The sequence below is a fragment of the Pseudomonas sp. GW821-FHT07F01 genome (genome assembly GCF_059418825.1).
On record NZ_JBWKQO010000004.1, the window covers coordinates 281,346 to 337,627 of the forward strand.

The 56,282-nt window shown below is 63.7% G+C and carries 54 protein-coding genes (2 of these 54 cut by a window edge); 34 read left to right on the top strand and 20 right to left on the bottom strand.

Going from position 1 to position 56,282, the window contains the following annotated elements; translation table 11 throughout:
* The 3 genes from AC07R1_RS15630 to gcvA form a co-directional block, all read right to left on the bottom strand.
* A protein-coding gene (locus AC07R1_RS15630) for an aminotransferase class V-fold PLP-dependent enzyme (protein WP_495110806.1) crosses the window boundary here: on the bottom strand, positions 1–1,072 show its 5' portion. The gene continues 131 nt to the left of window position 1, outside the view; the window shows 1,072 of its 1,203 coding nt (coding positions 1–1,072); the start codon lies at positions 1,070–1,072; its stop codon lies off the left edge, out of view.
* A complete protein-coding gene (locus AC07R1_RS15635) occupies positions 1,072–1,542 on the bottom strand; it encodes a RidA family protein (RefSeq protein ID WP_015634420.1) in 471 nt (156 codons plus the stop codon). The genes AC07R1_RS15630 and AC07R1_RS15635 overlap by 1 nt, the downstream gene beginning before the upstream one ends.
* An 88-nt stretch (positions 1,543–1,630) precedes the next feature.
* Positions 1,631–2,500 carry a transcriptional regulator GcvA gene (gcvA, locus tag AC07R1_RS15640; protein WP_232643099.1) on the bottom strand — a complete coding sequence of 290 codons (870 nt, stop codon included), beginning with the start codon at positions 2,498–2,500 and terminating at the stop codon, positions 1,631–1,633.
* A 199-nt stretch (positions 2,501–2,699) separates the two neighbouring features.
* Between gcvA and AC07R1_RS15645 the strand changes: the two genes are divergently transcribed.
* Positions 2,700–2,861, top strand: a complete 162-nt coding sequence (locus tag AC07R1_RS15645) for a hypothetical protein (protein ID WP_015634422.1) — start codon at positions 2,700–2,702, stop codon at positions 2,859–2,861.
* Between the two features lie 144 nt (positions 2,862–3,005).
* Positions 3,006–3,122, top strand: coding sequence for a cytochrome c oxidase subunit CcoM (gene ccoM / locus AC07R1_RS15650; RefSeq protein ID WP_015634423.1), 117 nt, complete (start codon positions 3,006–3,008; stop codon positions 3,120–3,122).
* 134 nt (positions 3,123–3,256) lie between these two features.
* Here the strand turns inward: ccoM and AC07R1_RS15655 are convergent, their stop codons facing one another.
* Both AC07R1_RS15655 and AC07R1_RS15660 read right to left on the bottom strand, forming a co-directional pair.
* Positions 3,257–4,732, bottom strand: a complete 1,476-nt coding sequence (locus tag AC07R1_RS15655) for an inorganic phosphate transporter (RefSeq protein ID WP_011059655.1) — start codon at positions 4,730–4,732, stop codon at positions 3,257–3,259.
* A gap of 377 nt (positions 4,733–5,109) precedes the next feature.
* Positions 5,110–5,310, bottom strand: coding sequence for a hypothetical protein (locus AC07R1_RS15660; protein ID WP_011059656.1), 201 nt, complete (start codon positions 5,308–5,310; stop codon positions 5,110–5,112).
* A 686-nt stretch (positions 5,311–5,996) separates the two neighbouring features.
* On the opposite strand from AC07R1_RS15660, the gene pcaR reads away from it, so the two are divergent.
* The 11 genes from pcaR (at position 5,997) to pcaC (ending at position 17,114) form a co-directional block, all read left to right on the top strand.
* Positions 5,997–6,839, top strand: coding sequence for a pca regulon transcriptional regulator PcaR (pcaR, locus tag AC07R1_RS15665; RefSeq protein WP_011059657.1), 843 nt, complete (start codon positions 5,997–5,999; stop codon positions 6,837–6,839).
* Between the two features lie 287 nt (positions 6,840–7,126).
* Complete coding sequence (pcaK, locus tag AC07R1_RS15670) at positions 7,127–8,473, top strand: 4-hydroxybenzoate transporter PcaK (protein WP_011059658.1); 1,347 nt, start codon at positions 7,127–7,129, stop codon at positions 8,471–8,473.
* A 307-nt stretch (positions 8,474–8,780) separates the two neighbouring features.
* On the top strand, positions 8,781–9,638 hold the full coding sequence (locus tag AC07R1_RS15675) for a CoA transferase subunit A (protein WP_011059659.1): 858 nt from the start codon (positions 8,781–8,783) through the stop codon (positions 9,636–9,638).
* The gene (locus AC07R1_RS15680; protein ID WP_011059660.1) at positions 9,638–10,417 is read left to right on the top strand and encodes a CoA-transferase subunit beta; all 780 of its coding nucleotides are present in this window, start codon (positions 9,638–9,640) and stop codon (positions 10,415–10,417) included. Before AC07R1_RS15675 ends, AC07R1_RS15680 begins: the two co-directional genes overlap by 1 nt.
* The gene (gene pcaF / locus AC07R1_RS15685; protein WP_170866331.1) at positions 10,414–11,619 is read left to right on the top strand and encodes a 3-oxoadipyl-CoA thiolase; all 1,206 of its coding nucleotides are present in this window, start codon (positions 10,414–10,416) and stop codon (positions 11,617–11,619) included. Before AC07R1_RS15680 ends, pcaF begins: the two co-directional genes overlap by 4 nt.
* Before the next feature lie 37 nt (positions 11,620–11,656).
* Complete coding sequence (gene pcaH / locus AC07R1_RS15690; protein WP_346624534.1) at positions 11,657–12,361, top strand: protocatechuate 3,4-dioxygenase subunit beta; 705 nt, start codon at positions 11,657–11,659, stop codon at positions 12,359–12,361.
* Between the two features lies 1 nt (position 12,362).
* Positions 12,363–12,929: a protocatechuate 3,4-dioxygenase subunit alpha gene (gene pcaG, locus AC07R1_RS15695; protein WP_053156683.1), complete on the top strand. Its 567-nt coding sequence runs from the start codon at positions 12,363–12,365 to the stop codon at positions 12,927–12,929.
* 246 nt (positions 12,930–13,175) lie between these two features.
* On the top strand, positions 13,176–14,486 hold the full coding sequence (locus AC07R1_RS15700) for an MFS family transporter (protein WP_276574282.1): 1,311 nt from the start codon (positions 13,176–13,178) through the stop codon (positions 14,484–14,486).
* Between the two features lie 48 nt (positions 14,487–14,534).
* Positions 14,535–15,899, top strand: a complete 1,365-nt coding sequence (locus AC07R1_RS15705; protein ID WP_495110685.1) for a 3-carboxy-cis,cis-muconate cycloisomerase — start codon at positions 14,535–14,537, stop codon at positions 15,897–15,899.
* A gap of 11 nt (positions 15,900–15,910) precedes the next feature.
* Positions 15,911–16,699, top strand: a complete 789-nt coding sequence (pcaD, locus tag AC07R1_RS15710) for a 3-oxoadipate enol-lactonase (RefSeq protein WP_011059666.1) — start codon at positions 15,911–15,913, stop codon at positions 16,697–16,699.
* 22 nt (positions 16,700–16,721) lie between these two features.
* Entirely contained in the window at positions 16,722–17,114 is a 393-nt protein-coding gene (gene pcaC, locus AC07R1_RS15715; protein WP_011059667.1) for a 4-carboxymuconolactone decarboxylase, read from the top strand.
* 25 nt (positions 17,115–17,139) lie between these two features.
* Here the strand turns inward: pcaC and AC07R1_RS15720 are convergent, their stop codons facing one another.
* The 7 genes from AC07R1_RS15720 to emhA form a co-directional block, all read right to left on the bottom strand.
* Complete coding sequence (locus AC07R1_RS15720; protein ID WP_015634429.1) at positions 17,140–17,964, bottom strand: methyltransferase domain-containing protein; 825 nt, start codon at positions 17,962–17,964, stop codon at positions 17,140–17,142.
* Between the two features lie 13 nt (positions 17,965–17,977).
* Positions 17,978–18,367, bottom strand: a complete 390-nt coding sequence (locus AC07R1_RS15725) for a helical membrane plugin domain-containing protein (RefSeq protein WP_368994222.1) — start codon at positions 18,365–18,367, stop codon at positions 17,978–17,980.
* Between the two features lie 25 nt (positions 18,368–18,392).
* Positions 18,393–19,583 carry an NAD(P)/FAD-dependent oxidoreductase gene (locus AC07R1_RS15730; RefSeq protein ID WP_065364446.1) on the bottom strand — a complete coding sequence of 397 codons (1,191 nt, stop codon included), beginning with the start codon at positions 19,581–19,583 and terminating at the stop codon, positions 18,393–18,395.
* 242 nt (positions 19,584–19,825) lie between these two features.
* Entirely contained in the window at positions 19,826–21,088 is a 1,263-nt protein-coding gene (locus tag AC07R1_RS15735; protein ID WP_041116337.1) for an OprD family porin, read from the bottom strand.
* A 299-nt stretch (positions 21,089–21,387) separates the two neighbouring features.
* Positions 21,388–22,848, bottom strand: coding sequence for an AdeC/AdeK/OprM family multidrug efflux complex outer membrane factor (adeC, locus tag AC07R1_RS15740; protein ID WP_283987005.1), 1,461 nt, complete (start codon positions 22,846–22,848; stop codon positions 21,388–21,390).
* Entirely contained in the window at positions 22,845–25,991 is a 3,147-nt protein-coding gene (locus AC07R1_RS15745; protein ID WP_041751993.1) for an efflux RND transporter permease subunit, read from the bottom strand. Before AC07R1_RS15745 ends, adeC begins: the two co-directional genes overlap by 4 nt.
* Before the next feature lie 3 nt (positions 25,992–25,994).
* A complete protein-coding gene (gene emhA / locus AC07R1_RS15750) occupies positions 25,995–27,152 on the bottom strand; it encodes an efflux RND transporter periplasmic adaptor subunit EmhA (RefSeq protein ID WP_015634435.1) in 1,158 nt (385 codons plus the stop codon).
* 265 nt (positions 27,153–27,417) lie between these two features.
* Between emhA and emhR the strand changes: the two genes are divergently transcribed.
* Both emhR and AC07R1_RS15760 read left to right on the top strand, forming a co-directional pair.
* Positions 27,418–28,050 (top strand): efflux system transcriptional repressor EmhR, encoded by a 633-nt coding sequence (gene emhR / locus AC07R1_RS15755; protein ID WP_011059675.1) that lies wholly within the window; start codon positions 27,418–27,420, stop codon positions 28,048–28,050.
* 161 nt (positions 28,051–28,211) lie between these two features.
* Positions 28,212–29,096 (top strand): DMT family transporter, encoded by an 885-nt coding sequence (locus AC07R1_RS15760; protein WP_103290486.1) that lies wholly within the window; start codon positions 28,212–28,214, stop codon positions 29,094–29,096.
* A 193-nt stretch (positions 29,097–29,289) separates the two neighbouring features.
* Here AC07R1_RS15760 and AC07R1_RS15765 read toward each other — a convergent pair whose 3' ends face one another.
* The 3 genes from AC07R1_RS15765 to AC07R1_RS15775 are packed head-to-tail and all read right to left on the bottom strand — an operon-like array spanning position 29,290 to position 31,861.
* Positions 29,290–30,339: an alkene reductase gene (locus AC07R1_RS15765; RefSeq protein WP_011059677.1), complete on the bottom strand. Its 1,050-nt coding sequence runs from the start codon at positions 30,337–30,339 to the stop codon at positions 29,290–29,292.
* Positions 30,340–30,373: 34 nt separating this feature from the next.
* Positions 30,374–31,540 (bottom strand): MFS transporter, encoded by a 1,167-nt coding sequence (locus AC07R1_RS15770; protein ID WP_041116345.1) that lies wholly within the window; start codon positions 31,538–31,540, stop codon positions 30,374–30,376.
* Positions 31,541–31,558: 18 nt separating this feature from the next.
* The gene (locus AC07R1_RS15775) at positions 31,559–31,861 is read right to left on the bottom strand and encodes an ArsR/SmtB family transcription factor (protein WP_011059679.1); all 303 of its coding nucleotides are present in this window, start codon (positions 31,859–31,861) and stop codon (positions 31,559–31,561) included.
* A gap of 153 nt (positions 31,862–32,014) precedes the next feature.
* Here AC07R1_RS15775 and AC07R1_RS15780 point away from each other — a divergent pair, with 153 nt between their 5' ends.
* Positions 32,015–32,596 carry an ACP phosphodiesterase gene (locus AC07R1_RS15780; RefSeq protein ID WP_125063291.1) on the top strand — a complete coding sequence of 194 codons (582 nt, stop codon included), beginning with the start codon at positions 32,015–32,017 and terminating at the stop codon, positions 32,594–32,596.
* 105 nt (positions 32,597–32,701) lie between these two features.
* On the opposite strand, the gene AC07R1_RS15785 is transcribed toward AC07R1_RS15780, so the two are convergent.
* Both AC07R1_RS15785 and olsB read right to left on the bottom strand, forming a co-directional pair.
* Complete coding sequence (locus AC07R1_RS15785; protein WP_495110686.1) at positions 32,702–33,496, bottom strand: lysophospholipid acyltransferase family protein; 795 nt, start codon at positions 33,494–33,496, stop codon at positions 32,702–32,704.
* On the bottom strand, positions 33,496–34,251 hold the full coding sequence (olsB, locus tag AC07R1_RS15790) for an L-ornithine N(alpha)-acyltransferase (RefSeq protein ID WP_011059682.1): 756 nt from the start codon (positions 34,249–34,251) through the stop codon (positions 33,496–33,498). Before olsB ends, AC07R1_RS15785 begins: the two co-directional genes overlap by 1 nt.
* Positions 34,252–34,391: 140 nt before the next feature.
* On the opposite strand from olsB, the gene AC07R1_RS15795 reads away from it, so the two are divergent.
* From AC07R1_RS15795 to AC07R1_RS15840, 10 genes are all read left to right on the top strand, one after another.
* Complete coding sequence (locus tag AC07R1_RS15795; RefSeq protein WP_011059683.1) at positions 34,392–35,270, top strand: acyl-CoA dehydrogenase middle domain-containing protein; 879 nt, start codon at positions 34,392–34,394, stop codon at positions 35,268–35,270.
* Positions 35,271–35,465: 195 nt separating this feature from the next.
* On the top strand, positions 35,466–36,563 hold the full coding sequence (locus AC07R1_RS15800) for a serine hydrolase domain-containing protein (protein ID WP_495110687.1): 1,098 nt from the start codon (positions 35,466–35,468) through the stop codon (positions 36,561–36,563).
* A complete protein-coding gene (locus tag AC07R1_RS15805) occupies positions 36,560–36,889 on the top strand; it encodes a hypothetical protein (protein WP_011059685.1) in 330 nt (109 codons plus the stop codon). The genes AC07R1_RS15800 and AC07R1_RS15805 overlap by 4 nt, the downstream gene beginning before the upstream one ends.
* A 171-nt stretch (positions 36,890–37,060) precedes the next feature.
* A complete protein-coding gene (locus tag AC07R1_RS15810) occupies positions 37,061–38,236 on the top strand; it encodes a M20 aminoacylase family protein (RefSeq protein WP_015634442.1) in 1,176 nt (391 codons plus the stop codon).
* A 101-nt stretch (positions 38,237–38,337) separates the two neighbouring features.
* Complete coding sequence (locus AC07R1_RS15815; RefSeq protein WP_015634443.1) at positions 38,338–39,648, top strand: MFS transporter; 1,311 nt, start codon at positions 38,338–38,340, stop codon at positions 39,646–39,648.
* A complete protein-coding gene (locus AC07R1_RS15820; protein ID WP_174394844.1) occupies positions 39,645–41,108 on the top strand; it encodes an amidase in 1,464 nt (487 codons plus the stop codon). The genes AC07R1_RS15815 and AC07R1_RS15820 overlap by 4 nt, the downstream gene beginning before the upstream one ends.
* Before the next feature lie 80 nt (positions 41,109–41,188).
* Positions 41,189–41,956, top strand: a complete 768-nt coding sequence (locus tag AC07R1_RS15825) for an IclR family transcriptional regulator (protein ID WP_015634445.1) — start codon at positions 41,189–41,191, stop codon at positions 41,954–41,956.
* Between the two features lie 183 nt (positions 41,957–42,139).
* Positions 42,140–43,447 (top strand): OprD family outer membrane porin, encoded by a 1,308-nt coding sequence (locus tag AC07R1_RS15830; protein ID WP_220223819.1) that lies wholly within the window; start codon positions 42,140–42,142, stop codon positions 43,445–43,447.
* 81 nt (positions 43,448–43,528) lie between these two features.
* Positions 43,529–44,110, top strand: a complete 582-nt coding sequence (locus tag AC07R1_RS15835; RefSeq protein ID WP_123397663.1) for a YceI family protein — start codon at positions 43,529–43,531, stop codon at positions 44,108–44,110.
* A 1-nt stretch (position 44,111) separates the two neighbouring features.
* The gene (locus AC07R1_RS15840; protein WP_015634449.1) at positions 44,112–45,269 is read left to right on the top strand and encodes a phospholipase D-like domain-containing protein; all 1,158 of its coding nucleotides are present in this window, start codon (positions 44,112–44,114) and stop codon (positions 45,267–45,269) included.
* Between the two features lie 230 nt (positions 45,270–45,499).
* On the opposite strand, the gene bglX is transcribed toward AC07R1_RS15840, so the two are convergent.
* The gene (bglX, locus tag AC07R1_RS15845) at positions 45,500–47,791 is read right to left on the bottom strand and encodes a beta-glucosidase BglX (RefSeq protein ID WP_053156707.1); all 2,292 of its coding nucleotides are present in this window, start codon (positions 47,789–47,791) and stop codon (positions 45,500–45,502) included.
* A gap of 382 nt (positions 47,792–48,173) precedes the next feature.
* Here bglX and AC07R1_RS15850 point away from each other — a divergent pair, with 382 nt between their 5' ends.
* The 5 genes from AC07R1_RS15850 to AC07R1_RS15870 all read left to right on the top strand — a co-directional run bounded on the left by AC07R1_RS15850 (position 48,174) and on the right by AC07R1_RS15870 (position 52,665).
* The gene (locus AC07R1_RS15850) at positions 48,174–48,782 is read left to right on the top strand and encodes a LemA family protein (RefSeq protein WP_011059694.1); all 609 of its coding nucleotides are present in this window, start codon (positions 48,174–48,176) and stop codon (positions 48,780–48,782) included.
* Positions 48,782–49,702 (top strand): TPM domain-containing protein, encoded by a 921-nt coding sequence (locus AC07R1_RS15855; protein ID WP_123397661.1) that lies wholly within the window; start codon positions 48,782–48,784, stop codon positions 49,700–49,702. Before AC07R1_RS15850 ends, AC07R1_RS15855 begins: the two co-directional genes overlap by 1 nt.
* 33 nt (positions 49,703–49,735) lie before the next feature.
* Complete coding sequence (locus AC07R1_RS15860; protein WP_053149466.1) at positions 49,736–50,494, top strand: TPM domain-containing protein; 759 nt, start codon at positions 49,736–49,738, stop codon at positions 50,492–50,494.
* A 29-nt stretch (positions 50,495–50,523) separates the two neighbouring features.
* The gene (locus tag AC07R1_RS15865) at positions 50,524–51,141 is read left to right on the top strand and encodes a TPM domain-containing protein (protein WP_011059697.1); all 618 of its coding nucleotides are present in this window, start codon (positions 50,524–50,526) and stop codon (positions 51,139–51,141) included.
* A gap of 306 nt (positions 51,142–51,447) precedes the next feature.
* Positions 51,448–52,665, top strand: a complete 1,218-nt coding sequence (locus tag AC07R1_RS15870; RefSeq protein WP_011059698.1) for a class I SAM-dependent methyltransferase — start codon at positions 51,448–51,450, stop codon at positions 52,663–52,665.
* On the opposite strand, the gene AC07R1_RS15875 is transcribed toward AC07R1_RS15870, so the two are convergent.
* The gene (locus AC07R1_RS15875) at positions 52,653–53,567 is read right to left on the bottom strand and encodes a DMT family transporter (RefSeq protein WP_019094797.1); all 915 of its coding nucleotides are present in this window, start codon (positions 53,565–53,567) and stop codon (positions 52,653–52,655) included. The genes AC07R1_RS15870 and AC07R1_RS15875 overlap by 13 nt on opposite strands.
* A gap of 196 nt (positions 53,568–53,763) precedes the next feature.
* Here AC07R1_RS15875 and AC07R1_RS15880 point away from each other — a divergent pair, with 196 nt between their 5' ends.
* Positions 53,764–54,345 (top strand): DJ-1/PfpI family protein, encoded by a 582-nt coding sequence (locus tag AC07R1_RS15880; protein WP_011059700.1) that lies wholly within the window; start codon positions 53,764–53,766, stop codon positions 54,343–54,345.
* A gap of 14 nt (positions 54,346–54,359) precedes the next feature.
* Positions 54,360–54,665 (top strand): ribbon-helix-helix domain-containing protein, encoded by a 306-nt coding sequence (locus AC07R1_RS15885; protein WP_011059701.1) that lies wholly within the window; start codon positions 54,360–54,362, stop codon positions 54,663–54,665.
* Positions 54,666–54,798: 133 nt separating this feature from the next.
* Here AC07R1_RS15885 and AC07R1_RS15890 read toward each other — a convergent pair whose 3' ends face one another.
* Positions 54,799–55,800: a GntR family transcriptional regulator gene (locus tag AC07R1_RS15890; protein ID WP_011059702.1), complete on the bottom strand. Its 1,002-nt coding sequence runs from the start codon at positions 55,798–55,800 to the stop codon at positions 54,799–54,801.
* Between the two features lie 395 nt (positions 55,801–56,195).
* On the opposite strand from AC07R1_RS15890, the gene AC07R1_RS15895 reads away from it, so the two are divergent.
* Positions 56,196–56,282 carry the start of an amidase gene (locus AC07R1_RS15895; protein ID WP_495110688.1) on the top strand. The gene runs 1,272 nt beyond the window's last position, so 87 of the gene's 1,359 nt are visible here — the first part of the coding sequence; it begins with the start codon at positions 56,196–56,198; its stop codon lies off the right edge, out of view.

The following is a 56,282-nucleotide window of genomic DNA, read 5'->3' on the forward strand; positions in this document are numbered from 1 at the left end:
TGTAGTTGACGCCATTGGCGCCGATATTGATGCCGCGCCGCGCCAGTTCCTCCTTGAGTGCCAGCCCGTCCCAACCTTCGAGAGTGAAGGCGATCAGGCCCGATTGCTGCCCCGGGCTGCCCAGGTCCTGGAGTTGCAGGCCGGGCAAGCGCTGCAGCTTCTTGCGCAGCGGCTCGCTCAAGGCATTGATCCTTTGCGCAATGGCGGCCACGCCGATGCTTTCGAACTCCTGCAGGGCATTGGCCAGGCCAGCCAGCAGTACCATCGACACTTCACTGGTTTCAAAGCGCCGGGCATCGTTGCGCAGAGCGAAGCCCTGGCCGTCCCAGGGCGCCGACAGCACATCCCGCGGCAGCGGATTCAACTGCTCGAGGAAGCCGGGCCTTATATAGAGCAGGGCCGTGCCTCGCGGGCCGCGCAGGTACTTGCGCCCCGCGCCCTTGAGCACATCGCAGTTGAGCGCCTGCACGTCGCAGGGCACCTGGCCCAGAGCCTGGCCGGCATCGATGAAGTAGGGGATGTGCCATTGGCGCGCCAGTTGGCCGATGGCTGCGGCCGGGTTGATCAGCCCGCCATTGGCCGGTAGCCAGGTCAAGGCGATGAGGCGCACCCGGGAGTCGAGCATGGACTCCAGCGCCGGGACTGAAACCGCACCGTGGCTGTCACAGGGAATGACTTCCAGCTGCGCGCCGGCGGCCACGGCCGGGGCCATGCAGGCCAGGTTGCCGGCCCATTCCTGGCGCCCCACCAGGATCCGGTCGCCCGGCTGCCAGGCGGGCAGGGCGCTGAAGGCCATGCCCCAGGCCGCCGAACCACTGCTGGTAAAGGCGATGGCTTGCGGGCAGGTGTCGAGCACTCGGGCGGCGGTCTGTCGCGCCTGCTCCTGCAACTGGGCGCCGGCGCCGGCCGCTTCCATCGGCCCGCTGTGGGCCTCCCGCTGCAGTTGCCCGGACATGGCGTCCAGGGTGCCCTGGCTGGGCAGGGACCCCCCGGCATGGTTGAAGTGACAGACCCGGGTGCAACCCGGTGTGGCCGCCCGTAGCCGGGCGATGTGGTCCGGGCTCAGGGGCATCACGGCTTGAGCTCGAAAATCCCGTCGACCTCCACGGCGACGCCGGCAGGCAGGCTGGCGACGCCCACCGAAGTGCGGGCATGCCGGCCTTTCTCGCCCAGGGCATTGACCAGCAGGTTGGAGGCGCCATTGGCGACCTGGCCATGGCCCTTGAAGTCGGCGCTGGCGGCAATGAACACCCCCAGCCGGCTGATGCGTTGCAGCCGCGACAAGTCGTCACCCAGGGCCGCCGAGAGTTGCGCCAGCAGGGCCAGGGCCGCCAGTTCCGCGGCCTGGGCACCTTGCTCGATGCTGAGGTTGTCACCGAGCCGGCCCAGCAGATGGGGATGCTGCTCTGCTTGCGGTGTTTGCCCGGAGATGAACAGCAGGTTCTGGCTCTGGGTATGGTTGACGTAGTTGGCGATCGGCTGGCCGGGGATCGGCAGTTCCAGACCCAGTTGTTGCACTCGTTGCTGCAGAGAGTCGCGCATGGCAAGTCCTCGAATGGAAGGCTTGCAGCATCGGTGTTCAGGCTGGGGGCGACAAACGGATAGATCTAATCCGACGTATCTGAATTTTTCATGGGTCGCTCCCTTGCTCCAGCAGCCATTGGGCGAAGCACTGCACCGCCGGATTCGCCGGACCTTCGGCGGTCACCAGCCAGTAGCCGATCTGATCGTTGTGCAGAGCCGGCAGGTCGAAGGCATCCACCAGGCTGCCCTGGGCAAGATGGCGCCGGATCAACTGGCGGCGGCCCATGGCGATGCCCTGGCCGGCCACCGCCGCTTCCACCACGATGTTGTAGTCGTGGAGCATGACGCTGGGGTGAGGGCTGAGGTCGACGGCGTTCTGCCTGCTCCAGTCGTCCCATTCAAAGGGCCGGTGGGAGCGGGCCATCAGCAAGGTGCCGTTGGCCAGGGCCCCGGCCTTGAATTCGGGGCTGCACACCGGTGACAGTTGCTCGGCGAGAAAGCGCGTGGCCTGGACGTTGGGCCAGTGGCCCTTGCCATAACGAATGGCCAGGTCGACCTCGGCACCGGCCACATCTGCGAGGTTGATGGCTGGTTGCAGCTCCAGCTGGATCTGAGGGTGGCGGCGGCTGAAGTCCGCCAGGCGCGGCGCCAGCCACAAGGTGGCGAAGGAGGCCAGCAGGCCGATACGCAGAACCTGCGATGGCTCTGCTGCCAACAGCGTCCGGGTGGCTTCGGCGATCTGCTCCAGGGCCGGCTGGATCTGTTGGTAATAGCTGGCGCCGGCGGTGGTCAGGTCGATGGCCCGGGTGCGTCGTACAAACAGCGGCTGGCCCAGGTGCTGTTCGAGTTTGTGCACTTGATGGCTGACCGCGCTCTGGCTGACGCACAGTTCCTGGGCCGCCTTGCTGAAACTCAGGTGCCGGGCCACGGCCTCGAAGGCGCGCAGGGCCAGCAGCGGGGGCAGGTGCTTGGGCATTTCCACATGCGGTTTCCTGTGGGGAGGGGCGGCCATTGTGCGGATAAAAAGTCTTCCCGGCAGCGACTTTATTGCAGTCGCCTTGGTCTGATCACTGGTCAGGTGCGGCGCCACGTCGCATTATTGGCACATTCGCCAGGGCCGCCCGCTGCTTCAAGGCGTGCGGCCGATATTGACCACGAGTGATGCAAGCCAAGCCATGAATCAAGACGACAAGCTGATCGACCTGAACGCCGAGCGTGCCAAGCGTGTGCATGATCTCAATGAAAAGCGCCTGAACGAAGTACGCCAGGCATTCGAACACGCCATGCCCTTGGGCAAGGCCAAGAAAAAACCGAAAAACAAACCGAAAAAGCGCTGATCAGGGCGCTTTCTGTTGATGCAAGTCACTTATTCCCCCTTCCTCGCGCCCAGTCATGGGCGACATTGACCCCGGTCAATTTCCCCCGCCTCCCGTTTGGTTAACTTAGCCCCATCGCAACAGGGCAAGAGCAGGAGGCCAGTCATGTTTTTCGACAATGTGGTGATCGCCGGAGTGCTGACTGTCGGCCTCATGGTTCTGTTTTTCGCAGGGTTTGGATTCTTTATCTGGAAAGACGCGAATAAGCGCAAGAAGCCTTAAGTCTTTCCAGGGCAACGAGCACGCAAGGCATTTTGGGCAACTTCGGTTGCCCTTTTTTTTGCCTGCAAGAAAGCTCAAGGCATAAAAAAAGGTGCGTCCCCAGGGACGCACCTTTTTTGTTGCCGGCTGGGGTATCAGGTACCCAGGATCTTGGAGGCTGCCCAGAACAGGCCGGCGGACAGGGCCACGGTCGCCGGCAGGGTCAGGACCCAGGCCAGGAGGATGGTCCGTACCGTTCCGCTCTGCAGGCCGCTCTTGTTGGCGACCATGGTCCCGGCCACGCCGGAGGAAAGTACGTGGGTGGTGGAAACCGGCAGGCTGAAGATGTTCGCCAGGCCGATCAGGCCGGCGGCGGTGATCTGTGCCGACATGCCCTGGGCGTAGGTCATGCCCTGCTTGCCGATCTTCTCGCCAATGGTCTGCACTACGCGCTTCCAGCCGATCATGGTGCCCAGGCCCAGAGCCAGGGCGACAGCCAGGATGACCCAGAACGGTGCGTATTCGGTGGTGGCGGTCAGGTCTTTGCGCAGCTTGTCCAGGTCGGCCTTTTCACGGGCTGAGATGCCTGGCAGCTTGCCGACCTTTTTCGCGGTGTCATCCAGGCAAAGCAGGTAGCGACGCACTTCGATGCGGCTTTCCGGCGACAACGAATGGTAGTCGGAAACGCCCTTGAGGCTGCTCAGGAGCGCGGCGATGGTCGGTTCGGTTTGCTGCGGATTGCAGCGGAACTTGCCCGGCAGGTCGTCTTTCACGCTTTTGCCCAGGGCCAGGAACTCACCCAGGGACTCGTGATTGCGCTCGTAGAACTGGCTCAGGTGCAGGGTGGCGTCGCGGGTGCGCTCGATCTGGTAGGTGGTGCTGTTGAGGTCCATCACGAACTGGGCAGGCACGATACCGATCAGTACCAGCATGATCAGGCCGATGCCTTTCTGGCCGTCGTTGGAGCCGTGCACGAAGCTCACGGCCATGGCCGAGATCACCAGTACCAGGCGGTTCCAGAACGGCGGGTGCTTCTTGTCATCGACCTTGCGGCGCTGTTCCGGAGTCTTGTGCATCTTCGAGATCGGCCGCCACCATTTCAGGCCGATCAGTACCAGCGCTGCAATAATGAAGCCCGCCATCGGCGAGAACACCAGGGAAGCGCCGATGTCGATTGCCTTCTGCCAGTTCACGCCATCCCCCAGGGGGATGTCGCTGAGCAGGGCATTGGCCAGGCCGACACCGAGGATGGAGCCGATCAGGGTATGGGAACTGGAGGCCGGAATGCCGAAATACCAGGTGCCCAGGTTCCAGGTAATGGCCGCGGCGAGCAACGAGAAGACCATGGCCAGGCCGTGGCCGGTGTTGACGTTGATCAGCAGCTCGACCGGCAGCAGGTGGACGATGGCATAGGCCACGCCAACCCCGCCCAGCAGCACACCGAGGAAATTGAACACACCGGAGAAGAACACGGCCAGGTGCGGCGGCATGGCCTTGGTGTAGATAACAGTGGCAACCGCATTTGCGGTGTCATGAAAGCCGTTGATGAACTCGTAGGCGAGGACAAAAGCCAGGGCGAGCAAGAGGCTCACAAGCACCCAAGCATCCAGTCCGCTGAATAAATCGATCATGAAGGTTTTCTGACCCGGTCATAAGGGGGCGCGATTATGCCAGAAAACCCCGCTAATCAATGCACAAGGTGCTCGCCGGTAACATTCTTCAACGAAAAAACTGACCGGGAGCAGAGTTTTCGCACATACCCCTCAAACACGGCAAGCCATTGAGTTTATTGGGCACGAGCGGTCAATCCGATGGCCTGGGCGCGGAAATCAGAGGGTTAAAACGCGTGTATGAAATTTCAACCAAAGGGCTTGCCCGGTAGCCTCTCTCGCTGTGGATGGGCGAGATGGCCATGGGCCCGGGGTAACGAGCATCAATGGTCTGCCTGGCCGCCGGGATGATCGGGCGGGCAAGTAGAGCAAGCCCTGAATGAGTCAGGCTGCCAGCATTACGGCTGTTCGGCCTTGAGCTCTTTTTCCATCTTTTGCAGTTCTTGGGTGAAGGCCTGATCGAGAATACTGGCGCGTTTGCGCCAAGGTTTGCGTTCAGGTTCCGGCTGGGCGGCATAACGGGTGATCTCGCCGCCGTAAACTTCCTTGTAACGTTGCTCCTGGCGCTCAAGTTCCGCGCGCAGTTCATCTTTCGTCACAGTGTTACCTAATTGAGTGAAGGTCCAGTCCGGTGCGACGCATTGCTTGCGGGCATCTACGCGGAGCTGAAGTCAGTGCCAGTCTGGCCTTGACTTCGAGTCTCTCAAGCGTGCCGTTAATTGCATGCGGCCACGTCACCGGATGAAAACAACTGTCGTAGCAACAGTGTTGTTGGTTGCAAGCGGGCTGGCCGAATCTGGTTAGGGGTCAAGCGCTTGCGGCAGGTGACCGATTACCGTCTCAAGTCACCCGAGAGAGGAGCATGGGGCAACTGACTCCACATTCCTCACTCCGGCAGTATAGCTTCGGCGAAGAATAACTCTATGGGTGGCAAGTTTAAAATGACCAACTTTATTGTGAGCGTTTTGTGACACAACAGTTCTAATCATTTCCTACACGAGGAAAGCCAGATTCTTACTCCGCTGGTACAAGTCTATATGGGGAGTCTGCATCTTGATGCAAGTGGTCGGTTGCAAAAGACTCGGGATAACCGGGCATTCCACTGGTGATTATTACTATGGTTTTTTGCAATAAACCCACGGGCTCACTGCCGCGGATGCCAGGCTTGGCGGATTGCGATTATCGGCCGATGGTTCGATAATCGCCCAATGTTGCCGGCCCCAGCTTGTGCTTCTTCGCCAATACGGCTTGTAATACCGAAGAATTTCGTCGCAGAGAGCCTGAAATGAACGATCAGATGCGTAACTCCTTTACCTCAGTGGCCCCGCCGATCGTGGCGTCTGCGGCAAAGAGGATTCAGGCGTTGACCGGTGACCCGGATTTCATGACCTCTCTGGCCCGGGGCCTGGCGGTGGTGCAGGCGTTCCAGGAGCGCAAGCGGCACTTGACCATCGCCCAGATCAGCCATCGCACGGAAATCCCCCGGGCTGCGGTGCGCCGTTGCCTGCACACCCTGATCAAGCTGGGTTACGCCACCACCGACGGGCGTACCTATTCGTTGCTGCCCAAGGTGCTGACCCTGGGCCACGCCTATCTTTCGTCGACGCCTCTGGCGGTCTCCGCCCAGCCCTACCTGGACCGCATGAGCGAGCAACTGCACGAGGCGTGCAACATGGCCACCCTGGAAGGCGACGACATTCTCTACATCGCCCGTTCCGCCACGACCCAGCGGCTGATCTCGGTCGACCTGTCTGTCGGCGGCCGCTTGCCAGCCTATTGCACCTCCATGGGGCGCATCCTACTCGCGGCCCTGGACGATTCGTCGCTGCATGAATACCTCGACCATGCGGATCTGCAAGCCAAGACCAGCCGCACCCTGCACACCCCGGAAGCCTTGCTGGAGTGCCTGCAGCAAGTGCGCCAGCAGGGCTGGTGCATCGTTGATCAGGAACTGGAGCAGGGCCTGCGCTCCATTGCGGTACCGGTGTATGACGCTTCCGGCCAGGTGCTGGCGGCGCTGAACGTCAGTACCCACGCCGGGCGGGTCAGCCGTGCCGAGCTGGAGCAGCGCTTTCTCCCCGGTTTGCTGAGCGCCAGCCGCGATCTGAGCGCGCAGTTGTTTGCTTAAGCTGTTCGATAAACGCACAGATACGCCTTTGGCGAATTGACGCTGTTTCCCCTGGCTCATTAATGTCGCGGCAGCGTCATCGGCGGCAAGCTGGCATCTTCGCCCGCCGCTGGTGGCCCGCCCAATAATAAAGAAGAGGCCAACACTCATGAGCACGCTTTCCCTGCGTCGTTGCCGCGACCGTTCCTGCCGTCCCGCTCGCATCGCCTGATATCGCCACCCCTTTAGTGACCTGATCAGCCCTGGCGGCCTGTGCTCGCCTGCGTTTTAGCGTGGAAATAACAACAATGAACCAACCCCAATCCGCTGTAGGGAACTGCCTTGATGTGCAGTCCTTCATCAATGCCCAGCCGCTGTCCCGTTACCAGTGGCGCGTGGTGATCCTGTGTTTCCTGATTGTCTTCCTCGATGGCCTGGACACCGCGGCCATGGGCTTCATCGCCCCGGCGCTGTCCCAGGACTGGGGCATCGACCGCGCCAGCCTCGGCCCGGTCATGAGCGCTGCATTGATCGGCATGGTCTTCGGCGCCCTGGGCTCCGGCCCCCTGGCCGACCGTTTCGGCCGCAAGGTGGTGCTGGTGGGGGCGGTGCTGCTGTTTGGTGCCTTCAGCCTGGCTTCGGCCTACAGCACCAACGTCGACCAGTTGCTGGTCCTGCGTTTCCTTACCGGCCTGGGCCTGGGGGCGGGCATGCCCAACGCCACCACGCTGCTTTCGGAATACACCCCCGAACGCCACAAGTCGTTGCTGGTGACCAGCATGTTCTGCGGTTTCAACCTGGGCATGGCCGGCGGCGGTTTCATTTCCGCCAAGCTGATCCCGGCCTTCGGCTGGCACAGCCTGCTGCTGATCGGCGGGGTCCTGCCGCTGATCCTGGCCCTGGTGCTGGTGCTCTGGCTGCCGGAGTCCGCGCGTTACCTGGTGGTGCGCAATCGCGGCACCGACAAGGTGCGCAAGACCCTGGCGCCGATTGCCCCGGCCATAGTCGGCGAGGCTGGCAGCTTCAGCGTGCCGGAACAGAAGACCGTGAAGGCGCGCAACGTGTTCGCGGTGATCTTCTCCGGCACCTATAGCGTCGGCACCCTGTTGCTGTGGCTGACCTATTTCATGGGGTTGGTGATTGTCTACCTGCTCACCAGCTGGCTGCCGACCCTGATGCGCGACAGCGGGGCGAGCATGGAACAGGCGGCCTTTATCGGCGCCCTGTTCCAGTTTGGCGGCGTCCTTAGCGCGGTGGCCGTGGGCTGGGCCATGGACCGTTTCAACCCGCACAAGGTGATCGGCTGTTTCTACCTGCTGGCTGGGGTCTTTGCCTACGCCGTCGGGCAGAGCCTGGGCAACATCACCCTGTTGGCCACCCTGGTGCTGATCGCCGGCATGTGCGTCAACGGTGCGCAATCGGCAATGCCGTCGTTGGCCGCGCGCTTCTACCCGACCCAGGGGCGTGCCACCGGGGTCTCCTGGATGCTTGGCATCGGCCGTTTCGGCGCCATTCTCGGTGCGTGGATGGGAGCGACCCTGCTGGGCCTGGGCTGGAACTTCGAACAAGTGCTGACCGCCCTGGTGATTCCGGCGGCCCTGGCCACCACCGCGGTGGTGATCAAGGGCATGGTCAGTCACGCAGACGCGACCTGAGCGCGGACTACCCTGTAGCCGCTGCCGCAGGCTGCGACCGGGCTCGAAGGGCCCGCTGCTCCTGAAGGGCGCAGAGGGTTCTTCGAACGTTATCCTCGCCCGCAGCAGCGGCCCCAGAAGGCCGGCAGGGCTGTTGCGGGGTTGAGGAAAAGCAATCGATAGCTCTGCAACAATCCGTTCGATAATCGAACGCTCAGTCGATTATCGGATTGTTTGGGGTTTGGCCCCGGCTTAATCTTCAGTCACTGCGGCGCGCCCAGAGCGCCTTTTTCTCCAGTCGCTGAATAACAATCGGGAGACCCCATCCATGGCTGAAATCCTTTCGCTGCACGACGCGGTGAAGCAATTCGTCAACGACGGCGACACCGTCGCGCTCGAAGGCTTCACCCACCTGATTCCTACGGCCGCAGGTCATGAAATCATCCGCCAGGGCAAGAAAGACCTGACCCTGGTGCGCATGACCCCTGACCTGATCTACGACCAGTTGATCGGTGCCGGTTGCGCTCGCAAGCTGATTTTCTCCTGGGGGGGCAACCCGGGCGTGGGCTCCCTGCACCGCCTGCGCGACGCCGTGGAAAAGCAATGGCCACAGCCCTTGGAGATCGAGGAACACAGCCACGCCGACCTGGCCAACGCCTATGTTGCCGGCGCCTCGGGCCTGCCCTTTGCCGTCCTGCGGGCCTACGCCGGTTCCGACCTGCCCAAGGTCAACCCCCTGATCAAGACCGTGACCTGCCCGTTTACCGGTGAAGTGCTGGCGGCGGTGCCTTCGGTGCGCCCGGACGTCACGGTAATCCACGCGCAGAAGGCCGACCGCAAGGGCAACGTGCTGCTGTGGGGCATTCTCGGGGTACAGAAAGAGGCCGCCCTGGCCGCCAAGCGCTGCATCGTCACCGTCGAGGAAATCGTCGACGACCTGAACGCGCCGATGAACGCCTGCGTACTGCCGACCTGGGCGCTGAGCGCGGTCTGCCATGTGCCTGGTGGCGCCCATCCGTCCTACGCCCACGGCTACTCCGAGCGCGACAACCGCTTCTACCAGGCCTGGGACCCGATCGCCCGCGACCGTGAGGCGTTCACCGCCTGGATCAACGAATACATCCACGGCAGTGCCGATTTCAGCGAATTCCAGGCCAAGCTGGCCGCAGCTTCGGAGGCCCAGTAATGACCTACTCCACCAATGAAATGATGACCGTGGCCGCGGCCCGTCGCCTGCAGAACGGCTCGGTGTGCTTCGTCGGCATCGGCCTGCCGTCCAAGGCCGCCAACCTGGCACGCCTGACCTCATCACCGGACGTGGTGCTGATCTACGAGTCCGGCCCGATCGGCGCCAAGCCCAGCGTCCTGCCACTCTCTATCGGTGACGGCGAGCTGGCGGAAACCGCCGACACCGTGGTGCCTACCGGCGAGATCTTCCGCTACTGGCTGCAGGGCGGGCGCATCGACGTGGGTTTCCTCGGCGCGGCCCAGGTCGACCGTTTCGGCAATATCAACACCACCGTGGTCGGCGACTACCACCGGCCCAAGGTGCGCCTGCCGGGCGCCGGCGGTGCTCCGGAGATCGCCGGTTCGGCCAAGAGCGTGCTGATCATCCTCAAGCAATCCTCGCGCTCCTTCGTCGACAAGCTGGACTTCGTGACTTCGGTCGGCCACGGCGAAGGCGGCGATTCGCGCAAGCGCCTGGGCCTGCCAGGGGCGGGGCCGGTGGGGATCATCACCGACCTGTGCATCATGGAGCCGGAAGCCGGTACCCACGAATTCATCGTCACTTCGCTGCACCCGGGCGTGACCCGCGAGCAGGTGGTGGCCGCCACTGGCTGGGCGATCCGCTTCGCCGACCAGGTGGCCGAGACCGCAGCACCCACCGAGGTTGAACTGACCGCCCTGCGTGACCTGGAAGCGCGCACCGCCGCGGCCCATGGTCAAGCCCCTGGAGAAGCCTGATGCGCGACGTATTCATCTGCGATGCCATTCGCACCCCCATCGGCCGTTTTGGTGGCGGCCTCTCGACAGTGCGCGCTGACGACCTGGCGGCGCTGCCGATCAAGGCCTTGATGGAGCGCAACCCCAGCGTGGACTGGAGCTCCGTGGACGAGGTGTTCCTCGGCTGCGCCAACCAGGCCGGCGAGGACAACCGCAACGTGGCGCGCATGGCTCTGCTGCTGGCGGGCCTGCCGGACAGCGTGCCCGGCGTCACCCTCAACCGTCTCTGCGCCTCGGGCATGGACGCCATCGGCACGGCGTTCCGCGCCATTGCCAGCGGCGAGATGGAGCTGGCGATTGCCGGTGGCGTCGAGTCCATGTCCCGCGCGCCCTTTGTCATGGGCAAGGCCGATACCGCCTTTTCGCGCAACATGAAGCTGGAAGACACCACCATCGGCTGGCGTTTCATCAACCCGCTGATGAAGGCCCAGTACGGTGTGGATGCCATGCCGCAGACCGCCGACAACGTGGCGGATGACTACAAAGTGTCCCGCGCTGACCAGGACGCCTTCGCCCTGCGCAGCCAGCAGCGTGCCGCGGCGGCCCAGGCCGCCGGTTTCTTCGCTGAGGAAATCGTTGCGGTGCGCATCGCCCACAAGAAGGGCGAGACAGTGGTGGAGCAGGACGAGCATCCCCGTGCCGACACCACCCTGGAAGCCTTGGCCAAGCTCAAGCCGGTCAACGGCCCGGACAAGACCGTTACCGCCGGCAATGCCTCCGGGGTCAACGACGGTGCCGCGGCGCTGATCCTGGCCTCGGCCGAAGCCGTCAAGAAACACGGCCTGACCCCACGTGCGCGAGTACTGGGCATGGCCAGCGCCGGGGTTGCGCCGCGGGTCATGGGCATCGGCCCGGTGCCGGCAGTGCGCAAGCTGATCGAGCGCCTGGGCGTGGCGGTCAGCGACTTCGACGTGATCGAACTCAACGAAGCCTTCGCCAGCCAGGGCTTGGCGGTGCTGCGCGAGCTGGGCCTGGCGGACGATGCGCCCCAGGTCAATCCCAATGGCGGCGCGATTGCCCTGGGCCACCCCCTGGGCATGAGCGGTGCGCGGTTGGTGCTGACGGCTTTGCATCAGCTGGAAAAGAGCGGCGGTAAAAAAGGCCTGGCGACCATGTGCGTCGGCGTCGGCCAAGGGCTGGCGCTGGCTATCGAGCGCGTTTGACTGCCTGCCTTATATAAGAAGAGAACGAGGAACCACCATGAGTGACAAGCCCGGTTACCGGCGCCCGCAAGCGGGCACTCAGCCTGATTACCTGCACCCGGCCTACCAGTCGACCAACACCCGCTCGCCGTCCAAGCCGCTGGTGTTCATTCCCCACTCGCTGTCGGAAATCACCGGCCCGAGCATCGGCGCCGAGTCGATCCAGGAACGGGACAACGACCTGACGGCCCAGCACGAAGGGCAGCCCCAGGGCGAGCGCATCATCATCCACGGCCGGGTTCTGGACGAGAGCGGCCTGCCGGTGCCGGGCATCCTGGTGGAGATCTGGCAGGCCAACGCGGCCGGTCGCTACAACCACGACCGCGACCTGCACGATGCGCCCCTGGACCCGAACTTCACCGGCACCGGGCGCACCGTTACCGACGCCGACGGCTGGTACCAGTTCCAGACCATCAAGCCCGGGGCCTACCCCTGGGGCAACCACCACAATGCCTGGCGCCCGGCGCATATCCATTTTTCGCTGTTCGGGCCGAGCATTCTTACCCGCCTGGTGACCCAGATGTATTTCCCTGGCGACCCGCTGCTGGCTTATGACCCGATCTACAACTGCGTGCCGGACACCCGCGCCAAGGAACGCCTGATCGCCAGCTTCGACCTGGAGAAAACCATCCCTTCCTACGCCCTCGGTTACCGTTGGGACATTGTCCTGCGCGGCCGCGACGCCACGCCGATGGAGAAATAACGTGACCCTGACCGCGACTACATCCCACACCGTCGGCCCCTACTACCACATCGGCCTGACCTGGCTGAACCGCGAAGACCTGACCGAGGAAGGCACCCTGGGCGAGCGGGTGGCGATCACCGGCCAGGTGGTGGACGGCAACGGCAACTTCGTCAACGACGCGATGCTGGAAGTCTGGCAAGCCAACGCCGCCGGCAAGTACCGCCACCCCGAAGACGATCAGGCCAAACCCCTGGACCCGAACTTCCAGGGGTTTGGCCGGGTGCCGGTGGACGCCGAAGGGCGCTTTCGCTTCACCACCATCAAGCCGGGCACGGTGCCGGGCCTGAAAGGCACGACCCAGGCCCCGCATCTGGTGGTACTGGTGTTCGCCCGCGGTTTGGTCAAGCACCTGCTGACCCGCATCTACTTCGAGGGGGAGCCGGCCAACGCCAGCGATCCGCTGCTGGCCTGCGTGCCCGAGGAGCGCCGAGGCACCTTGCTGGCCAAGGCCGATGCTGACGGTCACTACCAGTGGAACGTGATCCTCCAGGGTACTGACGCCGAAACCGTGTTCTTCGACTACTGACCCGGCCTTGTGTGGCCACTGCCGCGGGTTGCGTAGCAGGCGCGGCGGGCTTGAGACCGGCAGAGGTTCGGCTTGAGGCCGCCAAGCAAGGCCCTTCGGGCCTTTTCGCAGCCTCGCCGTGGCTTGGCAGCGGCTACAGTCGCTACAGGTTGACAGGGTCGATTGACCCTTGCCCGGGAGCGGGCAGGGCGCTATCCGCAGGGAACGGGAATGTTGCCAAGTGTGTCTAGACTCACACTGTCCCCCATGAGTGAAAAAACCATGACAACAACGACAAGTCACTACACCGGAGAGGAACGCAGCAAAAGGATCTTTGCCATTGTCGGCGCCTCCTCCGGCAACCTGGTGGAATGGTTCGACTTCTATGTCTATGCCTTTTGCGCCATCTATTTCGCCCCGGCCTTCTTTCCCTCCGACGATCCGACGGTGCAGTTGCTCAACACCGCCGGGGTGTTCGCCGCCGGCTTTCTGATGCGGCCCATCGGCGGCTGGCTGTTCGGCCGGGTCGCCGACCGTCACGGGCGCAAAAACTCGATGATGATCTCGGTGCTGATGATGTGCGCCGGTTCCCTGGTGATCGCCTTCTTGCCCACCTACGCCAGCATCGGTGCCTGGGCGCCGTTCCTGCTGCTGGTTGCGCGCCTGTTCCAGGGCCTGTCGGTGGGCGGCGAGTACGGCACCACCGCCACCTACATGAGTGAGGTGGCGCTCAAGGGCCAGCGCGGCTTCTTTGCCTCCTTCCAGTACGTGACCCTGATCGGCGGGCAACTGCTGGCGGTGCTGGTGGTGGTGATTCTCCAGCAGTTTCTCGATGAGACCGAGCTCAAGGCCTGGGGCTGGCGCATTCCCTTCGTGATCGGTGCCATCGCCGCGGTGATCTCGCTGCTGCTGCGCCGTTCGCTGAAGGAAACCACCAGCAAGGAAATCCGTGAGGACAAGGACGCCGGCAGCATCGCTGCGCTGTTCAAGAACCACTCGGCGGCGTTTATCACCGTGCTCGGCTACACCGCCGGCGGCTCGCTGATTTTCTACACCTTCACCACCTACATGCAGAAGTACCTGGTGAACACCGCGGGCATGCACGCCAAGACCGCCAGCTACATCATGACCGGCGCGCTGTTTCTCTACATGTGCATGCAGCCGCTGTTCGGCATGCTGGCGGACAAGATCGGCCGGCGTAACTCGATGCTCTGGTTCGGTGCCCTGGGTACGCTGTTCACAGTGCCGATCCTGCTGACCTTGAAGACCGTCACCAGCCCGTTCCTGGCCTTTGTGCTGATCACCCTGGCCCTGGCCATCGTCAGTTTCTACACCTCCATCAGCGGCCTGGTGAAGGCCGAGATGTTCCCGCCGCAAGTGCGCGCACTCGGGGTGGGCTTGGCTTATGCGGTAGCCAATGCGATCTTCGGTGGCTCGGCGGAATGGGTGGCCCTGAACTTCAAGAACATGGGCATGGAAAACACCTTTTACTGGTATGTCACGGCGATGATGGCGATTGCCTTCCTGTTCAGCCTGCGCCTGCCGAAACAGGCCGCCTACCTGCACCACGACCTTTGACCTGTGTACCTGCGCCCGGCTCGGGCGCAGGTTTGCCAAGGACTGTTTATGACCCTGACTGCGAGCAATCAGTTGTTCGATGCCTACTTTACTGCCCGGGAAATGCGCGGGGTGTTCTGCGATCAGGGGCGGGTCCAGGCCATGCTCGATTTCGAAGCCGCCCTGGCCCGGGCCCAGGCCCGCGTCGGGGTGATCCCGGCCAGTGCAGTAGCGCCCATCGAGGCCGCCTGCCATGCCGGGCTGTATGACTTCCAGATGCTGGGCGAGGCGATTGCCACGGCCGGCAACTCGGCCATTCCCCTGGTCAAGGCCCTGGGCCGACAGATCGCCCGCAGCGATGGCGAGGCCGAGCGCTTTGTGCACCTGGGGGCTACCAGCCAGGACGTGATGGACAGCGGGCTGGTGCTGCAACTGCGCCGCGCCATGCTCCTGCTGGAGCAGGACCTGGAGCGCCTGGGGGACATCCTTGTTGCCCTGGCCCAACGTTACGCCACGACCCCGATGGCCGGCCGCACCTGGCTGCAACATGCCACGCCGGTGACCCTGGGGATGAAGATCGGCGGCTGGCTGGGGGCATTGACCCGCAGCCGCGAGCGCCTGCAGCAGCTCAAGCCGCGTTTGCTGGTGCTGCAGTTCGGCGGCGCTTCCGGAACCCTGGCGGCTTTGGGCGAGCAGGCCTTGCCGATTGCCCAGGCCTTGGCCGACGAGCTGCAATTGGCCTTGCCGGAGCAGCCCTGGCACACCCAGCGCGACCGCCTGGTTGAGTTCGCTTCGGTGCTGGGCCTGTTGGCCGGCAGCCTGGGCAAGCTGGGGCGGGATATCAGCCTGCTGATGCAGACCGAGGCGGCGGAGGTCTTCGAGCCCTCGGCGCCGGGCAAGGGCGGGTCGTCCACCATGCCGCACAAGCGCAACCCGGTGGGTGCGGCGGTGCTGATCAGCGCCGCGACCCGGGTTCCCGGCCTGCTGGCGACGATGTTTGCCGCCATGCCCCAGGAGCACGAGCGCAGCCTGGGCCTGTGGCACGCCGAATGGGAAACCCTGCCGGAGATCTGCTGCCTGGTGTCTGGCGCGTTGCAACAAGCATTACTGGTGGCCGAAGGCCTGGAGGTCGACAGCGCGCGCATGGCGCACAACCTCGACTTGACCCAGGGCCTGGTGCTGGCCGAAGCGGTGAGCATTGCCCTGGCCCAGCGCCTGGGGCGGGAAACTGCCCACCATCTGCTGGAACAATGCTGCAAGCGCGCAGTGGCCGAGAAACGCCATCTGCGTGGGGTATTGGGGGAGAATTCCCAGGTTACCGCCGAGCTGTCGGCGGCGGACCTGGATCGTCTATTGGACCCGGCGCACTACCTGGGCCAGGCGCAGGCCTGGGTCGAGCGCGCCGTGGCTGAACATTTTGCCTTGAAGGCCTGAAGGAGACTGCTGTGGGATTCGTGAAACTCGCCGAGGGCGAACTGCACTATCAACTCGAAGGGCCCGAGGGCGCGCCGGTTTTGGTGCTGTCCAACTCCCTGGGCACCGACCTGCACATGTGGGACAAGCAGATGGCGGCCTTCACCCGGCACTTCCAGGTGCTGCGCATGGACACCCGTGGCCACGGCCGTTCCCTGGTCACCGAAGGTCCCTATAGCATCGAGCAACTGGGCCGCGACGTGGTGGCGCTGCTGGATGCGCTGGATATCCAGCGTGCGCATTTCTGTGGCCTGTCCATGGGCGGGCTGATCGGCCAGTGGCTGGGGATCAATGCCGGCGAGCGTCTGCACAAGCTGGTGGTGTGCAACACCGCGGCGAAGATCGGCGACCCGTCCGTATGGAACCCGCGGATCGAGACCGTGCTACGTGACGGCCAGGCAGCCATGGTGGCACTGCGCGATGCCTCCATCGCCCGCTGGTTCACCAGCGACTTTGCCGAAGCTCACCCTGACCAGGCCAAGCTGATCACCGACATGCTCGCGGCCACCTCGCCGCAAGGCTATGCGGCCAACTGCGCGGCGGTGCGGGACGCGGATTTCCGTGAACAGCTGGGGGCGATCAAGGTGCCCACCCTGGTGATTGCCGGCACTGAAGACGCCGTGACACCACCGTCCGGCGGGCACTTCATCCAGCAGCATGTGGCGGGCGCGGAGTATGCCGAGTTCTATGCCGCGCATTTGTCCAACGTCCAGGCCGGCGACGCTTTCAGCGCCCGGGTCGTGGATTTTCTGCTGGTCTGAGAGTCGATTCAAGGAGCCCTTTGTGGACGAGAAACAGCGTTATGACGAAGGCATGCAGGTTCGCCGCGCGGTGTTGGGCGATGCCCATGTGGACCGCAGCCTCAATGCCCTGACCGAGTTCAACTCGGAGTTCCAGGAAATGATCACCCGCCATGCCTGGGGCGACATCTGGACCCGCCCGGGCCTGCCGCGACACACCCGCAGCCTGATCACCATCGCCATGCTGATCGGCATGAACCGCAACGAGGAGCTCAAGCTGCACCTGCGGGCCGCCGCCAACAATGGGGTGAGCCGCAGCGAGATCAAGGAAGTGATCATGCAGAGCGCGATCTACTGCGGAATCCCGGCGGCCAACGCCACCTTCCATCTGGCGGAATCGGTGTGGGACGAACTGGGCATCGAATCCCGCAGTTGAGGCGCCGGGGCTGCACCGCGCGATTTCAGACGGTGGCCAGAATGAACACCCGCTTGAACGGGAACAGCGTCCGGCCATCGCCTTCGGGCGGATAGTAGCGATGTACCCGTGCCAGGTAATGGTTGAGGAAGCATTGTCGTTGCCGCTCGTCCAGGCTCAGGAGTACGGGGCGCAAGGCCGAGACCTTGACCCAGTCGAAGATCGGCGACTGGCCTTCCACGACCTGCAGGTGTTCGGTTTCCCAGATGTCCAGTTCCCGAGTCAGGGGCGCCAGCAAACGGTAGTAGCTATCCAGCGACAGTACCCGGCGCTCGGCCATGAACGCCCGCAGCTCCGGGGTGCCCAGCGGCTTGCCGTCCGGTCCTGCCTGTTCCAGGCTTTCGAGTATCAACTGATACCACAGGGCGTCGCGCCAATTGGGCATATGCGCCGCCAGGCAGCCGCCGGGGTTGAGCTGGTTCAACAGGCGCGGCAGCAGGTGTTCGTGGTCACTCATGAAGTGCAGCACTGCGGCAGCGAACAACAGGTCTGCAGGCTGTTCGGCTTTCCATTGCAGCAGGTCGCACCTGCGCCACAGCGCCTTGATCGGCAGGCAGCTGGCTTCGGCAAGCATTTCCGAGGAGCTGTCCACGCCTGTCAGCTCCGCGTAGGGCCAGCGCTGCGCCAGCAGTTGAGTGGCGATACCTGTTCCGCAACCCAGGTCGTAGATGTGATGGGGTTGCTGCAGGGCGACATGATCCAGTAGCTCGACCGCCGGTCGTTCTCGCAGGCGCACGAACTGCTGGTAGGCCTGGGGATCCCATTGGGTGCTGAGGTTCCTGGCCGTGGTCGGCTGAGGCTTGGTACTCATGTAAACATCCTTTTTAAAGTTGTCGTCCAATGACATTCAGGGTTCTGAGGAGCAGGGCTGCGCCACGTCGCGTGTCCTCCTCACGCAGCAGCGAGAGCAGCCCGTACAGGCTGGGAGCGGTACCTTGCGCTGAGGTTTCGGCCTTGGCCATGCGTAGTGCATTGCCCAGCATCCAGGTGGCAGCGGTGGCTTCTTCAAACTGTTGCGCAAGTTTTTCGATCATCGCCTGATCGAGCATGTCGATCAGGTCGCAAAGCAGGGACAACAGGTCGACCATGTTGTCCAGGCGAGCGCTGTCCAGCAGCGGCTGGAGCTTTTTCATCAGGGCTTCCAGGCCTGGCGTGCCGGAGAATTCAGGCTGGGTCGCCCTTGGACCAGGCATGCTTGGATCAAAGCTGTCCATGGCGTTGTCTCCTCCCTGTGCAGGGTCAAAGCATTCCGCGGGCTACGGCCCAGTAAAGGCCGCGATTGAATCCGGTGCGCAGCAGGCCACCCAACTTGCTCGACGGGGTGGGCAGAACGTCGTGGGCATAGTCGTACCAAAGGGGCATGCCGGCATTGAGGCCCATCTGCGCGACCGCCTGGACCCTACCGTCATAAACCGCCTCGGGAGAGCCCAGGCGGATTTCTCCGGCAATGTTGTTGGCAATCACCGGGGCCTGGTTGTGGCAGGCGCCGCCGGCCTTGCTGATTGGCAGGTCGACGGTATCGCCAATCACATAGACCCGCTCCAGGCCATAGACTTGCAGGGTTTCGTGATGGGTCGGCAACCAGCCCTCCTGGCCCTGTGCCTGAGACGCGCCGGATTCGAGCACGGCGTCCACGGCCCGGATCGGCGGGGTGGCCATGAGAATGTCGAAAGGCTGCTCAGCGCCTTCCTCCGAGTAGGCGATGCGCCGGTCCGGGTCGACCCTGGCCAGGGTGAAGCCGCGCTGGAAGCGGATGTTCCTCTGTTCGAAGATATCCGGCAGTACCTCGCCGACCGGGCGTTGCAGGAACAGGCAATTGCGCAGTAGCTGCGCGGTGCTGGGGTAGGTGTAGATGATCTCGACCCGATCCCGTACTCCGCGCCGCCGCAGGAAGTCATCGAGCATCAGGGTCGTTTCTACCGGCGCGATGCCGCATTGATGAGGAACATTGGGTGTTTGCGGAAACGACACGGTGATGAACACCCGGCCCTTGTCGATCCGGCTCAGGCGCTGTGCCAGTTGCCGGGCAGGCTGGTACTGGTAAAAGTGGTCGCCGGCTTCCTTGAGCCCCTCGATCCGTTCCGGTGCCGGCACGCAGCCGGTGGCGATCACCAGGAAATCGTAGCCAAGACGCTTGCCGCTGCGAGTGTGCAGGCTCTGGGCGGCGAAATCGAAGCGGGTGACGGGGTCGACCCGGAAGGTTATTTCGGGGCGTAGCAGGGAGCGTTCGGGTCGCTTGAGTTCTTCTTGGAAGAACAGGTTGAACGCCACATACATGAAGGCGGGCTTGTAGAAATGATCCGGCGATTCGGACAGCAGGGTGATTTTGACCTCGTCCCTGAGTATCTCCGGGTAGAGCTTGCTGACCAGTTGATTGGCCAGGATGGTACCGCCTACACCTCCTCCGACAATGACGATGTGCTTGCTCATAACGCAGACCCTCCAAGGCTACGCCAGCTTCACGTACGACATCCGATGGATAACGGAACTGAATCGATAGGTTTCCTTTCCTGGAAGCGAGCACTGCCCGCCTGAAGTGAATACCCCTTTACTTTATCTGTGTATTGGATTTTTTTTACTAAGCCCGACCAGCGGACCTCTCCTTGGCGCCACGGTTCAAGGCCGACAACTGCAGGGGCCGGCCTTTTGGCTCGGCCCCGTGTTGGAGGGGCTTACAGCAGGCTGAGGGGATAGCTGATGATCAGGCGGTTCTCGTCGAACTCGTTGTTGCTGAAGTCCCGGCGCATGGTGGAGTTGCGCCACTTCAGGTTGAGGTTCTTCAGTGTGCCGCTCTGGACCGTGTAGGCCACTTCGCTTTCCCGGCCCCATTCCTTGCCGTCGCTGACGGTGGCGGTGTGCACGTTGCTACCGCTGATGTAGCGGTTCATCAGGGTCAGGCCGGGAACGCCCAGCGCGGCGAAGTTGTAGTCATGGCGCACCTGCCAGGACTTCTCCTTGGCGTTGTCGTAGCTGGCGTTGTAGCTGTCGTTGGCCAGGGTGCCGCCGCTGGTGCCATTGACCCGCATCCAGGCGCTGTCGCCAGTGAGCTTCTGCAGGCCCACATAGAAGGTGTTGCCGCCATATTTGGCCGAGAACAGGCCGGACCAGGTGCGGTTCTCCATGTCGCCGGCGCGGGCGCTGCCGTCTTCCTTGCCATAGAAGAAGCCCAGGTTGGCGCCCAGGGTCCAGTCGCCCAGGGGTTGGCTGTGGATCAGGTTGACGAACTGCTGGCTGTAGATGTCCTTGAGCTGGGCATTCCACAGGGCGATCTGGGTGCGCTTGTCGTTGAAGGCATATTCGGCGCCCTGGAAGTTGAAACGGTCGGAGGTGAAGGCCGCTTTGCCGAACATGCTCATGTCACTCATGCTGCTGTCGTCACGCGGGCTGTTGGCGCGGAACTGGCCGCCATAGAGAGTCAGGCCGGCAATTTCCTTCGAGGTGATCTGGCCGCCGCGAAAGGTCTGTGGCAGCGAGCGGCCGTCGTCGGAGCGCAGGATCGGCAGCACTGGCATCCATTCGCCGACCTTGACCTCGGTCTGAGACAGTCGCGCCTTGAAAGCTACTCCCAGGCGTCCGAAGTTGTCCGCCGGGCGGCCGTCGTGATCCAGGGGCAGCAGTTGGGTGCCGCCGGTGCCCTTGCCGCCGTCGAGTTTCAGCGAGTAGAGGCCCAGCACGTCCATGCCGAAACCGACGGTGCCCTGGGTGAAGCCGGACTTTGCATCGAGGATGAAGCTCTGGGTCCATTCCTCGGCCTTGCCCTGGGCCTTGGTCGGGTTGGTGAAGTTGCGGTTGAAATAGAAGTTGCGCAGGGTCAGGTTGGCCTGGGCATCTTCGAGAAAGCCCGACTCTGCGGCCAGTGCCGGCAGGGCGGTGCTGCTCAGCGCCAGGGCCAGGAGGCTGGGCAGAAGGTAGGACGGCGGGGTGCTTGGCTTCATTCGTCGGTCTCTCTAATTGTTAGGGGTGCAGCCGGCCAGTGCCGCGCAAAGGGTCTGGGCACAGGTTTCAGGGGAGCAGGGTGGAACCGGAGGTATCAGCCGCAGCGGGCAGGGCGTGGGGGCATGGCATCGGACCTGTTGTTATTGGTGTGTCCAGGTGCCGGGAATGGTGCGTCGCGGATCAGGGCCAATCAATTGGACGAAACACTTTTTGGGCGGTAATCGAACACAAATGTTCCAGTTGGTACATATAAAAAAACCCACCGTCAGGTGGGTTTTTCATATGGCCAGGTGACGCTTCAGAACAGGTGCAGCGCCGGGGCTTTTTCCGCCAGTGGCTCGTTCTTCGCTGTCTGTTCGCTCCAGCCACCGCCGAGGGCCTTGTACAGGTTGACCTCGCTGGTGAGCTGCGACAGGCGATCGGTGATCAGTGCCTGCTGGGCGCTGAACAGCGACCGCTGGGCATCGAGGAAGGTCAGGTTGCTGTCGACCCCGATACGGTAGCGGCGCTCGGCCAGACGATAGTAGTCCTGGTTGGCGTTGACGAAATCACGCTGGGCCTGCAACTGCTGGTTGTAGGTCTGGCGTGCCGCCAGGCCATCGGAGACTTCCTGGAAGGCGGTCTGGATGGATTTCTCGTACTGCGCGACGGTGATGTCTTTCTGGATTTTCGAGTAGTCCAGGCTGGCGCGCAGGCTGCCGGCGTTGAAGATCGGCAGGTTGATCTGCGGCTGGAACAGCCAGGTGCCCGAGCCCCCCTTGAACAGGCCCGAGAGATCCGGGCTCAAGGTACCGGCATTGGCGGTCAGGCTGATGCTCGGGAAGAACGCTGCCCGCGCCGCGCCGATATTGGCGTTGGCCGCTTTCAGCTTGTACTCGGCTTCGAGGATGTCCGGACGCCGTTGCAGCAGCTCCGACGGCAAGCCTGCCGGCAGGTCGCTCAGCAGGTCGGCCGACAGCGGCTGGGCCTTCGGCAGATTGGCCGGAATCGCCGCACCCAGCAGCAGGGTCAGGCTGTTTTCATCCTGGGCCACCTGGCGGGTGTAGCGCGCCAGCTGGACCCGGGCGTTTTCCACCGAAGTCCGCGACTGGCTCAGGTCCAGGGCCGAGGCCACGCCCACTTCGTTGCTGCGCGAGGTCAGCCGGTAGCTTTCCTCGTAGGCGGCGAGGGTGTCCTGGGTCAGCTTCAGCAGTTCCTTGTCGGCCTGCCAGGTCATGTAGGCGTTGGCCACGCTGGCCACCAGGCTGATCTGGGTGCTGCGCCGGGCTTCTTCGCTGGAGAAGTAGGTCTGCAGGGCCTGCTCGCTCAGGCTGCGAACGCGGCCGAACAGGTCCAGTTCATAGGCACTGACGCCCACGGTGGCCGAGTACTGGCTGGTGATCCCGGCTTCGCCGGTCTGCGACATGCGTGCCGGAGTGCGCTGGCGGCTGCCGCTGGCGTTGGCCGAAACCGCAGGGAACAGGTCAGCCCGCTGGATCTGGTACTGCGCGGCATAGGCATCGATGTTCAGCGCCGCGACCTTGAGGTCGCGGTTGTTTTCCAGTGCAGTCTGGATCAGCTGCTGCAGCGCCGGGTCATGGAAGAACTGCCGCCAGCCCTGTTCGGCGGCCGCCACGTTGGCGGCCTCCTTTGGCGAGTAGGCAGGGCCTTGGGGGAACTGCGCCGCCACCGGCGCTTCCGGGCGCTGGTAATCCGGGATCAGCGAGCAACCACTTAGCGCGATGGCGGTGATTGCCAGGGAGAGTAGCGACTTGCTCATTGGCCAGCCTCATTAGGGGTTGCAGTAGTTTCTGACAGGTCCGCTTTCCTGCGGCCCATGGACGATACGGTGACGAAGAACAATGGCACCCAGAAGATCGCCAGGATAGTCGCGGTGAGCATACCGCCGATCACGCCGGTACCGATCGCATGCTGGCTACCCGAGCCGGCGCCCGTGGAGATGGCCAGTGGCACGACCCCGAGGACGAAGGCCAGGGAGGTCATGATGATCGGCCGCAGACGCATCCGGCAGGCTTCCACCGCGGCGTCTACCAGGCTGCGGCCCTGCTCGTGCAGTTCCTTGGCGAACTCGACGATCAGAATGGCGTTTTTCGCCGCCAGACCAATGGTCACCAACAGACCCACCTGGAAGTACACGTCGTTGGACAGGCCGCGCATGCTGGTTGCCATCAGTGCACCGATGATCCCCAGGGGCACAACCAGCATCACTGCGATCGGAATCGACCAGCTTTCATACAGCGCCGCCAGACACAGGAACACCATCAGCAGGGACAAGGCGTACAGCGCAGGTGCCTGGGAGCCCGACAGACGTTCCTCGTAGGACAGGCCAGTCCAGGAGATACCGACACCCGCCGGCAGCTTCGCGGCAATGGCCTCGACTTCGGCCATGGCTTCACCGGTACTGTAGCCAGGGGCCGGGGCACCGAGCACTTCCATGGCTTCCACGCCGTTGTAACGGGCCAGCTTGGGCGAGCCGTAGATCCACTCGCCCTTGGCGAAGGAGGAGAACGGCACCATGGTTCCGGCGCTGTTGCGTACGTACCACTTCTTCAGGTCTTCGGGGCTCATGCGGGCACCGGCCTGACCCTGGATGTACACCTTCTTCACCCGACCACGGTCGATGAAGTCGTTGACGTAGCTACTGCCCAGGGCAATCGACAGGGTGTTGTTGATGTCGGTGAGGGTCACGCCCAGGGCACTGGCGCGCTCGTCGTCGATGGTCAACTGGTACTGCGGTTCATCGTTCAGGCCGTTCGGACGCACCTGGGACAGCACCTTGCTCTGGGCTGCCATGCCGAGGAACTGGTTGCGTGCAGCCATCAGTTTCTCATGGCCGATACCGGCGCGGTCCTGGAGGAACACGTCGAAACCGGTGGCGTTACCCAGCTCCAGTACCGCCGGAGGGGCGAAGGCGAACACCATCGCGTCACGGAAACTGAAGAAGTGCTGCTGGGCGCGGGCTGCCAGGTTGAACACGTTGTTTTCCGCGGAACGCTCGCCCCACGGCTTGAGCATGATGAAGGCCATGCCCGAGCTCTGGCCGCGACCGGCGAAGTTGAAGCCGTTCACGGTGAACACCGAAGCCACGGTGTCCTTTTCCTTGTCCAGCAGGTAGGCGCGCATTTCGTCCACCACCACCTGGGTCCGCTCGGCACTGGAGCCGGCCGGCGTCTGTACCTGGGCGAACAGAACGCCCTGGTCTTCTTCCGGCAGGAACGCGGTCGGGATGCGAGTGAACAGCCAGATCATGCCCAGGACGATCAGCACGTAGGCCAGCAGGTACGGAACCTTGTGGCGCAGCATGTTGCCCACGCCGCGTTCGTAGCTCTTCACGCTGCGATCGAAGGTGCGGTTGAACCAGCCGAAGAAGCCGCGCTTCTCGGTGGCGTGTTCGCCTTGCGGTACGGCCTTGAGCATGGTGGCGCACAGGGCCGGAGTGAAGATCAGGGCAACCAGCACCGACAGGGCCATGGCCGAGACCACGGTGATCGAGAACTGCTTGTAGATCACCCCGGTGGAGCCGCTGAAGAAGGCCATTGGCAGCAGTACCGCGGACAGCACCAGGGCGATACCCACCAGGGCTCCCTGGATCTGGCCCATGGACTTTTTCGTCGCCTCCTTGGGCGACAGCCCTTCCTCGTGCATCACCCGCTCGACGTTCTCCACCACGACGATGGCGTCGTCCACCAGCAAGCCGATGGCCAGCACCATGCCGAACATGGTCAGGGTGTTGATGCTGAAACCGGCCGCCGCAAGGATGCCGAAGGTACCCAGCAGTACCACCGGCACCGTCATGGTGGTGATCACCGTGGCGCGGAAGTTCTGCAGGAACAGGAACATCACCAGGAACACCAGGACGATCGCTTCCACCAGGGTTTCAACCACACCCTTGATGGATTCGGTCACCACCGGGGTGGTGTCATACGGGAACACCACCTTCATCCCTTGCGGGAAGAAGGGTTCCAGGTCCTTGATGGTGTTGCGCAGGGCCTTGGCGGTGTCCAGGGCGTTGGCGCCGTTGGCCAGTTTCACTGCCAGGCCGGACGCCGGCTTGCCATTGAACTGGGCGCTGATGGCGTAGTTCTCGCCACCCAGGCCAACGTCCGCGACATCGCCCAGACGCACTTGCGAGCCGTCCTTGTTGACCTTCAGCAGGATCGCCTTGAACTGCTCGGCAGTCTGCAGGCGGGTCTTGCCGATGATGGTGGCGTTGAGTTGCTGGCCGGGCAGGGCAGGCAGGCCGCCGAGCTGGCCGGACGATACCTGGACGTTCTGCGCGGCAACCGCGGTCTTCACGTCCACCGGGGTCAGGTTGTAGTTGTTCAGCTTGGCCGGGTCGAGCCAGATCCGCATCGCGTACTGGGCGCCGAATACCTGGAAGTCACCGACGCCCGCGGTCCGCGAGATCGGGTCCTGCATGTTCGACACGATGTAGTTCGACAGGTCGTCCTTGGACATGCTGCCGTCCTCGGAAACCACGCCGATCACCAGCAGGAAGTTCTTCACTGCCTTGGTCACGCGGATACCCTGCTGCTGCACTTCTTGAGGCAGCAGCGGAGTGGCCAGGTTGAGCTTGTTCTGTACCTGAACCTGCGCGGTGTCCGAGTTGGTGCCCTGTTCGAAGGTCGCGGTGATGGTCATGCTGCCGTCGGAGTTACTTTCCGAGGACACATAACGCAGGTTGTCGATACCGTTGAGCTGCTGCTCGATCACCTGAACCACGGTGTCCTGCACGGTCTGTGCGGAAGCGCCTGGGTAGGTCACGGAGATGGCGATCGCTGGCGGCGCGATGCTCGGGTACTGGTTGATCGGCAATTTGAGGATCGATAGAGCCCCGACCAACATGATCACCAGGGCGATTACCCAGGCGAAGATCGGACGGTCGATAAAAAATTTCGACATGGTTTACTCCCCTTTGCCGCCTGCAGCTTTGTCAGTTGCCTGTGCAGGGGCCGGGTTCTTCGCTGGAACGTTGGTTGCTTCGCTGGCCTTGACTTCAATGCCCGGCTTGACGAACTGCAGGCCTTCGGTGATCAGGCGATCGCCGGCTTTCAGCCCATCTTCCACCAACCACTGGCTGCCGACCGTGCGGCTGGCCTTGAGTTGACGCAGCTCGACCTTGTTATCCGGGCCAACCACCAGGGCGGTCGGGGTGCCTTTCAGGTCGCGCGTCACGCCTTGCTGGGGAGCCAGGATCGCCGCGCTGTTCACCCCGGCTTGCAGCTGGGCGTGGACGAACATGCCAGGCAGCAGGGTGTGCTCAGGGTTCGGGAACACTGCGCGCAGGGTCACCGAGCCGGTGGTTTCGTCCACCGAGACTTCGGAGAATTCCAGCTTGCCGTCGAGCTTGTACTGGCTGCCGTCTTCCAGGGTCAGTTTGACCTTGGCGGCATTGTCGCCGACTTTCTGCAGGCGGCCGCTTTCCAGTTCGCGACGCAGTTCCAGCAGTTCCACCGAGGACTGGGTAACGTCGACGTAGATTGGGTCCAGCTGCTGGATCACGGCCATGGCATCGGCCTGGCCATTGCTCACCAGGGCGCCTTCGGTCACCGAGGAACGGCCGATTCGGCCGGTCAGTGGCGACAGCACTTTGGTGTAGCGCAGGTTGATCTGGGCGCTTTGCAGCGAGGCTTCCGACTGCAGGCGGTTGGCCACGGCAGTGTCGTATTCCTGGCGGCTTACGGCCTGCTCGTTGACCAGTTGCTTGTAGCGATCAGAAATCGACTTGGTCGATTGCAGATTAGCCTCGGCACTCTTCAGCGTTGCCTCATAGACCGATGGATCGATCTGATAAAGCTGCTGACCTTCCTTGACGTCTCCACCTTCTTTGAACAGACGCTTGAGAATGATCCCGTTTACCTGTGGGCGAACTTCGGCGATGCGGAACGCAGTGGTCCGGCCCGGGAGTTCGGAAGTCAAGGTAAAGGCTTGTGGTTGCAGGGTAACGACGCCGACCTGAGGGGCTTGAGGGGCAGGTGCCGCCTCTTCCTTTTTACATCCGCTGAGCAGCGATGCCAGGGCGACGGCAGTGACCAGAGCGGTAACAGCTGGCTTGAGTTGCATGAAAATCCTCGGGTCAGGCACGCAAGATGCGCACAAGAAAAGTGGAAGGGTAAAAATGCTTGGCTGAGTGGATAAGTAGCTTGCTAAGGAATATACTTACGTTCATGGTTGTTTGTAAATACCCCTGCGGCGTACCCATCCGGTTACAAAAGCCCCTGTAGGTGTTGAATTGTAGGCTGGGCAAACGGCACTCGAGATGCCGTTCCATATTTATTCAGAAGGTCTTCACGCATCGCTGAAAGATCCTGATCGAGGTTTTACTGCCATGGTCCGTCGTACCAAAGAGGAAGCTCAAGAAACTCGCAGCCAGATACTCGAGGCCGCCGAAAAGGCCTTTTACGAGCGTGGCGTGGCGCGTACCACCCTGGCCGACATCGCGGCGCTGGCGGGAGTCACGCGAGGTGCCATCTATTGGCACTTCAGCAACAAGGCCGATCTGGTGCAGGCCATGCTCGACAGCCTGCGTGAACCTTTGGATGAAATGGCCGCGGCCAGTGAGAATGTAGATGAAATGGACCCGTTGGGCTGCATGCGCAAGCTGCTCATTCATTTGTTTCATCAAGTTGCCCTGGACCCGAAAACCCGACGCATCAATGAAATCCTGTTTCACAAGTGCGAGTTCACCGACGAAATGTGCGACCTGCGCCGCCAGCGTCGCGCTGCCAGCTTGGACTGCAACGTACACATCGAGCTGGCGTTGCGTAATGCAGTGAATCGTGGGCAATTGCCCGAGAATCTCGATGCGGCGCGGGCAGCTATCACGTTGCATGCGTTCATCGATGGCATTCTCTACCAGTGGTTGCTGGCCCCTGACAGCTTCGCCCTGCACACCGAAGCAGAGCGCTGGATCGACATCGGGCTGGATATGCTGCGCTTGAGCCCCAACCTCCGTCATTAAGACAAAATGCGTAATTGAGTCCGGTTGTGTCAACATTTAAGGCGAGGGACGTTCATACCCGGGGTCGCACTTCACAATGGGGTGCTTTTATATACGGGCTTGCTGCAGGTTGATAGATAGCGAGCTACGTATTTTGTAGGGATTTTGTTGCGGGTGTGTGAATGAGTGTGAGCCCTTCACCGTTCAACGGCGCGGAACACCCCATCAAGGGGATCGCCCTGATCTGCCTGGCGGTCCTGTTGTTTGCCAGCCACGACACGTTATCCAAATACCTGTCGGCTTTTTATCCCATCGTCATGGTGGTCTGGGCCCGCTATGTGGTGCACACCCTGTTGATGCTGGTGGTCTTCGTGCCGCGCAGTGGTTTCTCTGCGGTGGTGCGCACCAAGCACCCCGGGCTGCAATTGCTGCGGGCCCTGTGCCTGATCGGCACCAGCCTGCTGTTCACCACCGGCCTGCGCTATATCCCCCTGGCAGAAGCGACCGCGGTCAACTTCCTGGCGCCCTTGCTGGTGACTGCCCTGTCGGTGCCGTTTCTGGGGGAGCGGGTCAGTCGCGCCCAGTGGCTGGCAGTGCTGGCGGGGTTCGTCGGGGTGCTGATTGTGGTGCGTCCCGGGGGCGCGTTGTTCACGCCGGCAATCCTGCTGCCGCTGGGGTCGGCGCTGTGCTTCGGCTTCTACCAGTTGCTGACCCGCAAGCTCAGTGGTGTCGACAGCCCGACCACTAGCAACTTTCTCACCGGGATCCTCAACAGCCTGATCATGAGCGCGCTGCTGCCGTTCTTCTGGAGCACGCCGACGTTGGTTCATGGGCTGTTCATGATCGGCCTGGGCACCTGCGGCATGCTCGGCCACATGTTGCTGACCCAGGCGTTCCGCCATGCCGCGCCGGCGATGCTGGCGCCTTTCAGCTATGGGCAGATTCTTTTCGCCGGGCTCTTTGGCTACCTGATCTTCGACCATACCCCGGACCAGTACGCCCTGGTCGGTATCGCGGTCATCTGCCTCAGCGGCCTGGCGGTGGCCTGGGCCCAGCGCAAACGCTGAATGGCTTTCTGTAGCCCCTGCCGCAGTCCGCGACAAGGTCCGCAGGACCTTCATCGAACTTGAGATGATCGCGCCCCTTCGGGACGACCGTGCGTACGCGGCCCGAGCCTGCGGCAGCGGCTACAACGAATGTGCAGGCCATGAAAAAGCCCCGGCTCGCGAGAGTCGGGGCTTTTTATCGAGCGATGCAGGCTTACAGAGTCGGGTAGTCGATATAGCCGACCGGGCCCTTGCCGTAGAAGGTTTCCGGGTGCGCTTCGTTCAACGGCGCATCGGCCTTCAGGCGGGCTGGCAGGTCCGGGTTGGCGATGAAGGGCACACCAAAGGCCACGGCGTCAGCCTTGCCAGCGGCCAGCCAGGCGTTGGCGCTGTCCTTGGTGAAGCGTTCGTTGGCGATGTAGGGGCCGCCGAAGGCTTCTTTGAGCTGCGGGCCCAGGCTGTCGGCGCCTTCTTTCTCCCGGGAGCAGATAAAGGCGATACCGCGTTTGCCCAGCTCCCGAGCGACGTAGGTGAAGGTCTCCGCCAGGTTGGCATCACCCATGTCATGGGAATCGGCACGTGGTGCCAGGTGCACGCCTACCCGGCCGGCACCCCAGATCTCGATGGCCGCGTCGGTGACTTCCAGCAGCAGGCGGGCACGGTTTTCCAGGGAGCCGCCGTACTGGTCGGTACGCTGGTTGGTGCTGCTTTGCAGGAACTGGTCCAGCAGGTAGCCGTTGGCGCCGTGGATTTCCACGCCGTCGAAACCGGCGGCCTTGGCGTTTTCCGCGCCGACCCGGTAGGCGTCGACGATGTCGGCGATTTCAGCGGTTTCCAGGGCCCGCGGAGTTGGGAAGTCGGCCAGTGGGCGCACCAGGCTGACATGCCCCTTGGGCTGCAGGGCGCTGGGTGCCACCGGGGTTTCGCCGTTCAGATAGGACGGGTGGGAGATGCGTCCGACGTGCCACAGCTGCAGGAAGATCTTGCCGCCGGCGCCGTGTACTGCCTTGGTCACATTGGCCCAGCCACGCACCTGGTCGTTGGACCAGATGCCGGGGGTGTCCGGGTAGCCCACGCCCATGGGGGTCACCGAGGTGGCCTCGCTGAGGATCAGGCCGGCGGAAGCCCGTTGTACGTAGTACTCGGCCATCAGCGCGTTGGGTACGCGGCCGGCATCGGCGCGGCAGCGGGTCAGCGGTGCCATGATGATGCGGTTGGACAGTTCGAGATCGCCGAGTTTGATCGGATCAAAGAGAGTCGTCATGGAATGCAGCCTTCTTTAAGGGATAGGGAGAGGATCAGTGGGTTGCAGGAGCCAGTTCGGCATTGCCGCCCTGGCGAAAGGTAATCAGCGTCACCAGCAGGGCCAGGATTGCCAGGGCCGCTGCTGCCAACGGCACGCTGGTCAGGCCGAAGCCGTGGGCGATGACGCTGCCGCCGACCCAGGCACCCAGGGCATTGCCGATGTTGAAGGCGCCGATGTTCAGGGTCGAAACCAGGTTCGGTGCGGCCTTGCCGAAGGTCACTACGTTGACCTGCAACGCCGGCACTGCGGCAAACGAAGCGGTGGCCCAGAGGAACAGGGTGATCTCGGTGGGGATCAGCGCCACGCTGGTCCAGGTCAGTACGGTGGAGACCACGGCCATGGCCGCGAACACGCCGATCAGGGTGGCGCCCAGGCGCTTGTCCGCCAGTTTGCCGCCGATGATGTTGCCCAGGGTCAGGCCCAGGCCGATCAGCAGCAGGGTCCAGGTCACGCCCTTGGGCGAGACACCGGTGACATCACCGAGCAGCGGTGCAACGTAGGTGAAGAGGGTGAACATCGATGCGGCGAACAGCGCGGTCATGCTCAGGGACAGCCAGATACCCGCGCCCTTGAGGGCCGCCAGCTCTGCACGCATGTCGAGTTTTTCCTCGTCGCGCTTGGCCGGCAGGAAGCGCAGCAGGCCGATCAGCGCCACTACGCCGATCACCGTCACCACCCAGAAGGTCGAGCGCCAGCCGGCGGCCTGGCCCAGGGCGGTGCCCAGGGGCACGCCAAGGACGTTGGCCAGGGTCAGGCCGGTGAACATCAGGGCCACGGCCGAAGCGCGCTTGTTGGCGGGCACCAGGCCGGCGGCCACCACTGAACCGATACCAAAGAAGGCACCGTGGCACAGCGCGGTGATCACCCGGGCAAACATCAGCACGTTGTAATCACTGGCCAGTGCACACAGCAGGTTGCCGACAATGAAGATTCCCATCAGCGCCACCAGGGCTGCCTTGCGGGGCAGGCGGGCAGTGGCCAGGGCCATGAAGGGCGCGCCGATGGCCACCCCAAGGGCGTAGCCGGTGACCAGCCAGCCGGCGCCGGGAATCGACACCCCGAGGTCCGCCGCCACATCGGGCAGCAGGCCCATGATGACGAACTCGGTGGTACCGATGGCGAAGGCACTCAAGGCCAGGATGAGAAGCGAAAGGGGCATTGTCGGGTCCTTGTCAGGTCAGAGCTGTTGGCTCATTTGCGTGAGGAACTGCTGGATGGTTTCCTCGTTGCGTTTGAAAAAATGCCATTGGCCGACTTTCCGGCTGCTGATCAGGCCTGCGCGTTGCAAGGTGGCGAGGTGGGCGGACACGGTCGACTGCGACAGGCCGCAGCGTTGGTCGATCTGCCCGGCGCAGACGCCGTGCTCATTGCTGTGAGCCTGATCGGGAAATTCGACAGTCGGGTCTTTCAGCCAGTGCAGGATTTCCCTGCGAACCGGATGTGCCAGGGCTTTTATTATTTCGTCGAGGTCGAGGGACATGGCGGTGCTCGTTTTTTGTGAAACGTTGTATCGCGATGAAGCGAAATTTAAATCGTTATTTCGCGATATACCAATATGATTTTGGTCTTAAATCATTACTTATCGGTATATCGGGTTATAACGATATGTCGGTTGCAGTGCTAAGCTGCGTCCATGAATTATCTCGCACATCTGCACCTTGGCGGCCAGCGCCCGGGTCAATTACTCGGCAGCCTGTATGGCGATTTCGTCAAGGGACGCCTGCAAGGGCAGTTTTCGCCCGAGGTCGAGGCGGCGATCCAGCTGCATCGGCGCATCGATACCTACACCGACAGTCACCCGCTGGTGGTGGCGGCGCTGTCGCGTTTCTCCCTGACGCGAAGGCGTTACGCCGGCATCGTCATCGACGTGTTCTTCGACCATTGCCTGGCCCGGGACTGGCAGCATTACGCCGACCGGCCCCTGCCGCTGTTCACCGCCGAGGTGTACCGGGTGCTGGCGGCCGAGCCGCAGTTGCCGGAGCGGCTGGCGCAGATTGCGCCTTACATGGCGGCGGATGACTGGCTGGGTTCCTATCGCGAGTTCGCGGTGCTGGAGCAAGTGTTGCGGGGGATTGCCCGGCGCCTGTCACGGCCAGAGGAGCTGACCGCGGCGATGGTCGAGCTGGAACGGCTGTATGAACCGTTGAGCGAAGACTTCCGCGCTTTCTACCCGCAATTGCAGGCATTCGCCGCGCAGCACATCCAATTGCCCTGACTCACGATGGCTGTTGTAGGAGCTGGCTTGCCAGCGAAGGTGCTCTCATGACCGACGCAGGTTTCAAGGGCCTTTTCGCCGGCAAGCCGGCTCCTGCAGAGAGTTTCAGGCCGCGACCAGTTCGCCGTTGCGGCGTGGTTCGGCGGGCAGCATGACATCACCGAACAGCGCCTTCTGCACTGCTTGCTGGGCCTGGAAGGCCAGCGCCGCACGTTCCTGGCCCTGGCAGGCAATCGGCTTGAGCAGGTGGATCTCCACCTGGCCCCGGTCATTGGCGAACAGGCGCATCAGGTGCGAGAGCAGATCGTCGTCGCCGATGAAGGGCGCCAGGGTATCGATCCGGCCGTCGCGCAGGTAACGGATCGCCACTGGTTGCAGGCAGACGTCGGCATCGATGGCGCTGGCCAGCAAGCGCCCGTGGAAGGTGCGCAGGCCACGGCCATCGGTGGTGGTGCCTTCGGGGAACAGCAGCAGTGGGTGCTGCTCCTGCAAATGCCTGGTCATCTGCTTGCGGATCAACTGGCTGTCACCGGCGCCGCGGCGGATGAACAGGCTGCCGGCCTTGGCGGCCAGCCAGCCGGCCACCGGCCAGGTGCGCACTTCGGCCTTGGACAGGAAGGACAGCGGCGTCAGCATGCCCAGCAGCGGGATATCGGTCCAGGACACATGGTTGCTGATCCAGAGCATCGGTTGGCGGGGCAGCTCGCCATGCACCGAGACCTGAAAGGGCAGGGCATTGCTCAAGCGTGCCATGAAGAAGCGCGACCAGCGCTGGCGCCGGACCATGGAGTTGGCGACCCCCAAGCGTTCCAGCAAACCGAAGATACTGGCCATGCTCAGGCCCAGCGCCACCACCAGCAGTACTCGGGCGATGCGCCCGTAGACCCGCAGCCGGCGCATCAGACCGCCGCCTTGAAGTGCCGGGCGTAGCGCGGGCACAGCTCGTCGCGCTTGAGCAGGATGAACACATCGGCGACCTGGAAATCCTCGTCCCAGCACGGCTCGCCGCAGATCTTCGCGCCCAGGCGCATGTAGGCCTTGAGCAGGGGCGGCATCTCGGCGATCACATTGGACGGAATATCCAGGCTCGGCAGCGGGTTCTTCGGCTCGGCCCGCAGGTGCTCGGTACACAGGTAGCGCTCGCGCAGGCGCTGCATGATCGCCTGGGCCTGCACGCCGCCGTCCTGCATGGGGATGCTGGCGCAACCCATCAGGTAGCTGTAGCCACCCTGATTGAGCACTTCCGCCAGTTCGCCCCAGAGCACGGCGATGGTGCCGCCGTTGCGGTAGGCCGGGTCGACGCAGGTGCGGCCGATCTCCAGGATCGGCCCCTTGAGCTGCACCAGGCCGTGCAGGCTGAACTCTTCTTCGCTGTAGAAACGCCCCAGGCTGTTGGCGGCCTGGTGGTCCAGCAGGCGGGTGGTGGCCACCAGGCGCCCGGTGTTCAGGTCGCGCACACCGATGTGGCTGCAATGAACGTCATAGTCATCCATGTCCAGACCCAGTTCCGCGCCCTTGAGCTTGGCGTTGAACTCGCCACTGAAGACGTTGAAACGCAGGGCCTGGGCTTCTTGCAGAGCCTTCGCGCCGATCAGGCGTTCGGCTTGCAGGCGGCGTTCAGTGCCGGTGTCGCTGATGCGGGCGATCTGAGTCATCGTGAATCTCCGTGCGGGCTACTGACCCGCCTTGGGTTGCAGCCAATCGACTTTGTTGTGCAAAGTCAGGCTATGTAGCCCCGGTGTCATCGCCATGAAGCTTTGGTGATGCTTATATGACAGCCCCTGAGGACCTTCGAATGCCCTGGCAAGCCCTGCTCGAGAGCCGTGAACGATTGCCCGCCAACCCCGACCTGGCCGAGGGCTACGGGGCTTTGCTGGCGCACCTGGGCAACGTCACGCCCTTCGAACTGGCGGTGCGCGGCGGGCGCTTGATGGCCACCCCGGGGCTGGCCTTCCTGGTGGGCTACCAGGCGGCATTGCGCATGTTGTGGCCCAGCGCGCCGTCCAGTCTGGGGGCTTTGTGCGCGACCGAACGCCGCAGCCTGCGCCCGGCGGACATGCAGACCCGCCTGGAGGATCTGCGCCTGCACGGGCGCAAGGATTTCGTCACCGCCGGAGATGCCGCCGACTGGCTGCTGGTGGCGGCTCGCTGCGAAGCCCCGGGGGAGCGCGCAGCCCTGCGCCTGACGGTGGTCTATCCCGGCGAGCCCGGGGTCAAGGTCCAGACCCTGCCCGCCATTGCCTTGATGCCGGAGATCAGCCACGGCTGCCTGGAGCTGGACAACGCCGCCTGCGAGTTGCTGGCCGGCGACGGCTGGGATGCCTACGTCAAGCCGTTCCGCACCCTGGAAGACATCTATGTCCTGAGCGCCATGCTGGCCTGGCTGTATGGCGTGGGGCAGGACAGCGGCTGGCCGCAGCCTTTGCAGTTGCAACTGCTGGGCTTGCTGGCCGGCTGTGCCGAAGCCAGCCGGCAGAACCCGGCGCTGAGCAGCGGGCACATTCTGCTGGCGGGCCTGTTCGTGCAGTTCGAGGCGCTGAAACCCGAGATCGGCATTGCCTTCGCCCAGGGGCCACAGCTCTGGCGCGAGCAATGGACCCGCGACCAGGCCCTGCTGGACCTCGCCGCCAGCGCTCGCGCACAGCGCCTGGCCAAGGCCCTGGCCTCCCTGTAGGAGCCGGCTTGCCGCGAGGAGTGTGCAGTCTCCGAAACCGCATTCGCTGGCAAGCCAGCTCCTACAAGAAGCGGTTCTCGCGCCCTATCGAATATTCGCCCAACCCTGTAGGAGCCGGCTTGCCGGCGAAGGTTGTCGCGAAACGGTCATGTGCCCGCAATAGGCTCGGCCCCAGACGGCTCTCGAGTGTCCTTCATGCCCAAAGCTTGGTTGCTGCTGGCCCTGCTTCTATTACTCAGCCTGCCGGCCCGGGCCGAGGAGTGGCCGGCGCTGCAATGGAGCCAGGGCACGCCAGCCAGCGGCCCGGCGCTGCAGGCCCTGGAGGAATACGCCTTTGTGCCCCGGGACGATGAGTCCCGCCAGGGCATTCGCACCGACGCCTTGTTGGTGATCCGCGACGGTCGACTGCTCTACGAGCGCTACGCCGGGGCAACCGGGCCACAGACGCCCCATCTCGCCTGGTCTGCCAGCAAGAGCCTGCTGGCGGTGCTGCTGGGGGTGGCCTTTGGCGAGGGGCGGTTCCAGTTGCAGGACCCGGCGGCGAAGTTCTACCCGCCGCTCGAGGCCCATCCCGACATCACCCTGGCGGACCTGCTGCACTGGGCCTCGGGCCTGGATTGGCAGGAAGACTATGAATACGCCCCTCTCAACTCTTCGGTGGTGGCCATGCTCTACACCCGCGGGCACCGGGACATGGCCGCCTTCACCGCGCAACAGACCGCCTCCGGCCCGCCGGGCCAGGTGTTTCGCTATTCCAGCGGCGACAGCAACCTGCTGGCGGCCAGCCTGCGGGGCATGGTGGGGGAGGGGCAGTATGCGGACTATCCCTGGCGTGCCCTGTTCGAACCCCTGGGCATCACCCAGGCGGTGTGGGAGCGGGATGCTGCTGGCACTTTCGTCGCCTCCTCGTACCTCTACCTGACGGCCCGCGATCTGGCTCGCATTGGCCTGCTGATGCAGCGCGATGGCCGTTGGCGCGACCGGCAATTGCTGCCCAAGACCTGGGTCGAATTCTGCCGCACGCCCTTTCGTGGCTATCGGGCCAACCAGGACGTGGCCGTGGCGGGCGGGCACTGGTGGCTCAACCGCGAGGTGGACGGGGCGCCACGGCCCTGGCCGGATGCCCCCGCCGATACCTACGCCGCGCTGGGACACTGGGGCCAGGCGCTGTATGTGCTGCCGGCGCAGCGCCTGGTGATCGTGCGCTATGGCGACGACCGTGACGGCAGCTACCAGCACAATGAACTGCTCAAGCGGGTGCTGGCCGCCTTCGCCACGCCGGAGCAGCCATGAAGCCCTGGCCCTTGATCCGTCGGCGTCCGCTGCTCAGCCTGCTGGCGCTCGGGCTGCTCCTGCTGCTGGGCTGGGGCTGGCAGCAGCGGGTGGCGTTGCAGGCCTTCCCGGACATCCTCGGGGCCTACACCGCCAAGGAGTACTGCTCCTGCCGTTACGTCATGCAACAACCTGCCGACTACTGCCGCGCCTACGTGCGCCAGTACCTGCCCACCAGCGCTTTTCTCGATGAGCCGCAGCCCCGTCGTGTCACCGCCAGCGCGCTGGGGCGCACCCATAGCGCGGTCTGGCGCAGTGCCCGTGAAGGTTGCCGCCTGGACCCCTGACCGGGGTCGAAACGATGGCGGCAGCTTTGTGTTCCATCCAGTGGAACCACATTTGATTGTCCTGTGCCCCGGCTCGCGGTTATCTGACGCAGAGCTTCGAGCACGCCCTGGCCCTCGTGCAGCGCTCCGAAAAAAAGAACGGGAACCCACCCGGCCCAGAGGAGATACGCCATGACCCGACACCAGCACATTCTTGCCTGGCTCAACGATGTCGCCAGCGACCTGCGGGCCATCCGCCAGGACATTCACGCCCACCCCGAGCTGGGTTTCGAGGAAAACCGCACCGCGGCGCTGGTGGCCCGCAGCCTTGAAGAGTGGGGTTATGAAGTGCACACCGGCGTGGGCCGGACCGGCGTCGTAGGGGTGCTGCGCAACGGCAGCAGCCCCCGCACCCTGGGCCTGCGGGCCGACATGGACGCCCTGCCGATCATCGAGAACACCGGGGTGCCCTACAGCAGCCGCTACAGCGGTTGCATGCACGCCTGCGGGCATGACGGCCACACCACCCTACTTCTCGGGGCGGCCCGTTACCTGGCGGCCACCCGGCAGTTCGACGGCACCCTGAACCTGATCTTCCAGCCGGCGGAGGAGGGCCAGGGTGGCGCCGAGGCCATGCTTGCCGACGGCCTGCTGGAGCGTTTCCCCTGTGATGCCCTGTTTGGCCTGCACAACATGCCGGGGCTGCCGGCCGGGCACCTGGGCTTTCGCGAGGGGCCGATGATGGCCTCCCAGGACCTGCTCAACGTGATAGTCGAAGGCGTCGGCGGCCATGGCTCCATGCCGCACCTGACGGTAGACCCGCTGGTGGCAGCGGCGAGCATGGTCATGGCCTTGCAGACAGTGGTAGCGCGCAACATCGATGCCCAGGAAGCCGCGGTGGTCACCGTCGGGGCCCTGCAAGCGGGCGAGGCGGCCAACGTCATTCCCCAGCAGGCCCTGCTGCGCCTGAGCCTGCGGGCCCTCAACGCACCGGTGCGCGAGCAGATGCTGGAGCGGGTCAAGGCCATTATCCGCAGCCAGGCCGAGAGTTTCGGTTGCTCGGTCAGCATCGAGCATCGCCCGGCCTATCCGGTGCTGGTCAACAGCCCGGAGGAAACCGAGTTCGCCCGCAAGATCGGTGTCGAGCTGGTGGGGGCCGAGGCGGTCAACGGCAATACGCCGAAGCTGATGGGCAGCGAAGACTTCGGCTGGATGCTGCAGCGCTGCCCGGGCAGCTACCTGTTCATCGGCAACGGCGTGGCCCAGCCGATGGTGCATAACCCGGGTTACGACTTCAACGACGACATCCTCCTCACCGGCGCGGCCTATTGGGGTGCCCTGGCGGAAAGCTGGCTCAAACCGTCCTGACCCTTCCTGTTCCTGTGTCCCTGACTGCCCCGGGCGTGTTGTAGGCGCCCGGCACTTTAGCGAGCCCGCCAGAAGGCTCAAAAGTCTCCAAGGAACATCCCATGAGCGTCTCGACTCCCTCTGTTTCCAGGACCCGGCAGGTGGTTGCCGCCGTGGTCGGCAACGCCCTGGAATGGTACGACTTCATCGTCTACGGCTTTCTCGCCAGCTTCATCGCTCGCCAGTTCTTTCCCGCGGAAGACGAATACACCTCGCTGCTGATGGCCCTGGCCACCTTCGGCGTGGGTTTCTTCATGCGCCCGGTGGGCGGTGTGCTGCTGGGGATCTATTCCGATCGCAGGGGCCGCAAGGCGGCGATGCTGGTGATCATCCAACTGATGACCCTGGCCATCGCGATGATCGTGTTCGCCCCCAACTATGCGGCCATCGGTATCGGAGCGCCGCTGCTGATCGTGGTGGCACGCATGCTCCAGGGCTTTGCCACCGGTGGCGAGTACGCCAGCGCCACGGCCTACCTGGTGGAGAGTGCGCCGCCCCACCGCAAGGGCCTTTACGGCTCCTGGCAGTTGGTGGGGCAGTGCCTGGCGGTATTCAGCGGGGCGGCGATGGTGGCGGCGGTGACCCATTTCTTTTCGCCCCAGACCCTGGAACTCTGGGGCTGGCGCCTGCCATTCGTGATCGGCCTGCTGATCGGTCCGGTGGGGCTGTGGATCCGCAAGTACATGGAAGAGCCGCAAGCCTTTGTCGAGGCACGCAAGCAGGTGCGTGGCAAAGGGCCCGGGTTGTGGCAGGTGGTATCGGCCTATCGCCGAGCGATCCTGGTGTCCATGTGCATGTGCTGCGGGGGCACCGTGTCCTTTTATGTGGTGCTGGTGAACATGCCGACCTTTGCCCACACCAACCTCGGCCTGCCCCTGGATCAGGTGCTGTTGGTGCAGATGTTCGCCGTGGCCCTGATGACCCTGGTGATTCCCTTTGCCGGGGCCTTGTCGGATCGCATTGGGCGACGTCCAGTGCTGATGGCGTTCACCCTGGCGTTTTTTGTCATGGTCTATCCCTTGTATGTGTGGGTCGCTGCGGCGCCGTCCATCGAGCGCCTGCTGGTGATGCAGATGCTGCTGTGCGGGGCCATCGGCGGTTTCTTCGGCCCCGGCCCCACGGCGCTGGCCGAGCAGTTTCCCATCGAGGTGCGTTCCACCGGAGTGTCGGTGGCGTATAACGTCACGGTCATGCTGTTCGGTGGCTTTGCGCCGTTGATCGTGACCTGGCTGAGCAAGGTCATGGCCACGCCGGTGGCACCAGCCTTCTATGTCCTGCTGACCTCGGTCCTCAGCCTGCTGGGTACCTACTGCATGTATGACGCGGTCAGAGACGAAAAACCCGATGCCGTGACCCTGGGAGGTGAGTCTTGATCAACCCCGCAGAACCATCGATCAATGCGTCGATTGTCGACCTGGATGCCCTGGCGCTGTCCCGGGCCATCCATGCCCGCGAGCTGTCCTGCCGCGAAGTGATGCAGGCCTACCTGGCGCAGATCGAGCGCTGCAATCCACTGGTCAATGCCCTGGTCTCGCTGGGGGACCCCGAGGCCCTGCTGGAGCAGGCCGACGAGCGAGACCGGCAGTTGGCCCAGGGCCAGTCCATGGGCTGGATGCACGGCATGCCCCAGGCGATCAAGGACCTGGCGGCCACCGCCGGGATGACCACCAGCATGGGTTCGCCGCTGTTTGCCGAGCATGTGCCCCAGGGGGATGCCATCAGCGTGGCGCGGGTCCGGGCCAGTGGCGCGATCATCGTCGGCAAGAGCAACGTGCCCGAGTTCGGCCTGGGCTCCCATACCTACAACCAGCTGTTCGGCACCACGGGCAACGCCTACGACAGCACCCTGTGTGCCGGCGGCAGCAGCGGCGGCGCCGCGGTGGCTCTGGCCCTGCGCATGCTGCCGGTGGCCGACGGCAGCGACATGATGGGCTCGTTGCGCAACCCCGCAGCCTTCAACAACGTGTTCGGCATGCGCCCCTCCCAGGGCCGGGTGCCGTTCGGCCCGACTCCGGAACTGTTCGTGCAGCAGTTGGCCACCGAAGGTCCCATGGGGCGCACGGTGGCCGACGTGGCGCGGCTGTTGGGTACCCAGGCCGGGTTTGACGCCCGGGCGCCTCTATCGCTGAAGGACCTATCGGCGCAACCGGAGGCGGCGCTGCAACGAAATGTGAAGGGCCTGCGCCTGGGCTGGCTGGGGGACTACAACGGCTACCTGGCCATGGAGCAGGGCGTACTGGGCCTGTGCGAAAAGGCCCTCGGGGATTTCGCCAGCCTGGGCTGCGAGGTGGAAAGCTGCCAGCCGGACTTTTCCCTGGCCCAGCTCTGGGATTGCTGGCTGGTACACCGCCACTGGCTGGTCCAGGGCTCCCTGGGGGCGCTGTACGACGACCCGGACAAGCGCCGCTGGCTCAAGCCGGAAGCGTGCTGGGAAGTGGAGGGCGCGGCGAAGCTGAGCGCGGCGGATGTGTATCGCGCTTCCCAGAGCCGCAGCGACTGGTATCGCGCGTTGCAGCGCCTGTTCGAGCGTTACGATTTCCTGCTGCTGCCCACCGCCCAAGTGTTCCCTTTCGATGCACGGCAAGCCTGGCCGCGGCAGATCGATGGGCAGGAAATGGACACTTACCACCGCTGGATGGAAGTGGTGATCGGCCCGACCCTGGCCGGCTTGCCCAGTATCAGCATTCCGGTGGGTTTCAACCTGGCCGGTTTGCCCATGGGGCTGCAGATCATCGGTCCGGCCCAGGCCGACCACGCCGTGCTGCAATTGGCTTACGCCCATGAGCAGCTGACGCAGTGGGTGCGGCAGCGGCCGCCGGGCAACCTGCGGTAATCAAAGGGGTGTGGTCGCCAAGGTCCGCAGGCCCGCATCTTGCTGGGTAAAACCTTTTCCTCAGTCAGGGAGCTCGGACTATGGCCAGCAAGGTAGAAACCGGCAGCGTGCGCTCAGTGGAGCGGGCCCTGGCCATTGTCGAGCTGATCGGCCAGCACCAGGCCCTGGGCCTGGAGGAGCTGCACTACCTGACGGGCCTGGCCAAGGCCACGGTATCGCGCATGCTGCTGACCCTGCAGGAACAGGGCTGGATCTATCGAGGCCTGAGTGACCGGCGCTACCGCCTGAGCGCCCGAAGCCTGTTCGGTGACAGCCGGCAGCGCTTCAAGCGCCAGATGGTGGAGCAGGCGGCGCCCTGGTTGCTGGAATTGAGTGCACGTACCGGGTTGGTCACCGACCTGTCGAGCTTCGACGGCGAGAGCCTGGAGGTCCTGGAAAGTGCGGTGCCCGAGGTATTGCGCAAGCGCTATCCGAGCAACAGCCGGATTGTCGGCCAGCATGCCAGCCTGTTTCATTCGGCCATGGGCAAGGCCTGCCTGGGGGCCCTGGCCAGTGCAGAAGTCGAGCGTCTGGCCGAGCAGGAACAGGTGCCGGCCGAAGCCCGGCAACAGTGCCTGGAATCCCAGCACCTGGGGTTCGGCCAGCGCACCGAAGGGCACTGGGAATACCCGGTGCGCCTGCCGTTCCTGATCCGCGCCGTGGCCTTGCCGCTGCAGGCCGAAGGCCGGGTGATCGGCAGTATCGCCCTGCACTGGCCGCGGGACCTGGCCTGTGTCGAACAGGTGCGCAACCGCCACCTGTGGCTACTGGCGGAAACCGTCGAGCAGGTGCAGAAAGACATCGCCTGAAACCTCCCGCTCGGGCATTCCGGCTGCCCTGATCGTGCTGCCCGGACAACGCTCTCCTCAGACACCGGGTTCCATTCTGCGGAACCAGTGCCCATTGCCCTTTGCCCCGCTGCTCCGAGAATGAAGCCTGGTCCGCCTTCGGCGGCCATGACGCCAATTCCAATAATAAGAACAGGTGATCTCATGCGGGCTGAGCAACGTTATCTGAGCGGGCTGTTGTGTTGTCTGGTGGCCGGTGGGGCCTTGGCCGAGGGCTTTTTCGAGGACAGCCGCAGGTCCTTGCGTTACAGCCAGTCCTACTGGAAGGAAAACGACGGGGGAGGGTTCGGTCCGACCCGGGATGAATGGGTACAGGCCACCCAGTTCAGCTTCAGTTCCGGCTGGTACCGCGAGGTGCTGGGGCTCGACTACAGCTATGGCCTGGCCGATGCCTTGCACGTAGGGCGAGACGCCAACAACATCAGCAACCTGCGAGCCGACCGCAGCGTGCAGCAGCCCCATGGCATCGCCAAGCCACTCGAACTGTACCTGCGTGGGCGCTGGGTGGATGAAGCCGGAACCTTCAGCGCCGGAGTGGGGAAAAAAAGCCGGCAATACCAGCTTTACCGCGACGATCGCTATTCGCGCATCCTGCCGGCGGCCACCCTGGGCCAGGACCTGAGCTACGAGCGTGGCGCGCTGAGCCTGAACTTCAGCCGCATCGACGGTTTCAGCCCGCGCAACGACTCGGGCTGGAGCCAGGACCTGCGCAACTATCGAGGGCAGAGGATCGATGACCTGCGGCTCTATGCCCTGGGTCATGTGTTGCCTGGTGGCAGCAACCTGCAGCTTGAACACGGCGTGGCCCGGGACTACCTGCGCGCGTCCTCGGTGAAACTGACCCACAGTTTCGAACTGGCCCCCGAGCGCGGCATCGATGTGTATGCCATCTGGGGGCGCCAACAGGATGCCGGCAAGCGCTTCGAGTATTCCGGCGTGCGCGGGCTGTATGAGGCGGAGCGCTCTCACGATGCTCGGCATCTGGATCTGCTGTTCAAGTACCGGTTCAGCCGCTACTACGCCGGGCTGACCTGGAACAAGGTCTGGGGTGACGACTATGACCGCACCTTCTTCGCCCAGGACAACGGCACCTGGAACAGCAGCGGCAAGCTGTTCTACTACTTCGGCCTGCAGGACGAGGAGATGTTCAAGCTGCTGGGAGGCATGGATTTCGCCGACTTCGGCTTGCCGCGGCTGAAGTTGGATATGCACTACGCTGCCTCCAATCACGCCAAAGGCTACGCAGGTTTTTCCCGCCGGGAATTTCAGAGCGTGCTGCGCTATGCCTTCGACGGCTGGTTCGATGGGCTCGATGTCGCCTGGCTGCACGGGCGCTTTCGTACCCACGGCGAGCCCGACGGCATCCAGCGCCGGAGCCTCTCCAGAGGACCGGCAGGCATCATCAGCCATAGCGCCGAACGCTTCTACCTGAACTATACCTACCGCTTCTAGCTCTACTGCGCCGCCTGCCGTGACGTTTGCCAGCCTTCTGGCGGGCGGTTAAGGTGGCGCCTTCTGTACATGGGAGCTTGCATGCGTACGCCGATCCGCCTTCTTTTCAGCCTGCTCGGGGTACTGGCCCTGCCGGCCCAGGCCAACTGGTACCTGGACAACGAATCTTCCCGCGTGTCCTTCGTCACCACCAAGAACGCCAGTGTTTCCGAGGTCCAGCGCTTTCTGGTGCTGCATGGCAAGGTCGATGGCAAGGGCCAGGCGCAGTTGCAGATCGAACTGGAGTCGGTGAGCAGCGGGATTCCCTTGCGCGATGAGCGCATGCGCCAGGAACTGTTCCAGATCGCCCAGTTTCCCGAGGCGCGGATCAGTGCACAGATCAACCTGCGACCGATCAACGATCTGGCCCCCGGCGCACAGATCGAATTGCTGCTGCCGGTCACCGTCGCCCTGCACGGCGAGGAACACACCTACAACGCCGAATTGCTGGCCACCCGCCTGGATGACCGGCGCTTCCAGGTGGTGACCCTGGAACCTCTGGTGCTCAACGCCGAGGACTTCAACCTGGCCCCCGGCCTCGACAACCTGCGCAAGATGGCCGGGTTGTCGGCCATCAGTTTCTCGGTGCCGGTGGGTGCGGTGCTGATCTTCACGGCGCGCTGACATGCGCGCAGCGGTGTTCCCCTGGCGCGAAGGCAACCGCTTCGAGTTGCTGATCGACGGCCCGCAGTTCTTCCCGCGGATGCTGGTGGCCATTGCCCGCGCCCAGCACCAGGTGGAACTGGAGCTGTACCTGGTGGAAGCCGGGACCTGCGCCGAGGCCATGGTCCAGGCCCTGGTGCAGGCAGCGCAGCGCGGGGTGCGTGTGCGCTGCCTGTTCGACGACTACGGCAGCCTGGCCTTTACCCAGGCCCTGCGCCGCAGCCTGACCGAGGCCGGTGTCGAGCTGCGCTTCTACAACCGGCTGAAATGGCGCCAGGGCTTTCTCAACCTGTACCGCGATCATCGCAAGCTGCTGCTGGTGGACCAGGCCCTGGCGGTGGTGGGCGGCACCGGGGTCACCGATGAGTTCTGGAAGCCCGAGGACAACAGCTGCGACTGGCATGAGGTGATGGTGGAGATTGCCGGCCCCATGGTCAGCGACTGGCAGCAGCTGTTCGACCGGCAATGGAGCGCCAACCTGTATCGCGGGGCCTGGAAGCCCGGTGCCGATTTCGGCCTGCCACGCCTGCCGCGCCTGCCCGATACCGGCGAGGGCATGGGCCGGGTGGCCTACGCCGACGCCCGCCAGCACCGCGACATCCTGCATTCGCTGATCCGGGCCCTGAGCAGCGGGCAGCGGCGCATCTGGCTGGCGACCCCGTATTTTCTGCCCACCTGGTCGGTGCGCCGTTCGTTGCGCAAGGCGGCGGCCCGAGGCCTCGACGTACGCCTGCTGCTGACCGGGCCGCGCACCGACCACCCGGCGGTGCGCTATGCCGGGCACCGCTACTACCCGCGCCTGCTCAAGGCCGGGGTGCGGATTTTCGAGTACCAGCCGCGTTTCCTGCACCTGAAGATGGCACTGGTGGACGACTGGGTGAGCGTGGGCTCGTGCAACTTCGACCACTGGAACCTGCGCTTCAACCTGGAAGCCAATCTGGAAGCCCTGGACCCTGCGTTGACCCAGGCAGTGGTGGCGAGTTTTGACGCCGACTTTGCCCAGAGCGAGGAAGTCAGCCTGGCGGTGTGGCGCAAGCGACCGCTGTGGCGGCGGATCAAGCAGCGGATCTGGGGTTGGGTCGACCGTCTGGTGGTCAACCTGCTGGATCGGCGCGGCTGACTCACGCGGCTGACACGGCAGGCTGTAGCCGCTGCCGCAGGCTGCGAACGATCGCGAAGCGGTCGCGGCGGTCGTGAGTCCGATGGAGGTTTGGCGGGAGATCGACAAGCACGGTCCTGCGGACCTTTGCGCAGCCTCGCAGGCTCGGCAGCGGCGACAGATATTGCAGCGATTGTGGGGATTACAGAAGGAGTCGGCCGGCGCAGGTCCTGCGCCGGCCGCTGGCAGGCTCAGAGCAGTTCGAAGCTCTGTTGCTTGACGTCCTGGGAATCCAGGCCGATCTGCACATTGAAGTCGCCCGGCTCTGCGGCGTACTTGAGCTGCGCGTTGTAGAACTTCAGGTCGTCCTCGGTGATGGTGAAGTGAATGGCTTTCTCTTCACCGGCCTTGAGCATGACTTTCTGGAAGTTCTTCAATTCCTTGATCGGTCGGATCATCGAGCCGGCCACGTCCTGGATGTACAGCTGCACCACGGTTTCGCCGTCACGCTTGCCGGTGTTCTTCACCGTCACGCTGGCGTCGAGCTTGCCGCTCTTGTTCAGGGTGGTGGAGGACAGGGCCATGTCCGACAGGCTGAAGCTGGTGTAGCTCAGGCCATAGCCGAACGGGAACAGCGGGCCGGTGGTGTCGTCGAAGTACTGCGAGGTGTAGTTGCCCGGCTTGCCCGGGGTGAACGGCCGGCCGATGGTCAGGTGGTTGTAGTAGGTGGGGATCTGCCCCACGGAGCGGGGGAAGGTGATCGGCAGCTTGCCCGACGGGTTGTAGTCGCCGAACAGCACGTCGGCGATGGCGTTGCCACCTTCGGTGCCGCTGAACCAGGTTTCCAGGATCGCATCGGCCTGCTGGTTTTCTTCCAGCAGCGACAGCGGCCGGCCATTCATCAGCACCAGCACCAGTGGCTTGCCGGTGGCCTTGAGGGCCTTGATCAGGTCGCGCTGGCTGGCAGGAATGTGCAGGTCGGTGCGGCTCGAGGATTCGTGGGACATGCCCCGGGATTCACCCACCGCGGCCACGATCACATCCGATTGCCGGGCGGCCTTCACCGCTTCGTCGATCATCTGCTGCGCCGTGCGCGGGTCGTCCACCACTTCCGGGGCATCGAAGTTGAGGAAGTTCAGGTAGTCCACCACCTTCTTGTCGGCGGTGATGTTGGAACCCCGGGCGTACACCAGTTGGGCCTTGTCTCCCAGTACATTGCGCATGCCGTCGTAGAGGGTCACCGATTGCGCCGGCACCCCGGCGGCGGCCCAACTGCCCATCATGTCGATCGGCGCCTTGGCCAGCGGGCCCACCAGGGCGATCTTCGCGGTTTTCTGCAGTGGCAGGGTGTCGTTCTGGTTCTTCAGCAGCACCAGGCTGCGTCGCGCGATATCCCGGGCGTCGCTGCGGTGCAGGCGGCTTTCTGCATTGGTGTCGGCGGGGTCGTCCTCGGCCTTGCCGATGCGCACGTACGGGTCCTTGAACAGGCCCATGTCGTACTTGGCGGCCAGCACTTCACGCACGGCGTTGTCGATGTCCTTCTGTTCGATCTCGCCGGACTTGAGCAGCCCCGGCAGCTCCTTGCCGTACAGCGAATCGTTCATGCTCATGTCGATGCCGGCCTTGATCGCCAGTTTGGCCGCTTCACGTCCGTCCTTGGCGACGCCATGGCGGATCAGTTCGATGATCGCCCCGTGGTCGCTCACCGCCAGGCCCTTGAAGCCCCATTCCTTGCGCAGCAGGTCGTTCATCAGCCAGGTGTTGGAGGTGGCGGGCACGCCGTTGATCGAGTTCAGGGCCACCATCACCCCGCCGGCGCCGGCGTCGATCGCCGCGCGGTAGGGCGGCAGGTAGTCCTGGTACATCTTCACCGGGCTCATGTCGACGATGTTGTAGTCGCGACCGCCTTCCACCGCGCCATACAGGGCGAAGTGCTTGACGCTGGCCATGATGCTGTCCGGCAGGGCCGGGCTCTGGCCCTGGTAGGCCTTGACCATGACCTTGGCGATGCGCGAGACCAGGTAGGTGTCTTCGCCAAAGCCTTCGGAGGTACGGCCCCAGCGCGGATCGCGGGAGATATCGACCATCGGTGCAAAAGTGATGTCCAGGCTGTCGGCGCTGGCTTCCTTGGCGGCAATGCGCCCGGAGCGGCCGATGGCATCCATGTCCCAGCTGGAGGCCAGGGCCAGGCTGATGGGGAAGATGGTCCGGTGGCCGTGGATCACGTCGTAGGCGAAGAACATCGGGATCTTCAGCCGGCTGCGCATGGCCGCGTCCTGCATCGGCCGGTTTTCCGGGCGGGTGATGGAGTTGAAGGTGCCGCCGATATTGCCCGCGGCAATTTCCTTGCGGATCAGCTCGCGGGGCATTTCCGGGCCGATGCTGATCAGCCGCAGCTGGCCGATCTTCTCTTCCAGGGTCATGCGCTTGAGCAGGTCGCTGATAAAGGCTTCTTTGTTTTCCAGGGGGACCGGGGCAGTTTCGGCCAATACAGGGTGACTGGCCAGGCTGACCAGCAGGCCCAGCAAACACAGCTTCTTCATGAATATTGTTCTCAAGGGCTCAAGACCGACGCATGAGTGACGCGTCGAACAGCCAAAATTTAGGGAGCGACTATTGTTGTTCAGATAATTCCCGCACACTTCAGGCCATGTGAAAACTGCTGCGTTCGGCAATACGGCGTTAAAAACAGGCTCGGAATGCTCATGTAGGCTCCTACACTCCGCTTCCTCGCCTGTTTTTGCCTTGTCTTGCCTTCACTCGCGACGTTTTCACACCGCCTTATTTCTGAACTCTTTTTCGCGCTGGGCATCTTTTAGCCCATCAGCCCGATGCATTCCAGTGGCGCAGGCAGATTTTGCCCACAGGATGTGTGAAAGCGGGCAAAAGCTTCATTTCAATCAGGTTGTGCAAGGAGCCTCACCCATGAACATCACTCAAAGCCTGCGTTCGAGCTGGCCCATCGCTGCCTTGTTGCTGCTTACCAGCCTGCTCAGCGGCTGCGGCATCAACAACATTCCGACCCTGGACGAGCAGGTCAAGGCCGACTGGGGCCAGGTGCAGAACCAGTACCAGCGCCGCGCCGACCTGATCCCCAACCTGGTGGAAACCGTCAAGGGCTACGCCAAGCACGAAGAGCAGACCCTCACCGCGGTGATCGAGGCGCGGGCCAAGGCCACCTCGATCCAGGTGGACGCCAGCACCCTGGACAACCCGGAAAAACTCAAGCAGTTCCAGCAGGCCCAGGACCAGTTGAGCGGTGCCCTGAGCCGCCTGATGGTGGTCTCCGAGCGCTACCCGGACCTCAAGGCCAACCAGAACTTCCTGGCCCTGCAATCCCAGCTTGAAGGCACCGAGAACCGCATCGCCGTGGCCCGTCGCGACTTCATCCTGGCGGTGCAGAAGTACAACACCGAGATTCGTACCTTCCCCGGCCGCCTGTGGCACAGCCTGATGTACAGCGACATGCCGGTGCGTGAATCCTTCGAGGCCACCAGCCCCGACGCCGACAAAGCGCCGCAAGTCAAATTCTGATGAGCCATGGGCGGCGCGTGCTGCAAGGCGCGCTGCTGTGGCTTTGGCTGGTGGGTGGCGCCGTACTGGCGCAAACACCCGGGCCCACACCCACGGATGGGGTGCCGTTGCGTTCGTCGCAACCCGCTGTCCAGGTCGAGCCCGCACCGACCACTGCGACAGCGGCACCGATTGAACGCCTGTTTCCCAAGCTGACCGGGCGGGTGGTGGACACCGCGCAGTTGCTCACGCCATCGGCGCAGGTCTACCTGGCGCAGATGCTGGAGCGGCTCGAGCAGACCACCACCGACCAGGTCGTGGTGGCCACGGTGCCGAGCCTGGGTGGCCATAGCATCGAGGAGTTCGGCCTGCAGTTGGGCCGGCACTGGGGGATCGGCCGGAAGGACAAGAACAACGGCGTCCTGCTGCTGGTGGCCAAGGACGATCGCAAGGTGCGGATCGAGGTCGGTTACGGCCTGGAGGGGCGGCTCAACGACATGGTGGCCCACTTCATCATCGATGGTTCGATCATTCCGTACTTCAAGGACGACCTGTATTCCTCGGGGATCATTGCCGGGGCCACGTCCATCGTGAGCGTATTGTCGTCCACCGACCGGCCGATGCTGGTGTACCGCTCGGTGGAGAAAAGCTGGTACCAGGACATCGAGTGGATGTGGTGGTTCGAGAGGTTGTTCTACCTGGTGTTCGTCGGTGTACCGTTGTTCGGGTTCCTGACCCAATGGCGCAGCGGCGATGACTCGCCGGTTGTTGCCAGCGGCGATTCGGCCAGGCGCGAAACCAGGGCCGAGCGCGACACCGGTTCGAGCAGCAGTGCGTTCGACTGGTTCGACTCCAGCAGCTCCAGCTCCAGTTCAAGCTCGGACAGTTTCAGCGGGGGCGGCGGCAGTTTTGGCGGTGGCGGGGCGTCCGGCAGTTGGTAGCACACGCGGACAAACATTAAGGATGAGGTGCTGATGCGACTCTATAAAATTGGCCTGGTGCTGTTGCTCTGGGTCTTTGCGGTCTCGGCCCAGGCCGAGCTGAGGTTTCCGGCCCTGAGCGGGCGGGTGGTGGACGACGCGCAGATGATCGAGCCGACCATCAGCGCCCTGCTGACTCGGCAACTGCAAGCCCACGAACAGGCCACCGGCGAACAGTTGGTGGTGGTGACCCTGCCGAACCTGCAAGGCGTCAGCATCGAGGAGTTCGGCTACCAGTTGGGGCGCCACTGGGGCATCGGCCAGAAGGACAAGAACAACGGCGCGCTGCTGATCGTCGCTCGGGACGAGCGCAAGCTGCGCATCGAAGTGGGCTACGGCCTGGAGGAGCGCCTGACCGACGCCCAGGCCTCGGTGATCATCAACCAGGTGATCACCCCGGCGTTCAAGACCGGGCAGTTCAGCAAGGGCATCAGCGACGGGGTTTCGGCCATGCTCCTGGTGCTCGGCGGTACGCCGCTGGACGAGCCGGCCACGGCCTATGACAGCGGCGGCCAGAGCAGCGACCAGGACGATTTTGTCCAGCGTCACCCGTGGCTGTTCATCTTCATGGTGCTGCTGTTCATCCTGGTGGTGATGGTGGCGCAGGCGCTCGGGTTCATCACCACCACCAGCGGGCGCGGCGGTGACGGAGGCGGTGGCTTCGGCGGTTTTGGTGGCGGCTCCGGCGGCGGGGGCGGCTTCAGTGGGGGCGGCGGCAGCTTTGGCGGCGGCGGTTCCTCCGGCGGCTGGTAACTGACAATAAAAAGCGGAAATCCAACGACATGGCATTACTCAGTGAATTCGAACAACGGCAGGTGGCCGAAGCCATCGCCCGGGTGGAACAGCAGACCGACGCCGAACTGGTGACGGTACTGGCGGCCCGGGCCGACGACTACGCCTATATCCCGCTGCTCTGGGCCAGCCTGCTGGCGCTGGTGGTGCCGGGGCTGGTGCACTACGCCACCGGCTGGCTGAACATGCACCTGTTGCTGCTGGCGCAGTGGGCGACCTTTATCGTCTTGTGCCTGGTGTTCCGCCTGCCGCGGGTCACCACCCGGCTGATTCCGCGATCGGTGCGTCACTGGCGCGCTTCCAACCTGGCCCGGCGCCAGTTCCTCGAACAGAACCTGCACCACACCGTGGGCGGCACCGGGGTGCTGATCTTTGTCAGCGAAGCCGAGCGCTATGTGGAGATCCTGGTGGACGAAGGCATTTCCAGGCGCCTGGACAACAAGCACTGGAACGCGATTGTCCAGGCCTTTACCCAGCAGGTCCGGCAAGGCCAGACCCTGCAGGGCTTCCTTGATTGCATTGAAGCCAGCGGCGAGTTGCTCAAGACCCATGTGCCCCTGACCCAGGTACGCAACGAATTGCCCAACCGCCTGGTGGTGCTCAACTGACCCACCCAGTTGGGGACTATGGCGTGCTACCTGTGTAGGAGCCGGCTTGCCGGCGAAGAGGCCCGTGAGCCTTGCACCGCCCTTGGGGACGCCTTCGCTGGCAAGCCAGCTCCTACAGCGGTGCGATACCGGTGTTGTTCTTGTAGGAGCCGGCTCGCCGGCGAACAGCTCCTTGAGCCTTGCACCGCCCTCGGGCGAGGATTTTTTACCGTCGGGTGAATAACTTCGTGCCCCGGCGGGGCTTGCTCCCTAAAATACCCGCCATTCCCTGATCGACACCGCGCATCGCCCGAGGCTCCCGCCCCCATGTCTGTTACCGCACCTTCCGCCCGCCCCGCGCCGGATCATCACGCCCAGTTCCTGCAACTGCTCGACACCAGCCTCACGCAGAACGCCTTTATCAAGCTGGTACTGGCCAAGCACGTGGGCCCGGAGGCGGACCTGCAACGCCTGATCATCAAGCAACTGACGGTCAAGGAGCAGCCGTGCCTGTCCTTCGTCTATCGCTACAAGACCCGGGACATCACCAAGAACTTCTCCCTGGACGAAGGCATCGCCGCCATCGCCGAGCTGCTGCCGGCTGCGTTCAAGAACGCCCACCTGCTGACCCTCACCGACGAGGTACAGCTCGAATACAGCAAGAAGGGCAAGAGTTCGCTGTTCAAGGGTAAGCCGCAAACCCAGCGCGATGCGCCGTCCGCCGAGCACAACCGGGAGAAGAACCGCTTCCTCGACCTCAGCCGGCCGTTTCTCGCCGACCTGGGGGTGACCAACAAGCAGCATGAGCTGATTCCGGCGATGTCACGCAAGTGGAAGCAGATCAACAAGTTCATCGAGGTCTTCAGCCACGCCCTGGGCAGCTCGCCGATCAAGCTCGACCAGCCGGTGCGGGTGGCGGACTTCGGCTCCGGCAAGGGCTACCTGACCTTCGCCATCCACGACTACCTGCGCAATACCCTCAAGGCCGAGGGCGAAGTCACCGGCGTCGAGTTGCGTGAAGACATGGTGACCCTGTGCAACGCCGCCGCGCAGCGCCTGGAGCACCCGGGCCTGGTGTTCAAGTGCGGTGACGTGCGCAGCGTGGCCCCCAGCCAGCTGGAAGTGATGATCGCCCTGCACGCCTGCGACATCGCCACCGACTACGCGATCCACACCGGTATCCGCTCCGGCGCGGCGATCATCATGTGCTCGCCGTGCTGCCACAAGCAGATCCGCCAGCAGATCCAGAGCCCGCAGCTGCTCAAGCCGATGCTGCAATACGGCCTGCACCTGGGGCAGCAAGCGGAAATGGTCACCGACAGCCTGCGGGCGCTGTTCCTCGAAGCCTGCGGTTATGAAACCAAGGTCTTTGAATTCATCTCCCTGGAGCACACCAACAAGAACAAGATGATTCTGGCGGTCAAGCGTGCCGAACCGCAGGATCCCAGCCAGCTGCTGGCCAGGATCGAAGAGCTCAAGGCCTTCTACCAGATCAGCGAACACTGCCTGGAAACCCTGCTCAAGGCCGACGGTTACCTCGGCTGAGGGCTGGCCGGCGGCGTGGGCAGCGGTGTGGCCGGGCGCACCGCGGTCTTGCGCCCCAGGACCACGGTAAGGATCACGCCCACCGCGAACACCCAGGTAATGGGCTGCACCTGCTCACCGAAGAACAGGGCGGAAAAGGCGATGGTGAAGAAGATCTGCAGTAGCTGGATCTGGCTCACCCGAGCAATTCCGCCCATGGCCAGCCCGGCATACCAGGCGAAAAAACCCAGGAACTGCGAGAACAGCGCAACGTAGCCGAAGGCCCACCAGGTCCTCATGGAAATCGCCCCCTGGTGCTGCGCCGCCAGGTACCACACCGGGCCGATCAGCAGCGGCGTGGACAGCACCAGGGCCCAGCAGATCACCTGCCAGCCACCCATCTCCCGCGCCAGCCGGCCACCTTCGGCATAACCCAGGCCGCCCACGGCAATCGCCCCGAGCATCAGCACATCACCGGCCTGGATGCTGCCCGCGCCACTGAGCAGCGCATAACCCAGCACCAGCGCACTGCCCAGGGCGGCGCAAGCCCAGAAGGCCTTCGACGGCCGTTCGTGGGACAGCCACGCCGCATACAGCGCCACGCACAACGGTTGCAGGCCATTGACCAGGGCGCCGTGGGACGCGGGCAGGGTCTGCATGGCCCAGGCCGAAAGCACCGGAAAGCCGAGGATCACCCCGAGAATCACCACGCTCAGGCCCTTGACCTGTTTCCAGGTCGGCCACTTCTCCCGGCGCCAGAGCAGCAGCAAGGCCGCCGGGATCGCCGCGAACAGCGCGCGGCCCAGGCCGTTGAGCAAGGGGTGCATCTGCTCTACCACTATCCGGGTGAAGGGCAGGGTCAGGCTGAAAATGATGACACCCAGCAGGCCGAGGGCCATGCCGGTGTTTTCGCGCGAGGACATGATGGCTACCAGAATTCGTACAGGGACACAGGTGCCTGCATCTAGCCATAAAGCCGCGCGATCCTGGTGCTACAGCTGGGTGCAGAGTTGTCCGTACAGTTGTCGCTGTAGTACCGGGTTATTACCCGGGCCGGTGGATTGGGGCTACCTTGAATACTCCTTGCGCCCCCGTCTTTCACTGAAAGGAGTCCACTCCATGGCCGCGAAAAAGATTCTCATGCTGGTTGGCGATTACGTCGAAGACTACGAAGTGATGGTGCCGTTCCAGGCCCTGCTGATGGTCGGTCACAACGTGCATGCGGTGTGTCCCGACAAGAGCGCCGGGCAGACCGTGCGCACGGCGATCCACGACTTCGAGGGCGACCAGACCTACAGCGAAAAGCCGGGCCATCTGTTTGCCCTGAACTTCGATTTCGCCCAAGTGAAGTCCAGCGATTACGACGCCCTGCTGATCCCCGGTGGCCGTGCCCCGGAATACCTGCGCCTGAACGAAAAGGTCCTGCAACTGGTCAGGGAATTCGACCAGGCTGGCAAGCCGATTGCCGCGGTGTGCCACGGCGCGCAACTGCTGGCGGCGGCCGGCATCCTCGAAGGCCGCGAATGCAGCGCCTACCCGGCCTGTGCCCCGGAAGTGCGGCTGGCGGGGGGCACCTATATCGATATCCCCGTGACCCAAGGCCATGTTCAAGGCAATCTGGCCACCGCCCCGGCCTGGCCGGCGCATCCCAGTTGGCTGGCCGGTTTCCTGGGCCTGCTGGGCACCAAAATCACCCTGTAAGCGAGGGCCACGCCATGTGCGAGCTGTACGTCAAAGCCGACCCGATTCTCTACGAATCCCGTTCCCGCTCGTTGCGCATCTGTGGCGTGGTCACGACCTTGCGCCTGGAAAACCAGTTCTGGGACATTCTCAGCGAGATCGCCGAAGTGGACGGCATGACCACCAACCAGCTGATTGCCAAGCTGTATGAGGAGGTCATGGACTACCGCGGCGAAGTGGTGAATTTCGCCTCCTTCCTGCGGGTCAGTTGCACCCGCTACCTGAGCCAGCGCCGCAGCACCGTCCCCGACCTCAGCCTGGTAAAGCGCAACGCACTGTAGCCGCTGCCGCAGGCTGCGAACGGCCCGCAGGGACGCGGGATTCTGAGGGCCACCGGAGGTTTGGCAGGCGATCGCCAGGCAAGGTCCTGCGGACCTTTGCGCAGCCTCGCGGGCTCGGCAGCGGCTACAGGGCTCAGCTGATTTTGCTGAGGAAGCCGGGTAGTTCCGGTTCCGGGAGCACCGACAGCACTTTGAGGCGTTGCAACATGCGCTGGCGGGCGCGTTGCAGGTGTTCTCTGAGGTTCAGGGCCGCAGCGTCGTAGGCACCGTGCAGCAGCAGTTCGAGGATCAGTCGGTGCTCGGCGAGCATCGCCGGGTCGGCGCCGATGCCCAGCAGGCGGTAGAAGATCCGGTTGATGATCATCGGGCTCTGGGCCTGACGGATCAGCGCCGCCATCTTGCGGTTCTGCAAGCCGCCCAGGCATTGCTGGTGCAGGTCTTCTTCCAGGCGTTCCAGGGCCTCCAGCCCACAGTGCTCGGCCTGTTGCGCCTGGGTCACCCGTTCCAGCATCTGTTCCAGGCGTTCGCGGCCCAGGCCCGGCGCGCTCTGGCGCAGGGCTTCGGGTTCCAGGCAGGCGCGCAGTTCGTAGTCTTCGGTGACTTCCCGGGCGGTCAGCGGTCCGGCCAACCATTGGGAGTAGGGTTCCTTTTCCACCAGGCCGCGATCGCGCAGGCGCATCAGTGCTTCGCGGACCACCGCGCGGCTGACGCCGTAGTGCTCGGCTGCAGCCTGTTCGTCGAGGCGAAAGTGACCGAAGGCGATGCAGGTGGAGAGGGCACTGCCCAGTTCTTCGTAGATCCGTTCCCCCAGGGGCCGGGTGTCCACCAGTTCTTCGTCGCTGGCCAGTCCCAGGTGGGCATGGCTCAGGGGCAGGCGCAGCGGTTCGATCTCCAGGCCCTGGGGGTTGATCAGGTAGCCGCGGCCGTCAAAACGGCTGATCAGCCCTTCGCCGTGCAACAGGTCGAGGGCCTTGCGCACCGGCACTCGGCTGGTGCCGAACAGTTCCGCCAGGGGCGCTTCCAGCAGCACCAGGCCCTGCAGGGCGGTGCCCTGGAGGATGGCGTCGCGCAAGACCTGACGGATCATGGCGTAGCGCGATGCGGTGCGCGGGTCCTCTGCTGACACTGCTTTCATCGGTTCCTCTAGGGGCTGTTGCCGGTGGGTGACGAGCCCGTTGCCGGGCCGCGGTGGCCGGGGATTCTCTCACAGTTGCCAAGTGTCACTGAGTGCCACGTTTGGTTGCCCCGTCCTGGGGCCGCCCTGGGTGGGTTGTTACCTTTCTGCACCAAAATGTACTTTTTAATAAAAGATACATTATTTCAATGGCGGACCTCTGGGCGAGGATTTTCTCCGTCGGTCGTCGCGCGATCTCTGTCAGTAACCCACTCTGGCTCGCTATTACAGGCGAATCTGGGGGATTTTCCGAAAGCACGCGGTGCTCCCTGCGTTTTGAGCTGGCACGGAATCTGCTCTGTATAAAATGTACATTTTAATATTTAGTACATTTTTAGATTTTTGCGGAGTGAGCCATGCCCCCTGATTCGCTGAACGACGCCACGGCCATGGCGCAAGCCTTTGCCTCGGGCCGCACCGATCCGGTCCAGGTTCTGGAGCAG

Coding starts and splice junctions, on each gene's coding strand:
- AC07R1_RS15635 (WP_015634420.1), bottom strand. CDS start 1,542: ATGCGCGACTCTCTGCAGCAACGAGTGCAACAACTGGGTCTGGAACTG.
- gcvA (WP_232643099.1), bottom strand. CDS start 2,500: ATGCCCAAGCACCTGCCCCCGCTGCTGGCCCTGCGCGCCTTCGAGGCC.
- AC07R1_RS15645 (WP_015634422.1), top strand. CDS start 2,700: ATGAATCAAGACGACAAGCTGATCGACCTGAACGCCGAGCGTGCCAAG.
- ccoM (WP_015634423.1), top strand. CDS start 3,006: ATGTTTTTCGACAATGTGGTGATCGCCGGAGTGCTGACTGTCGGCCTC.
- AC07R1_RS15655 (WP_011059655.1), bottom strand. CDS start 4,732: ATGATCGATTTATTCAGCGGACTGGATGCTTGGGTGCTTGTGAGCCTC.
- pcaR (WP_011059657.1), top strand. CDS start 5,997: ATGAACGATCAGATGCGTAACTCCTTTACCTCAGTGGCCCCGCCGATC.
- pcaK (WP_011059658.1), top strand. CDS start 7,127: ATGAACCAACCCCAATCCGCTGTAGGGAACTGCCTTGATGTGCAGTCC.
- AC07R1_RS15675 (WP_011059659.1), top strand. CDS start 8,781: ATGGCTGAAATCCTTTCGCTGCACGACGCGGTGAAGCAATTCGTCAAC.
- AC07R1_RS15680 (WP_011059660.1), top strand. CDS start 9,638: ATGACCTACTCCACCAATGAAATGATGACCGTGGCCGCGGCCCGTCGC.
- pcaH (WP_346624534.1), top strand. CDS start 11,657: ATGAGTGACAAGCCCGGTTACCGGCGCCCGCAAGCGGGCACTCAGCCT.
- AC07R1_RS15700 (WP_276574282.1), top strand. CDS start 13,176: ATGAGTGAAAAAACCATGACAACAACGACAAGTCACTACACCGGAGAG.
- AC07R1_RS15705 (WP_495110685.1), top strand. CDS start 14,535: ATGACCCTGACTGCGAGCAATCAGTTGTTCGATGCCTACTTTACTGCC.
- AC07R1_RS15720 (WP_015634429.1), bottom strand. CDS start 17,964: ATGAGTACCAAGCCTCAGCCGACCACGGCCAGGAACCTCAGCACCCAA.
- AC07R1_RS15725 (WP_368994222.1), bottom strand. CDS start 18,367: ATGGACAGCTTTGATCCAAGCATGCCTGGTCCAAGGGCGACCCAGCCT.
- AC07R1_RS15730 (WP_065364446.1), bottom strand. CDS start 19,583: ATGAGCAAGCACATCGTCATTGTCGGAGGAGGTGTAGGCGGTACCATC.
- AC07R1_RS15735 (WP_041116337.1), bottom strand. CDS start 21,088: ATGAAGCCAAGCACCCCGCCGTCCTACCTTCTGCCCAGCCTCCTGGCC.
- adeC (WP_283987005.1), bottom strand. CDS start 22,848: ATGAGCAAGTCGCTACTCTCCCTGGCAATCACCGCCATCGCGCTAAGT.
- AC07R1_RS15745 (WP_041751993.1), bottom strand. CDS start 25,991: ATGTCGAAATTTTTTATCGACCGTCCGATCTTCGCCTGGGTAATCGCC.
- emhA (WP_015634435.1), bottom strand. CDS start 27,152: ATGCAACTCAAGCCAGCTGTTACCGCTCTGGTCACTGCCGTCGCCCTG.
- emhR (WP_011059675.1), top strand. CDS start 27,418: ATGGTCCGTCGTACCAAAGAGGAAGCTCAAGAAACTCGCAGCCAGATA.
- AC07R1_RS15760 (WP_103290486.1), top strand. CDS start 28,212: ATGAGTGTGAGCCCTTCACCGTTCAACGGCGCGGAACACCCCATCAAG.
- AC07R1_RS15765 (WP_011059677.1), bottom strand. CDS start 30,339: ATGACGACTCTCTTTGATCCGATCAAACTCGGCGATCTCGAACTGTCC.
- AC07R1_RS15770 (WP_041116345.1), bottom strand. CDS start 31,540: ATGCCCCTTTCGCTTCTCATCCTGGCCTTGAGTGCCTTCGCCATCGGT.
- AC07R1_RS15775 (WP_011059679.1), bottom strand. CDS start 31,861: ATGTCCCTCGACCTCGACGAAATAATAAAAGCCCTGGCACATCCGGTT.
- AC07R1_RS15780 (WP_125063291.1), top strand. CDS start 32,015: ATGAATTATCTCGCACATCTGCACCTTGGCGGCCAGCGCCCGGGTCAA.
- AC07R1_RS15785 (WP_495110686.1), bottom strand. CDS start 33,496: ATGCGCCGGCTGCGGGTCTACGGGCGCATCGCCCGAGTACTGCTGGTG.
- olsB (WP_011059682.1), bottom strand. CDS start 34,251: ATGACTCAGATCGCCCGCATCAGCGACACCGGCACTGAACGCCGCCTG.
- AC07R1_RS15795 (WP_011059683.1), top strand. CDS start 34,392: ATGCCCTGGCAAGCCCTGCTCGAGAGCCGTGAACGATTGCCCGCCAAC.
- AC07R1_RS15800 (WP_495110687.1), top strand. CDS start 35,466: ATGCCCAAAGCTTGGTTGCTGCTGGCCCTGCTTCTATTACTCAGCCTG.
- AC07R1_RS15805 (WP_011059685.1), top strand. CDS start 36,560: ATGAAGCCCTGGCCCTTGATCCGTCGGCGTCCGCTGCTCAGCCTGCTG.
- AC07R1_RS15810 (WP_015634442.1), top strand. CDS start 37,061: ATGACCCGACACCAGCACATTCTTGCCTGGCTCAACGATGTCGCCAGC.
- AC07R1_RS15815 (WP_015634443.1), top strand. CDS start 38,338: ATGAGCGTCTCGACTCCCTCTGTTTCCAGGACCCGGCAGGTGGTTGCC.
- AC07R1_RS15825 (WP_015634445.1), top strand. CDS start 41,189: ATGGCCAGCAAGGTAGAAACCGGCAGCGTGCGCTCAGTGGAGCGGGCC.
- AC07R1_RS15830 (WP_220223819.1), top strand. CDS start 42,140: ATGCGGGCTGAGCAACGTTATCTGAGCGGGCTGTTGTGTTGTCTGGTG.
- AC07R1_RS15835 (WP_123397663.1), top strand. CDS start 43,529: ATGCGTACGCCGATCCGCCTTCTTTTCAGCCTGCTCGGGGTACTGGCC.
- AC07R1_RS15840 (WP_015634449.1), top strand. CDS start 44,112: ATGCGCGCAGCGGTGTTCCCCTGGCGCGAAGGCAACCGCTTCGAGTTG.
- bglX (WP_053156707.1), bottom strand. CDS start 47,791: ATGAAGAAGCTGTGTTTGCTGGGCCTGCTGGTCAGCCTGGCCAGTCAC.
- AC07R1_RS15850 (WP_011059694.1), top strand. CDS start 48,174: ATGAACATCACTCAAAGCCTGCGTTCGAGCTGGCCCATCGCTGCCTTG.
- AC07R1_RS15855 (WP_123397661.1), top strand. CDS start 48,782: ATGAGCCATGGGCGGCGCGTGCTGCAAGGCGCGCTGCTGTGGCTTTGG.
- AC07R1_RS15860 (WP_053149466.1), top strand. CDS start 49,736: ATGCGACTCTATAAAATTGGCCTGGTGCTGTTGCTCTGGGTCTTTGCG.
- AC07R1_RS15865 (WP_011059697.1), top strand. CDS start 50,524: ATGGCATTACTCAGTGAATTCGAACAACGGCAGGTGGCCGAAGCCATC.
- AC07R1_RS15870 (WP_011059698.1), top strand. CDS start 51,448: ATGTCTGTTACCGCACCTTCCGCCCGCCCCGCGCCGGATCATCACGCC.
- AC07R1_RS15875 (WP_019094797.1), bottom strand. CDS start 53,567: ATGTCCTCGCGCGAAAACACCGGCATGGCCCTCGGCCTGCTGGGTGTC.
- AC07R1_RS15880 (WP_011059700.1), top strand. CDS start 53,764: ATGGCCGCGAAAAAGATTCTCATGCTGGTTGGCGATTACGTCGAAGAC.
- AC07R1_RS15885 (WP_011059701.1), top strand. CDS start 54,360: ATGTGCGAGCTGTACGTCAAAGCCGACCCGATTCTCTACGAATCCCGT.
- AC07R1_RS15890 (WP_011059702.1), bottom strand. CDS start 55,800: ATGAAAGCAGTGTCAGCAGAGGACCCGCGCACCGCATCGCGCTACGCC.